This is a genomic window from Streptomyces sp. NPDC001970, assembly GCF_053594115.1.
Genome location: NZ_JBSFDW010000027.1, coordinates 1 through 56,595 on the forward strand (window position 1 = coordinate 1; position 56,595 = coordinate 56,595).

The following is a 56,595-nucleotide window of genomic DNA, read 5'->3' on the forward strand; positions in this document are numbered from 1 at the left end:
CGAGCAGAAGCCGTCCGTGACGGCATCCTGCCCGCTACACTCCCACCGCTCGACGCTTCCCCAGGTCAAGCCACGAAGTACTGCTGGAGTACTAGTGCTGTGACCACATAGGTTCGCCGGGTTGGTGGTTGTGGCGGTTGGATGTGCGGTGACGTCCGATCCGACTGCGGGGGGTGTGGTGGCCGAGCCTGTCCGTGTGCGCAGGTTGACCGACCAGGAGGGGCAGAAGCTGCAGCAGATCGTGCGCCGGGGCAGCTCCGGTGCCGGGCCCCTTCCGGAACCTCAGCCGGAGAAGCCGACGTGCGCGAGCCGCAAGGGGCCGCGCAGCCCGATCCGCAGGTCCCGCACGCCGGTGGCCGCGAACTCGGCGCGGACGGTGGTGTACTCGTACGGGCCGCCGGTCGCCGTGACGTCGAGCGAGGCGAGGACCGGTCCCCCGGGCAGGGAGAGCTCGACCGTGCCCGCGCCGGCCGCCTCGACGGACACGCCCGTGACGCCGTCGCCGAAGTCGCAGCGAAGGAAGACCAGTTCGCCCGCCTCGCCGTCCGCCGGTGTCACCGCGTCGCCCGACGTCCTGCTGCGGTCGACGATGGTGGTGGCGAGGTGGTCGTCGTAGTCGGCGGCCTCCAGCCCGCGCTCGACGACGGGGCGCGGGCCCGCCGCGGGGCCGTCGATCCGGAGGGTCTCGCTCAGCCGGATGTCCGCGCTGGACGCCCCCACCAGCAGTTCGTACGGGCCCGGCTCGACCCACCAGCGGCCGTGGGCGACATCCCAGAACCCGAGTCTCGCGACGGGGAGTTCGAAGCTCAGTTCCGCCGAGGCGCCGGGCGTCAGGTGGACGCGGCGGTACGCGGCCAGTTGGCGACGCGGGCGGGGGATCGCGGGATCGACGGCCCGGGTGTAGAGCTGGGCGACCTCGTCGGCGGGGACGTCACCCGTGTTGGTGACGGTGAAAGAGATGCGGAGCAGTTCTCCGTCGCGCCGAACCGCAAGGTTCTCGTACGCGAAGGAGGTATACGACAGGCCGTGGCCGAAGGGGAAGAGCGGGGTGCCCTCGAAGTACAGATACGTCTGGCGGCCGCCGATCACGTCGTAGTCCAGGAGGTCCGGCAGGTCGTCGTCCGAGGTGTACCAGGTCTGCGGCAGCCGGCCGGCCGGGGAGACGTCGCCGGCCAGCACGCGGGCGAGTGCCGTGCCCGCCGCCTGGCCGCCGTGCGCGGTCCACAGCAGGGCCGGGAGGTCCTCGTGTCCGACGGCGTACGGGTAGGCGGAGACGAGGGTGAGCGCCGTGCGCGGGTTCGCGGCGCGGGCGGCGCGGAGCAGGCGCTCCTGGTGGGTGGGGAGGCGCAGGGTCGTGCGGTCCTCGGTCTCGCGGCCGTTGATGTGCGGGTCGTTGCCCGCGACCACGATCACCACGTCCGCCGCGTCCGCCGCGCGGCTCACCGCGTCCTCGCCGCGCTCGGTGACCATCACGTCGAAGACTTCCGCGTCCGCGGGGTCTTTTGCGGCAACCTTCACGCCGTCGGCGGCGACAGAGACGTACCGGCCCGTGCTGATGTGCTTGAGGAGGTGGCCGCTCTCGTGGGTCTCGTGCGATTCGAGGCGGAACGTCTCCTGGACGACCCAGCCGCCGGGCTGGTCGGCGGAGGCGCGGACGAAACCGTCCTCGGCGACCGAGAGATAGCGGCCGCCGGCGGCGCGCAGCGTGAGCACGCCGTCGCCCCAGTCGATCAGCGCGAGTTCGGTCCCGGTGGTGTCGGCGGTCAGCGGCGGCAGGTCCGTGCGACCCGCGAGCAGTGCCGGGTCCAGGGCGCCCTCCGCGCCGCGCACCTCGTCGGCCGTCCCTGCGGCCTTGGGGACCGCCAGGTACGTACCGGACGAGGTCCTCAGGCGTACGCGGTCCACGCCTTCCGCGAAGGTCACGCGGTCGGCGCCGAACCGCTCGCACAGGCCCTGCAGAGGGGTCGAGCGGTGCAGCAGCGTGCCGCTGTACCAGTCGAGCTTGCACTCGTCGGCGAGCAGGCCGACCACGGCGACCCGGGTGCCGGCGGGCAGGGGCAGCAGGCCGTCGTTCTTGAGCAGGACGACTGCCTGCTCGGCGGCCTCCTGGGCGAGGGCGCGGTGGGCCGGGGTGTCGAAGTCCTTGGTGCCGGCGTACGGGTCGAGCCCGGGGTCGAACTCGCCGAGCGAGAAACGGACCGACAGCTGGCGGCGTACCGCCGTGTCGATGTCGGCCGCGGACAGCAGTCCGCGCTCCAGCGCGCCACGCACCCGCGCCACGATCGTCGAACTGTCCGTGCCGTGGTCGGTGAAGCTGTCCACTCCGGCCGCCAGCGCCGCCGCGGTCGCCTCTTCGTGCGTGTCGAAGTAGTGCTCGGAGTCGACCAGGTTGGACGGCGCGCCCGCGTCCGAACAGACCAGCAGCTCGCGTTCCGTCCAGGCGCGCAGATGCTCACGCAGGTATGGCGACACGTGGTTGGGGCGTCCGTTGACCAGGTTGTACGCGGGCATCACCCCGGCGACCGCGCCTGCCTCGACCGTCTCGCGGAAGGCGCGCAGGTCGTACTCGTGCAGCACGCGCGGGCGGACCGAGGAGGACGAAGTGTCGCGGTCCGACTCGTTGTTGTGGGCGAGCCAGTGCTTGAGTACGGGGGCGGTGCGCCAGTACGTGGGGTGATCGCCGCGCAGGCCGCGGGCGTAGGCGGTCGCGATGCCCGAAGTCAGCTTCGGGTCCTCGGAGTAGCCCTCCTCGCCCCGGCCCCACAGGGGATGGCGCAGCAAATTCACCGTGGGGGACCAGACGTTGAGGCCGACCCGGGCATCACGGGCGCGCATGGCGCGCGCCTCGGTGGACACCGTCTCGCCGACCCGGCGTACGAGGTCGTCGTTCCAGGTCGCGCCCAACCCCACCGCCTGCGGGAACACGGTCGCCGGACCCATCCAGGCCACGCCGTGCAACGCCTCCTGCCCGGTGCGGAACGCGGCGACGTCCAGCCGCTCCACGGCGGGGGCGAACTGGTGCAGCATCGCGATCCGCTCGTCGAGTGTGAGCCGAGCCAGCAGATCGTCCACGCGCTCGTCGAACGGCAGATGCGGATCGCGGAAGGGCGGCGGATGTGCGGTCACGTGGGAATCCCCTTGCGGTGGAGCGCGGTGAGCGCCGTTGACGGTGGTGGGGGAGCTGGGGGTACGGGCGGCCGGCCCAGGGCGGTGTGTTGAAGCGCTTCGATGCTCTTGTCGTGGAGTGGTGAGTGTCAAGACATGTCACGGCAACAACTCGGCAGACAACGGGTTTTGTGAGTAACGGGCACAGATCCCTGAAGGGATGAGGAATATGGAAACCGACTCTTGTGTGCCCCCCTTGGTTCACTTAACCTCGCAGCAACATCGAAGCGCTTCGACTAAGGGGACCTGCCGCCGGCGGCGCTGTTGTCCCGGCGCAGTCCCCCGAGGACCGAAGGGAACCGCTTCGGCTCAGCCAGTTCCACTCAAGACACCGCAGCCGACGGCCCCACCGCCGGGTGTCCTGGTGCGCCACGAAGGGTTGACGCAATGACGCCGAACGCCGCTTCCGCCTCCTCCGCCCCGAGCCGGAGAAGCTTCCTCGCATCCACGGCGGTCGCCGCTGCAGCGGTGGCCGGGGGGATGCCGCTCCTCGCCGCCTGCAGCGATTCGGACAGCGGGTCGCGCGAGGGGACCACGTCGGGCAAGGCCGCGGATAAGCTGCTCCCGACGTACGTCGCCAGCACGGTCGCCACGCCGGACCTTCCGTCGAAGAACGGCTCGGCGGCCGGATACACCGGCAAGGTAAACCTCTCGGCCCTCTCCACGTCGGTCCCGGACAAGCTCGGCACCGGCGCCGCCCTCAAGGTCATGTCCCCGTTCTGGGGCTCCCCGCCCAAGCCCGGATGCGCCTACTACACGGCACTCGACGCCGCGGCGGGCACCAAGATCACCTGGCAGAACCAGGACGGCAACACCTACGGCCAGAAGCTCGGTGCCGTCCTCGCCTCCAGCTCCATACCCGACATGGTGGTCGTGCCCAGTTGGGAACTGGTCGGCAAGATCTCGAACGCGGTCACCGCGAAGTTCATGGACCTGGGCCCCTACCTGGCGGGCGACAAGGTCAAGAAGTACCCGAACCTGGCCGCGATCCCCTCCGACGCCTGGCGCATGGGCATCTTCGGCGGCGCGCTGCGCGGCATACCGATGCCCTCCGCCACCGCGTCCTTCATCGTGCCCTACTACCGCAAGGACATCTTCGACAAGAAGGGCTACGCCGTACCCAAGTCGCCCGAGGAGTTCCTCAGCTGGGCCAAGGACGTCACCAGCGCCAAGGCCAAGGTCTACGCCTGCGGCGACATGTCCTGGACCTCCGCCGGCATCTTCGGCGTCCGCCCTTCCGGGTCGCTCGGCTGGAACATCGGGGCCGACGGCAAGCTGACGTACCGCATCGAGCAGCCCGAGTACCTCGAGGCCCTGGAGTGGACCCGCAAGCTGTTCGACGCGGGCGTAGTCCATCCCGACGACAAGGCGCGCTCGGGCGACGCGGGCCAGCGGTTCACCGCCGGGCAAATCCTGGTCTTCAACAACGACGTCTCCCACTGGTACGGCAAGACCGCCGAACAGGCCCAGTCCAACCCGGACTTCGAGATCGACGGTATGGACATCTTCGGCGCCGACGGCGGCGACCCGACCCTGTACGCCTCCCAGCCCGCCACCATCTGGTCGCTGATCCGCAAGGGCGCCTCGAAGACGACCGTGGAGAACGCGCTGGCCGCCGCCAACTTCTCGGCCGCGCCCTACGGCACCAAGGAGCGGATGCTCGTCGACTACGGCGTCGAGGGCACCCACTACACGGTCAAGGACGGTGTCCCGGTCAAGACCGACCAGGGCAACACCGAGGTGATCAACGCCTGGGTGATGCTGGCCGCACCGGCCGCCTACTACGCCCACCCCGACTTCCCCGACGTCGGCCGCAAGCAGGTCGAGTGGCAGCAGCGGATGGGTGCCTTCGTGAAGAAGACGTCCACGTACGGCATGAACATCGTCGAGCCGACTCGCTACGCCAACCTCTCCAGTCAGTTCGAGCAGTTGGAGATCGACTACGTGCGCGGCAACAAGAAGCTGTCCGACGTGCAGGCAGCCATCTCCACCTGGAAGTCCTCCGGCGGCGACAAGCTGCGTGACTGGTACAAGCAGCTTCTCGACAAGAACGGCAGCGGCAACTGATGTCTCTCATGGCCGAGAGCAGGGCCGACGGGACCCGTCCCCCCGCGCCCGTCGAGGAACCGACGGCCGCGGTCGCCGCAGCCACGGCGAAGGAGCGGGTGCCGCGCAAGGCGGGCAAGGTCCCCTTGCGGATCCGGCTGCGCCGCGACCGCACGCTCATCCTGATGACGTTGCCCGTCATCGCCCTGCTCCTGCTCTTCAACTACGTCCCGCTGCTCGGCAACGTCGTCGCCTTCCAGGACTATGACCCGTACGTCTCCAACAACGGTGTCACGGCGATCTTCCACAGTCCCTGGGTCGGGGTGGAGCAGTTCTCGCGGATGGTCGACGACCCGCTGTTCTGGAGCGCGGCGAAGAACACCATCGTGCTGTTCGTGCTCCAACTGGTGCTGTTCTTCCCGATCCCCATCGCCCTTGCGCTGCTCATCAACAGCGTGATCCGGCCCCGGGTCCGGGCCGTGGCGCAGGCGATCATGTATCTGCCGCACTTCTTCTCGTGGGTCCTCGTGGTCACCGTGTTCCAGCAGGTCTTCGGCGGTGCGGGCATCATCGCGCAGAGCCTCGAGGACCATGGGTGGAGCGGCTTCGACCTGATGACCGACGCGAGCCTCTTCAAGTACCTGGTCACCGCGCAGGCCGTATGGAAGGACGCCGGCTGGGGGATCATCGTCTTCCTCGCCGCGCTGGCTGCGGTGAGCACCGATCTGTACGAGGCCGCCGCCATGGACGGTGCGGGGCGCTGGCGGCGCATGTGGCACGTGACGCTGCCCGCGCTGCGCCCGGTGATCGCGCTGCTGCTGGTCCTGCGGGTGGGCGACGCGCTGAGCGTCGGGTTCGAGCAGTTCCTGCTCCAGCGGGACGCGGTCGGCGTGGGGGCCAGCGAGGTCCTCGACACGTACGTGTGGAACATGGGTATCCAGAACGGCGACTTCAGCTACGCGGCCGCGGTCGGCCTCGTCAAGGGAGTCATCGGAGTGTGCCTCGTCGTGGGCGCGAACAAGTTCGCGCACCTGCTCGGCGAGCAGGGGGTGTACCAGAAGTGAGCCTCAACACGCAGCTCATCCGCAGCCTCAGGGCTCCCGCCCGCCCCGTGTGGGAGGAGCAGCCCAGCAAGACCGGACTCACCGTGAAAGGCGGCCTCCTCGCGCTCTGCTGCCTGGGGGTGCTCGGTCCGCTGTGGATCGTGATCGTCACCAGCCTCTCTCCCAAACCCGTGATCGACCGGGTCGGCGGCCTCGTCGTGATCCCCCAGGGCATCACCTTCGTCAACTACACGGAGTTGCTCAGCGGCGGCCAGGTCAGCCGGGCGATCGCGGTCTCGGTCGGCGTCACGCTCTTCGGCACACTGTTCTCGATGGCGGTGTCGGTGCTCGCGGCCTACGGCCTGTCCCGGCCGGGCAGTCTGGGCCACCGGTTCCTGCTGATGACCATGATGGCGACCATGTTCTTCGGGGCCGGCCTCATCCCGACGTACCTTCTGGTGCAGTCGCTGGGCCTCACCGACACCTATCTGTCCCTGATCCTGCCCAGCGCTGTCAGCGTCTTCAACATCCTCGTCCTGCGGGCCTTCTTCATGGGGATCTCCCCCGAACTCACCGAGTCCGCCCGCATCGACGGGGCCGGCGACCTGCGCATCCTGCTCACCATCATCATGCCGCTGTCGCGGGCGGTGCTGGCCGTCATCTCCCTGTTCTACGCGGTCGGGTACTGGAGCGCCTGGTTCAACGCCTCGATCTACCTCACCGACCAGCAGATGATGCCGCTGCAGAACGTGCTCATCCAACTGGTCCAGAAGAACACCGAGGCGCCGACCGGCCTCCAGCAGGCGGTCCGAACCGGTCAACTCTCAGCCCTGGGGCTGCAGATGGCTGTCGTGGTCCTTGCCCTGATCCCCGTCGCGATCGCATCCCCCGTCGTCCAGCGGCACTTCAAGAAGGGCATGCTCACGGGGGCCGTCAAGGGCTGAAGCCCGTGGGGGCCGCGGTCGGCTCCTGGCTGCGGGTTGTCCGTGGCCGGTCGCACCCACGCGCCGGAGCCGCATATCGATACAGCCCCGTACCCCTGGTTTCCCACGTCCCCTCTCTCGCAAAGTCGAGGTAAGCCATGAGCACGTCCCGCCTGAGCAGACGAGCCGTCCTTGCCGGGACCGCCACCGCCGCGCTCGCTGCCGTCCCGTCCCTCCCGGGGCGCGCGGCAGCCGCGGAGCCCACGGCCACGTCCGCGCCCGCCTACCGCTGGCGCAACGCCGCCATCGGCGGCACCGGATTCATCACCGGCGTCCTCTTCCACCCCTCCGTGCGCGGCCTCGCCTATGCGCGCACGGACATCGGGGGTGCCTACCGGTGGGACGACGGCGCCGCGCGCTGGACCCCGCTCACCGATCACCTCGGCTGGGACGACTGGAACCTCCTCGGGGTGGAGGCGATGGCCGTCGACCCCGCGTACCCCGACCGCCTCTACCTCGCCCTCGGCACCTACTCCCAGCCCTGGGCCGGCAACGGAGCCGTCCTCCGTTCCGAGGACCGCGGCACCACCTGGACCCGCACCGACCTCACCGTGAAGCTCGGCGCCAACGAGGACGGCCGGGGGACCGGCGAGCGGCTGCTCGTCGATCCGCGGGACAGTGACACGCTGTGGCTCGGCACCCGGCACGACGGACTGCTCAAGTCCACCGACCGGGGCGCCTCCTGGGCGCCCGCCACGGCATTCCCCGCGAACCCCAGCCCCTCCGGACAGGGCGTCACCCTCCTCGTCGCCGCCGGGCGGGCCGTCTACGCCGGACGGGGTGCCGCCGACGGCACCACCGGCTCCGTCAACCTCTACCGCACTGCCGACGGCAAAACCTGGCTCCCCGTCCCCGGTCAGCCCACCGGCAACTCCGCCAAGGTCCCGATCCGCGCCGCCTACGACCGTCACACCCAGGCGCTGTATGTGACGTACGCCAATGCACCCGGGCCCAACGGCCAGTCCGTCGGCAGCGTGTACAAGTTGGCCACCAGCACCGGCAAGTGGACCGACGTCACGCCCGTGAAGCCGGGCGAGACCGACCAGGACGGCTCCACCGACAACTTCGGCTACGGCGGGGTTGCCGTCGGCGCCCGCCGCCCCGGTACCGTCGTCGTCTCCACCAACAACCGCTGGGCCGCCATCGACACGCTCTACCGGTCCACAGACGGCGGGCGCACCTGGACCTCCCTCAAGGACTCCGCCGTCTTCGACGTGTCCGAGACTCCCTTCCTCAAGTGGGGGGGTGACCAGCCCAAGTTCGGCTGGTGGATCCAGGCGGTCGCTCTCGACCCGTACGACTCCTGCCACATCGTCTACGGCACCGGCGCCACCCTCTACGGCACCCGCGACCTCACCCACTGGGCCCCGCAGATCCGCGGCCTGGAGGAGGCGTCCGTGGTCCAGCTGGTCTCGCCCCCGGTCGGGGAGGCGCACCTGCTCAGCGGTTCGCGGGACATCGGCGTGATGTACCACGAGCGGCTCACGGCGTCTCCGTCGCGCGGCATGGCGACGAACCCCGTGTTCGGGTCGGCGACGGGACTCGCGCAGGCCGCGGGCAGGCCGGCGTACGTCGTGCGCACCGGCTGGGGCGATCACGGCAACGGTGCCTACTCGAACGACGGCGGGCAGACCTGGGCGCCCTTCGCGGCCCAGCCCGACATCGCCAAGAGCGCACCGGGGCCGGTCGCCACCAACGCCGACGGCAGCGTGCTGCTGTGGTCCTTCGTGCACTGGGACGGCACGAAGTACGCGGCGCATCGCTCCGCCGACAACGGCACGACCTGGTCCGAGGTCTCCTCCTTCCCGAAGGGCGCTACGCCGGTCGCCGACCCGGTCGACCCGGCGCTCTTCTACGCGTACGACTCCGACACGGGAACGCTGTACGCCAGCACTGACAGTGGCCTTTCCTTCACGGCGCGTACGACCGGTCTGCCCTCCGGCGACAGCCAGTTCAAGCTGGTCGCGGCGCCGGGGCGGTCCGGCGACCTGTGGCTGAGTGTCAAGTGGAACGGGCTCCACCGGTCCACCGACGGCGGCGTCACCTTCACCAAGGTCGACAGCTGCTGGGCCTCGTACACCCTCGGCTTCGGCAAGGCCGCCGACGGCGCCGACTACCCGGCGATCTACCAGGTCGGCGCCACCGAGAACATCACCGCCGTGTACCGCTCCGACGACGCGGCCAAGACCTGGGTGCGGATCAACGACGACGCCCACCAGTGGGGCTGGACCGGCGAGGTCATCATCGGTGACCCGCGCGTGTACGGGCGGGTGTACCTGGCCACCAACGGCCGCGGGATCCAGTACGGGGAGCTCATCTGATGGCCGCGACCGACAAGCCCTCCCTCGCCGACGCCACCCGCGGCCGTCTCCTCTTCGGCGGCGACTACAACCCCGAGCAGTGGCCCGAGGCGACCTGGCACGAGGACGTCCGCCTCATGAAGGACGCCGGCGTCAACTCCGTCACCCTCGGCGTGTTCGCCTGGGCGAAGCTCGAACCCCATCCTGGGGCAAGGGAATTCGGCTGGCTCGACCGGCTCATGGACCTGATGCACGCGGGTGGCATCGGCGTCGTCCTCGCCACCCCCACCGCCTCGCCGCCCCCGTGGATGGGCCGCCTCCACCCCGACACCCTCCCGCGGGACGAGGACGGCCGCACCGAGTGGTGGGGCTCCCGTCAGCACTTCTCGCACTCCAGCGCAACCTACCGGCGCTACGCCGCCGCCATCGCCGAGGACCTCGCCGCCCGCTACGCCGGCCACCCCGCCCTCACCATGTGGCACATCAACAACGAGTACTGCACCTACGACTGGGGCGACGAGTCCGCGGCCGCCTTCCGCCGCTGGCTCCAGGACAAGTACGGCGCGCTCGACGCCCTCAACGAGGCCTGGGGAACCGCCTTCTGGAGCCAGGGCTACGGCGACTGGTACGAGGTCCTGCCGCCCCGCCGCGCGCACTACATGAAGAACCCCACTCAGGTCCTGGACTTCAAGCGGTTCACCTCCGACATGCTCCTGGAGTGCTACCTCGCCGAACGCGACATCGTCGCCCGGCACACCCCGCACATCCCGGTGACGACCAACTTCATGCCGTTCTGGCAGGGCCAGGACGCCTGGACCTGGGCCGAGCAGGAGGACGTGGTCTCGGTCGACAGCTACCCGGACCCGCACGACCCCTTCGGCGGTCAGTACGGGGCGTTGCTCCACGACATGACCCGCTCGCAGGCCCGCGGCGGCCCCTGGATGCTCATGGAGCAGGCGGCCGGGTCGGTCAACTGGCGCGGGGTCAACCGTCCCAGGCCCGCCGGCCTCAACCGGCTCTGGTCCCTGCAGGCAGTGGCGCGCGGCGCCGACGCCATCTGCTACTTCCAGTGGCGGCAGTCCCGGCAGGGCTCGGAGAAATTCCACTCCGGCATGGTCAGTCATGCGGGGGAGCACGGCCGTACCTTCCAGGAGGTCAAGCGAATCGGCGCCGAACTCGCCCTGTTGAGCGAGAAGGTGACGGGCACGAAGGTGGACGCTCCCGAAGTCGCCGTACTCCTCGACTGGAACGCCTGGTGGGCGAGCCGGCAGGACGGGCGGCTCTCCTGCGAAGTCGACTACCCGCAGATCGTCCGCGCCTGGCACCGCGCCCTGTGGGAGGCGCACACCACGGCCGACTTCGCGCACCCCGAGCACGACCTGTCGGCGTACAAGCTGGTCGTCGTCCCGCAGCTGTACGTGATGACGGACGCGGCGATCGACAACCTGACCTTCTACGTCGAGAACGGCGGAACCCTCGTCGCCGGCTTCCAGACCGGTACCGCCGACGAGGACGACCGCGTACGCCCCGGCGGCATGGACGCCCGGCTGCGTGAGCTGTTCGGGATCCGTGTCCTGCACGAGTGGTGGCCGCTGGACGCGGGCGAGACGGTCGACATCGAGGGCTTCCACGGCACCCTGTGGTCCGAGGAGATCGAGGCCGCGGACGGCATCACGGAGACGACGCCCTACAAGGGCGGCGAACTCGACGGTCTCCCCGCCGTCCTGCGCAACGGCCGCGCCTGGTACGTCTCCACCCTCCCCGAGCCGCACGCCCTGCGCACGCTGCTCGCCGGCATCGCCGCCGACGCGGGCGCAGGACCGACCCTCACCGGACTCCCGGCGCGCGTGGAGGCCGTACGCCGGGGAGGGCTGCTGTTCCTGCTCAACCATGGGCGCGACGCCGTCACCGTCCCGGTACCCGGCCGCCACCGCGACCTGCTGACGGGCGCGGACGTCACCGACGGCGTGCAGCTGGGCCGTTACGGAGTCGCCGTACTGGAGGCCGCACCATGACCGGGCCCGTCCACGGAACCTGGGAGCCCGCCCCCGCCGCCCGCTGGGAGGACGCCTTTCTGACCGGCAACGGCCACCATGGCGCCCTTGTGTTCGGGGATCCGAACGACGACCGTGTCATCGTCACCCACCACACCCTCGTCCGGCCCAACGGCGGCGAACACGCCCGGCCACCGCAGCTCGCCGCCGAACTCCCCGACCTCCAAACGCGGTTGCTCGGCGGCGACCCGACCGCCGCCGAGGGCTTCACCGACGGCCGCCCGTTCCAATGGGTGCAGCCGTTCCACCCCGCCTTCCAGGTGCGGCTGCGGCGGCCGTCCGGCGACAGACACGGCTACCGGCGCGACGTCGACTTCGCCACCGGCGTCGTGCGGGCGGCCCGCGGCGAATTCAGCAGCCGCGTCTTCGTCTCCCGCGCCGACGACGTGATCGTGCAGCACGTCACCGCCCCCGCCCTCACCCTCGACGTCTCCCTGGATCACCGGCTCCCCGGCTCGCCCGCCGCGCTGGGCGTCGGCCATGGAACCGTCCTCGTCCCCGAGGGCGCACTGCTCAGCCTGCGCGCCCGCTACCCGGACAGCGACCGCGCCTACACCGGCGTCACCCTGGTCGCCGTCACGGGCGGCAGGACGACGCTCGAGCCCCCCGGCGTGCACATCGAGGGCGCCCAAGCCGTCCTGCTGCTGACCCGGGTGCGCCGGCACACCGGTGAGCTGGACGTCGTCACGGAGGGCCGCGCCCTGCGCGATCTGCTCGCCGTGTCCGACGACCTCCTCGACCGCCACCTGCCCCTGCACCGCACCGCTTACCAGCGCGTCACCCTCGACCTCGCCGCCGACCCGGCCGATCGCGCCCTCCCCGGCTCCGAGCTGCTCCGACGCCCCCACAGCCCGGCCCTCCTCGAACGCCTTTTCGCCGCCGGCCGCTACCACCTCCTGTCCGCCTCCGGTCTGCTCCCGCCCCGGCTGACCGGCCTGTGGACCGGCGACTGGAACACCGCCTGGTCCGGCGCGTTCACCACGAACGCCAACCTCAACCTCCAGACGGCGTCCGCCGCTGCCGCCGCGCTCCCCGAGGTCACCGAGGCCCACGCCGCCCTGATCCACCGGCAGCTTCCGCACTGGCGGGACAACGCCCGCGCTATCTTCGGCGCCCGGGGCATCGCCGCGCCCAGCCACACCGACGGCGAGTCCGGGTACACGTACCACTTCTCCCGCGAATATCCCCTGCATCTATGGACCGCCGGCGCCGACTGGCTGCTCAAACCCCTCGTCGACCACGACGAGACGCGCGGTGAGCGCGACCCGCGCACCGCCGCCGTGCTCGCCGAAGTCGCCCTGTTCTACGAGGATTTCCTCACCCGGAGGGACGCCGACGGCCACCTGGTCGTCGTCCCTTCCTACTCGCCGGAGAACCGGCCCGCGAACGCGAGCTGGGGCGCGATCAACGCGGCCATGGACCTCTCGGCGGCTCGGCACGCCCTGCGCACGGCCGCTGACCACCACCCGGAGCACGCCGACCGCTGGCGCGCCCTGGCCGACCGCCTCCCACCGCACCGCGTCAACGCCGACGGCGCCCTCGCCGAATGGGCCTGGCCGGGCCTGCAGGACAACTACGACCATCGCCACCTCAGCCATCTCTACGGCGTCTGGCCGCTAGACGAGATCAACCCGTACGACACCCCCGACCTGGCCGAGGCGGCCCACCGGGCCCTCGCACTGCGCGGCGCCGAGAACGACTCCGCGCACGGTCATCTGCACCACGCCCTGATCGCGGCCCGGCTCCGGGACGGCGAGCGGGTCGCGCGGGCGGTCACGCATGTCCTGAACGGCGACTTCTTCCACGCCTCCTTGATGAGCGCGCACTACCCGAAGCGCGACGTCTACAACGCCGACGCCGCCCACGCCCTGCCCGCCGTACTGATCGAGATGCTCGTCCAGTCGACGCCCGACCGCCTCGTCCTCCTCCCCGCGCTGCCGACCGGCCTCCCCGCGGGCGAACTCCGTGGGGTGCGCACCCGGTTCGGGGCCGAGCTCGACCTCAGCTGGACGGCCGACAGCGCCACCGCCGTGCTGCGACCGAGCCGCACCCTCCGCGTCGACCTCCGGACTTTCTCCGGCACCCGGCCGCTCGACCTCGTCGCCGGAGAAGACCGCGTCCTCCCTCTGGAGGCGCGGTAATCCCCGCAATTCCCCCCACCCATGGAAGGGACACCATGGCAAGACGCACGCTCGGCAAGGTCACCAAGGCCCTGCTGGCCCCGGCCCTCGCGCTCGGCGCCACCATCGGCCTCGCCTCCGCACCCGCCCACGCCGCCGTCTGGTACTCCTGGGACCAGTGGGGCAATACCAACCTGGGCGGCTACACGCTCTACAACAACATCTGGGGCTCCGGCGCCGGCAGTCAGCTCATCTGGGCCAACTCCGGCACCAACTGGGGCGTCTGGGCCGACCACCCCAACACCGGCGGCATCAAGTCCTACCCCAACTCCAAGAAGGTGATCAACAAGTCGATCACCTCGCTGCGCTCGCTCACCAGCAACTACAACGTCACCGTCCCGTGGTCCGGCGCGTACAACACGTCGTACGACATCTGGGACACCGACCACGATTACGAGATCATGCTCTGGGTGAACTACACCGGGGCGGTCGGCCCGCTGGGCACCTGGCAGGCCACCGTCACCCTCGGCGGCCACACCTGGAACGTCTACAAGGGCAACAACGGCGCCAACGAGGTCTTCTCGTTCCTGCGCACGTCCAACTCCAGCTCCGGCAGCGTCGACATCCTCCCCATCCTGAGGTGGATCAAGGACACCAAGCACTGGATGGGCGACGAGACCATCGGTGACGTGCAGTTCGGCTACGAGATCACCTCCTCGTCCGGCGGTATGGACTTCCGCACCGACAACCTGACGGTCAGCAGCAGCTGACCGGCCGTCCGGGCCGGTCCGCACCTCGGGGGCCGGCCCGGACCCGCAGAACCAACAGCAGCTCGCACCCCCTGGACCGACGACGACCGCTGGCGCGACGAGGACCACCGCGACTACCCGAACCTACGAGAACACCGGATCAGCAGCCCGCGGGCGTGCGCGGCAGCGACACCCGCAGTCCGTCCCCGGCCGTCACGACCGTCCAGCCGGCAGGCGTGACGGACGGGTGAAGGATCTCCGTACGGACCTCATGTCCCGCCATGTCCCTTATGGGCACTCAAAGTTCCGAAGTCTCCCCGCCACGCCGCCACACCGAGACGTACGACGGAGCGTCCGGCACCCGCATCCCAGCTCCACCCACTCGTCCACCCACCCCGGCAGCCCGCTGCGGCCCAGCGGGCCAGAACGGCACGGCTCGCGCGAGATCCCCGCGGATCGTCTTGTAGGTGGCCACCGCGTCCCGCACGCGCCCGATCCGGTGCTCCGAGATCCGACGTCGGGGGAGGGCAGGCCGCCGAGCAGCAGACTGCTGACGGACTGGACGACGAGGGACTCGGCACCGTCCGCCGCATTTGGTGTCGCCGCCATGGCAGCCACCCTTTTTGCAGCCGGCCCCGCGGCCGCCCCCCAACGCCCCAACCTGGAAGAAGTCCAAGGCGGAGGGCAGCGGCCGGAAGCCGAACCGCGTCGGTCGCCATTACCAGCCGGCGCGCGAGCTGATCCAGGACGACCTCGGCCACCGGGACCTCCCCGGCGGCCGAGGTTGTCGTCCCCCGACTGGCGTGCCGCCGCCGCTACTCGGCGATCGGAATCGAGGCTCCGTCCCGCAGGAACAGCGGGATGCGGTCCAGCGGTGCGTCGACGGTGACGATTTCGCCGCCCTCGTACGTCTCACCGGTCCACGCGTCGGTCCACCGGGCACCCGCCGGGAGATACGTCATCCACGTCCTCGCGCCGGACTCCAGAACCGGGGCGACCAGCAGATCCGGCCCGAACATGTACACGTGCTCGAACTGCCAGGCAAGCTCGTCCTGCGGGAACTCCAGGAACAGCGGCCGCATCACCGGCAGGCCCTCCTCGTGGGCCTCCCGCATGACCTTCAGGACGTACGGCTTCAGGCGCTCGCGCAGCCGCACATACTGTTCGAGGATCGCGCCGGTCTCCTCGCCGTACGACCATACCTCGTTGGGACCGCCCGTCATCTCCGGGCCGAGCGGCATGCCCGGGTCGCGGAAGCCGTGCAGGCGCATCAGCGGGGACAGCGCGCCGAACTGGAACCAGCGGACCATCACCTCGCGGTACGCCGGGTCGTCCGGGTCGCCGCCGTGGAAGCCGCCGATGTCGGTGTTCCACCAGGGGATGCCGGAGAGGCCCGTGTTGAGGCCGGCCGCGACCTGGCGACGCAGGGTCGGGAAGTCGGTGCCGATGTCACCGGACCACAGGGCGGCGCCGTAGCGCTGGCTGCCCGCCCACGCCGAGCGGTTGAGGGTGATGATGTCCTCCTCGCCGGCGGCCAGTAGGCCTTCGTAGAAGGTGCGGGCGTTCTCGGCCGGGTAGATGTTGCCGACCTCCAGGCCAGGGCCCGCCCAGTAGCGCAGATTCTCCTGGAAGCCCGGCTTCAGCTCCGGCTCGCAGGCGTCCAGCCAGAAGGCCTTGATGCCGTACGGGATGAGGTAGTTGTCGCGAACGCGCGACCACACGAACGTACGGGCGTCCGGGTTCGTGGAGTCGTAGAAGGCCACCTGAACGGTCGACGCGACCTCCTTGTCCGGCCAGTCGGCGTGCGCCATCGGGCCGTACTGGGTGCCGATGAAGTAGCCGCGCTGTTCCATGACCGGGTGGTTCTCCGACAGCGGGGAGACCGACGGCCACACGGAGACGACGAGCTTGATGCCGAGCTCGTCCAGCTCGCGGACCATCGCCGCCGGGTCCGGCCACTCCCTCGGGTCGAACTTCCACTCGCCCAGATGCGTCCAGTGGAAGAAGTCGCAGACGATCGCGGAGATCGGCAGGCCGCGCCGCTTGTACTCCCGTGCCACGGCCAGCAGTTCGTCCTGGGTGCGATAGCGCAGCTTGCACTGCCAGAAGCCGGCGGCCCACTCGGGCAGCATGGGCGTGCGGCCCGCCACGGCGCTGTAGCGGCGCTGGGCGTCGGCAGGGGTGCCCGCCGTGATCCAGTAGTCGATCTGGCGGGCGGAGTCGGCGACCCAGCGGGTGCCGTTGTCCGCCAGCTCGACGCGGCCGATCGCGGGGCTGTTCCACAGCAGCGTGTAACCACGGCTGGAGGTGAGCACCGGAATGGTCACCTCGGCGTTGCGCTGCACCAGGTCCAGGACGGCGCCCTTCTGGTCCAGCCGCCCGTGCTGGTGCTGGCCGAGGCCGTAGAGCTTCTCGCCCTCGTACGCACAGAAGCGCTGCTCCAGGCGGTGGTGGCCGTTGCCGGTCGGCGTGTACAGACGCGGGCCCGGCCACCAGAAGTGGGCCCGTTCCTCGGTGAGCAGTTCGGTGCCGTCGTCGGTGCGGACGAACCGGATCAGGCCCTCCGAACTGACCAGGACGGTGATCGCGCCTACGGTCAACTGCCCCTGGACTTCCTCAATCTTGACCGTCGAGGCGGGGGCGGTCTGCGGGTCCTCGAGGAGCGCGCCGGGCAGTCCCTCGAGGACCGGGCCGCCGAGCCGGGCCCGTACACGGACCGCGTCCGGGCCCCAGGGCTCGATGCGTACGATCTCCTGGCGGCCGGTCCACTCCAGCGCGCCGTCGCGTTCGTGGAATGTGCCAAGGGTGGGCGACGACTGGGCCAGGCTGGGCGAGTTCTCTCCGGGCTGGTTCGCGCCCGACTGGTTCACGGCAGGCAGATTCACGCGGGTGCTCCTGACGGAGTGGTGTATCGACTGGTGTGGTGACAGGTCCGGTCCGGCGGGATCCGTGCCGGGGGAGGGACAAAGGCGCCCGGGTGCCCGGGGTGGGGCAGAGGGCGCCGGGCCGGCGTACGGCCCTGCGCAGGGCGGAGCACCGCGGCTCAGCTCTCGCCCGCCCGGGCCGGGCCGGAACTGGCCCGCACGGTCAGTTCCGGCGGGAGCAGCACAACCTCGTCCGTGTCACAGCCCTTGAGCTTGGCGACCAGGAGTTCCACGGCGCGCCGGCCCATCTCCTGGGCGGGGATGGCCACCGAGGTGAGACGTAGCGAGGCCTGTGTGGCGAGCTCGTCCGGGCAGATCGCGACCACCGACACGTCCTCGGGGACCGCTCGGCCCTGCTGACGCAGCAGCGCGAGCAGCGGCTCGACCGCGGACTCGTTCTGCACGACGAACCCTGTGGTTGCCGGGCGCTCGTCGAAGATCCGGGCCAGGGTCACGGACATCGCGTCGTAGCCGCCCTCGCAGGGCCGGTGCAGCACACGCACCCCGAGCTCGCGGGAGCGGGAGCGCACGCCGTCCAGGGTGCGCTCCGCGAAGCCCGTGTGCCGCTCGTACACCGCGGGGGCTTCGCCGACGACAGCGATGTCACGGTGGCCGAACGTGGCCAGGTGTTCGACACACAGAGCGCCGGTCGCGGTGAAGTCGAGGTCGACGCAGGTGAGACCGGACGTGTCGGCGGGCAGCCCGATGAGCACGGACGGCTGGTCGGTGCTGCGCAGCAACGGCAGCCGCTCGTCGTGGAGTTCGACGTCCATCATGATCATCGCCTCGGCGAGCCCGCTGCCGGTGACGCGTCGGACCGCGTCGGGTCCTTCCTCGCCGGTGAGCAGCAGCACGTCGTATCCGTGCGCGCGGGCCGTGGTCGCCACCGCGATGGCGATCTGCATCATCACGGGCATATACATGTCGGTGCGCAGCGGAATCATCAGTGCGATGATGTTCGACCGGCTGCTGGCCAGGGCCCGGGCCCCTGCGTTGGGATGGTAGCCGAGCTCCGCGATGCTCCGCTCGACCCGCTGTCGGGTGTCCGCGGAGATGGACCGCTTGCCGCTGAGGACATAGCTCACCGTGCTGGCCGAGACTCCGGCGTGCTGGGCAACCTCGGCAAGGGTGACCATCCAGCTCTCTCCAAGCGTGATTGAAGCGCTTCGACTATGCTTCGACGTTGTTCATCGAAGGGACTTCGCGAAGGCCCTGCTGCGGGTAATAAGGGTTGAGATGATCCGACAGTAGCCTCACGGCGTGGGGGTGTCCATAGCTCGTTGAAGCGCTTCGACATGAGTCGTCGACGGGGTAACACCAGGGCCTCGGGTCGCCGGTTCGCCGCAACGCGGGCACTGGCAGGAGGGGGCCAGTGGGACACCGGGCGACACGCGGGGAGACGGCGCGTCAACCTTCCGGCGCGCGCGGCCCCGCTCGAAGCGGGCACGCGCACCCGGTCCGCCGGCCCAATCCGGCGCGACCGGGCGCTGCGGCACACCCCGGAACTTCCGGACGGCGTGCACGTGGGGTCCGACTGGCACACCGTCAGGCAAGTCAGCCATCGGTCAGCTCCTGTACCACGCCCTGTACGCCGCCCACACCTTCACCTTCGGAACGTGGTTGGTGTGCCGGGGAGGACACACGTGGTGTGCGATTGCTTCCGCGTGGTCGCCCGGTTGCCGGGATCCGGTGGACGCATCCCGGCAACCGGGCTCAGGACCGATCGGTCAGGAGGCCGTGCCGGTCACGGATGTTCCCGACTTGGTCACGTGGTACGTGACGGTGGCGCCGCTGTAGAAGTGGAAGGTCAGCTTCACCGGTTCACTGTCGCGGAGTGCGTCCAGGAAGTCGGAGATCAGGATGATCGTGCCGTTCGGGTAGTCCGGCGAGAAGGCCCGGTTGAACTCCTGGAAGGGAGTCCAGTCGGTCGGGCCGGCGTTGCTGCCGTCAGCGTACTTGGCTTCCATGGTCGCCAGTACGTCACCGCGGTACTGCGTGGGGATGGTGAACGAACCGGTCCCTGTTGCGTTCGACAGCACGGGACGGTCGTACGTGACGACGTCGATCTGCCAGGGCAGCCCGCGGGAGAACCGGGCCTGGAGGGTTGCGTTGACGCCGTAGGAACGGTCGCCGGTGAGCCGGGTCAGCGCCGCGGCCGTGAGGGTGAGCCGGTTGCCGGAGAGGGTGTAGTCCCGTCCCGAGACCAGCTTGGTGGCGCCCTGCCACAGGCCCCGGAAGCTGGTGCCGTTCAGGTTGAGCATGAGCGTCTGGGCTGTGATGGGGCTCGACTTCGGTACGAAGACCTTGTCGAAGGAGGCGGTACCCGAGCGGGTGGTCCAGCTCGACTTGATCCAGGCGAACAGGGCGGGGTCCCGCCACTGCAGGGTGGCGCGGTTCAGGTAGGCGAAGGGGTCCCACAGGGCGGTGGTGACCCCGGCGACGCGCGCCGCGTGACCGACGTGCTCGAAGTACTTCAGCGCCTCACCCCGCTCGACGCGGTCGGGGTGGTGGTGGTCGGGCCAGCTGAGCAGACCGTACTCGCCGAGGTAGACGGGGATGCCCTTGGCGACGAACGAGTCGTGCATGCGGGCGAAGGCGTCGTCCAGGTCCTTCTGGGCGGCGGCGTCGTAGTGGGTACCGCCCGCGATGTTTACGCTGAACGGGTACCAGCTGTAGTAGTGCACGGTGGCGACCAGGTTGGGGTCGTTCAGCGAGTCGATCGTGGTGGACAGGGCGTCCATGAAGGGCTGGGAGGAGTTGCAGAACTCTGTGGGCAGCACCAGCAGGCGGTCGGCGTTCCCGCCGCCCGAGGAGCGGACGATGGAGTGGAAGGAGGTGTTCAGCTCTCTGAGGAGCTCGGTCTTCCGCTCGGCCGTGGCGTCGTCGAAGCCCGGCTCGTTGATGCTCTCGAAGAGCAGGGTGCGCGGCTCGTCCCGGAACGTCGCCGAGATCTGGGTCCACAGGGCGTTGAAGCGGGTGAGCACGTTGTCGTGGTCGGCGGGCATCTTCGCGACCCACTGCCACGAGTCGTGGTGGACGTTGAGCACGACGTAGAGGCCCTCGTCGAGCGCCCAGTCGACCACCTGCTCGACGCGGTCCATGAACGCGGCGTCGACGGTGTAGGGAGCGGTGGCGGACTGACGGTCGGTCCAGGTCACCGGTATGCGGACGCTGCGGAAGCCCTCTGCGCGAATGGTCTTGAAAAGGTCTCTGGTGACCAGCGGGTTGCCCCAGGACGTCTCGTCCGGAATGGCGTCCAGGGTGTTGCCCAGGTTCCAGCTGGGCTGCATCGCCACGACGGCGTCCATGGCGTTGCCCGGAACACTGACCGTCGACCGCGACGGTTCCCCGGTGCCGTCGGGTGCGGCAAACGTGGTGCCGCCGGACAGCCCCAGCATGACGACCAGCGCCAGCAGCAGGGCGGCCAGGCGTCCGGATCCGCGGCTTCGATGGTGCGTGGGTGGCGGTGTGGTTTTCACGTGCTGTCCCCTTCTCGGTCGGTCGTGCGGGATGGCTCGATCGGTGGTCCGGAAGAGGGCAAAAGCCGCCTCATGGTGCGAGCGCTTCGTAGTCGAACCAGTCGAAGTGGACGGTGCCTTCGGCGGCGTACATGCCGATGACCCGGCCGGTGAAGCCGCCGGCCACTTCGGTCGACAGGTAGCGGCCGTCGAGCGTCGCGAGCTCGGTGAACGTGCCGTCCGGTTCCCCGATGCCGAGGGAGACGACGTCGGGTCCGGTGCGCGCGTCGTGCGCAGCCGGCGGTTCGGTGATGTTGATGCCGAGGACCACCGCCGGCCCGGTGGGCAGGGGCTTGGAGGCCACGACGGTGCGCAACGAGCCGACGCGCGCGATCACCCGGACGTCCGTGGCGGATGCCTCGATCTCGTAGTGGTGCCGCTCGTCGAGGCGGATGGCGAGGCCGCCGCGTCCCGATGCGGGGTCGACCAGGGTGCGCGCCCGGCACGACAAGTGCTGCTGGCGCCGGCCGGCGAACACGACGTCCCGTTCGTCCAGGGAGCCGCCGCGAGCCCGGAGCGTCAGCCATCCGGAGCGCTCCTTGGTGCTGTAGTGCTCGGCGGGGCGGTCACGGGGGGAGATCCAGGACGGTCGCACTTCGTTGAGGTCGAAGTCGTCCCGGGAAGCCTCGACGGGGCCGGGGAGGAGCGGCCATCCGGGAGCGGGCGCCTCCAGTGGCACCTCGCCGACGACCGGCCAGCCGTCCGCCCAGGTCACGGGTGCGAGGAACGTTTCGCGGCCGAGGACGTGCCAGCCCGGGGTGCCGCCGCGTGGCCGTACGCCGAGCAGCACCATCCACCAGGAGTCGTCGGGGGCCTGCACGAGGTCGGCGTGGCCGGTGTTCTGGATGGGGTGGTCGGTGCTTCGGTGGGTGAGGATCGGATTGGCCGGGCACGGCTCGAACGGTCCGGTGGGCGTACGCCCGCGGGCGATCGAGACACCGTGGCCGCGCTCGGTGCCGCCTTCGGCCATGAGCAGGTACCAGTAGTCGCCGATCCGGTACAGGTGCGGCGCCTCCGGGGCCTTGGCACCGGGCGTGCCGGACCAGAGCCTGTGCGGTGGCCCGTACGTCTCCCCGGTGGACGGGTCGATACGGACCTGCGACACCCCGGCGACCGTGCACCAGCACGTGCCGTCCTCGTCCCAGGCCAGGTCGGGATCGATGCCGGGCACCCCCGGGGCCCGGACGGGATCCGACCACGGTCCGGCGGGGTCGGTGGCCGTGACGATCAGGTTGCCGCCGCGCTCTCTCACATCGGTGACGATCAGCCAGAAGCGGCCGTCGTGATGGCGCAGGGTGGGGGCGTAGATCCCCGCGGAGGACGGCAGATCCGCGGGCAGGCACAGTTGGCTCGGCCGGTCGAGGGCGTTGCCGATCTGTGTCCAGTGGACCAGGTCGCGGCTGTGGAAGAGGGGGACGCCGGGGAAGTACTCGAAGCTGGAGCACGCGAGGTAGTAGTCGTCGCCGACCCGGCAGATGCTGGGGTCGGGGTAGAAGCCGGGGATCACGGGGTTGGCGAACGTGCTGTCCGCCTGGTGCTGGTGGGGCACCCGCTCTGTCCTTTCGTCGGATGAGGCGTTGTGCCGGCGGCTCATGAAGCGTCCGGCACGATGGGGGCGATGCGGAGCAGTACGGCGGACGGCGCGATGGGCAGCGTCAGCGTCAGCTCGGCCGGGCCCGCGTTCCAGACAGGGGCGGCCCGACTGACGGAGGGATAGAGCACATCGACACGGGCCGCGCTCCCCCGCAGGTGGGGTATTCGGAGGGTCGTGGCGGCTTCGGCACCGGGGCGGCGCCAGGCGGCGACGTAGGTGGTGGCGGGGGTCTGCAGGGCCAGGGCAAGCCACGGGTCGTCCCAGGCCGGCAGGCCGAGCGGCCAGGAGGGCACGGCCTGCGGCAGGCCGGCGCGGATGGTCTTGTACACGGCGACGGCCTCGTGGACGAGGGCGCGGGCTTCGGGCCGCAGTTCCGGGATACGGCCGGAGAGGTGGATGCGGCCGAGGAGTGCGTTGGTCATCGTGAAAGCCACCTCGTCGAGGGAGTCCTCCGGCTGCGGGTAGGCCCATACGGCGCCCTGCTCCGGGGTGACGGCAGTGGGTGCGGAAGCCGCGATGGGCGCGTAGAGCCGCATGTCCTGCTGGTCGCTGGTGGACTGCAACTGCAGCCGCGAGAGCAGGGCGTGGTCCCACCGCATACCGCCGGAGGAGCAGTTCTCCACCACCAGGTGAGGGTGGCGGTCGAGGATGCCGTCGAGCCAGTCGAGGTGGGCGCGGTTGTGGCCGAGCAGCCCGGCCGCGGGCGCCTCGCCAGGGTGGCTGCTGGTGCCGGAGCCGGGGTCGATGTTGTGGTCGAGTTTGAGATAGCCGACACCCCATTCGCCGACCAGGCGGTCCACCACGTGGTCGAGGTGGGCGCGAGCTGCAGGGTGACGCAGGTCCAGGTGGTGCCGGCCCACCTCGGTGACGCGCACGCCGTCGCGTCGGAAGAACGCCTCCTCGGGCAACGACTTGGCCACGGGGCTGTGCACACCGACCACTTCCGGCTCCAGCCACAGGCCGGGGACCATGCCGCGTTCGCGGATGCGGTCCAGCACCTCGTGGATGCCACGTTCTTCGGGGAAACGGGAGGCTGCCGGTTCCCAGGCGCCCACCGAGGTCCACCAGCCGCCGTCACCGTCGTCGTACCAGCCTGCGTCGATCACGAAGTACTCCGCGCCGGCCTCGGCCGCCGCGTCGATCAGTGGCAGGAGTTTGTCGGTGGTGGGGTCTCCCATCAGGCAGTTCATGTAGTCGTTGAAGATGACGGGCAGGCGCCGGTGGTCGGCGTGCGGGCGGCGCGTCGCTCGGCGGTAGCGGGTCAGCGCGGCGAAGGCCGCATCGGGTCCGCCGTCGGCGCCGAAGGCGAGCGCGGCGGGTACCGTGCGGAAGGCGCCGCCGGGCTTCAGGGCGTGGCGCCAGCCGTGGTGGGTGTCACCGGGGCCGAACAGCGCCAGATACACGGCGTCGTCACGTTCGCCGCACTCCCAGCGCCAGCCGCCGCCGTTGTGCTCGATCTGCCACACCCAGGTCCGGCCCGTGCGGCGGTCGGTCAGTCCGCCCATGGGCAGGCGTCCGCAGCTGGACCAGGTGCCTTGCCCGGTCTGGGCGAAGCCTCCCTTGCCGTTGGGGTAGCGGACCCGTCCGCTGAGGACGGGCGAGGTCAGGCGCATGGGCCTGCGCTGCCAACGGCACTCGGCCAGCCAGTCGTTCTCCGCCCACAGCAGGTCCGCGGCGTCGATGGCGGCCGGACCTTCCGTGGTCAGGCAGCCCGCTACGAGACTGCTGACGGACTCCAGATGCAGCGTGCGATCCCCCTCGTTGCGCAGGGTCACCTCGCTGCGGAGCGCGGGCACGCCGTCCGGTGACCGATAGACCACCTCGGCCACCAACCCCGTCCCGGGATCGTGGAGTTCGATGGTCAGCACATGCCAGTCACCCGAGCGCACCGCGCTGTGTCCGCGGTGGCGGAGCCGTGCGCCGATCGCCGTGTCGATGAGGCGGCTGCCCGACCAGTCGCGGCCGTGACCCGCGGCCGTCACCTCGACCAGGGGCAGTGGTGTGCGGGGACCGCCGGCCGTCTCGCCGGGCAGGGCGAGGCGCGTCAGACGGACCGTGTCCTCGTCGCCGAGAGCGATGTCGACTTCCAGGGCATGGTGGCCCCAAGAGAGGGTCCGCTGTTCCGTGGTCATGGTGGCCTTCCGTGTCAGGGCCTGCGCAGCACCGCACAGCCGCCGGGCGGCAGTTCGTGTGCGGTGGTGGCGGTGAGCGGTCGTGGGCCGGGTCCGGCAGGGGCACGGCGTCGGCACGGTGGTTGATCAGGACGTGCCGGCGGCGTTCGTCAGGTGCGTGGCGGGTGACGGCTTCGACACCGGTCGGCAGACCTGGTACGTCCGGTTGGACGCCGGCCTCCTTCAGCAGCCGGCCGACCAGAGCGCGGTAGTCGGTGTCGTCGAGGCGGGTGGAGAGGTACCAGCCTTGTCCGGTGCCGAAGCGGTGCCGGGTGAGCGCGGGGCTGCCCGCGAGCATGCCGTGGGTGTAGGTGGCGAGCGTCTCGGCGCCCTCGGAGCGAAGGGACTCGCTCCAGGTGGTGCTGTGCGTGCCGTCGGACAGAACGATCCGCTCGCTGCGCCGCAACGGGCGGTACTCCTCGACCCGGACACCCAGCGCCTCGCGCAGCGGCTGGGCGGGGTAGCCGCCGAGGGTGGGAGGCGGTCGTCGACGAACCCGGCCGCATGGTGGACCAGCAGGGTCCCACCGCCGATGACATCGCTGAGGCGATGCGACGGGAAGCGTCGCGGTAGGCGGGGGCGGCAAGGTAGTAGGTGTCCCGGCTGCCGTGGGTGAGGCACCGGCAGCGCGTCGGGGTGAACCAGGGCGGCGGCGAGGCGGTCGGGGTGGCGAGGTCGACGGCCACCCCGTTCGCGTGCAGTCGGTCCAGGTGGGCGTCGGGTGATGTCGTAGCGCCCCTCCTCCGGCTCAACTCGTGACTCATGGCGGCGGCCCTTCCCCTTTGGAGTGTCGAAGCGCTTCACCTGAAAGGCGAAGGTAACGACGTGTTTCGAGCGAAACAAGGAGCAGGGACAAAGAGAGTTTGTTCGTTCCTGGCCATTGACAGCTCAGCAGAGGGAAGTCCCAGCGTCGATGCGCTTCGACAATGGTCGTGCTGTCGACTTCACAGTGACCTGAGACCCGAGTTCACAACCGCCGTCCGCGCCCAGCCTGTCGAGGGGTTTGATTCCGTGCGTTCTCCGTCCCTGGCCACCGCCGACCGGCCACCCTTCCGCGACCCCGCGCTAGCGATCCACAAGCGTGTCGACGATCTGCTGGAACGGCTCACACTCGATGAGCGGCTCGCCATGCTGCATCAGTACGCGCCGGCGGTGCCACGCCTGGGCATCGCCTCCTTCCGGATCGGTACCGAGGCGTTGCACGGCGTCGCCCGGCGCGGCGTGGCGACGGTCTTCCCGCAGGCCGTGGGGCTCGGCGCGACCTGGGACGAGGATCGGGTGCACCAGGTCGCGGCGGCCGTCTCGGCCGAACTGCGTGCCTTCCACCGGCACCGTCCGCCCGCGGCGGGCCCGGGCACCAACAGCCTGCAGGCATTGGCACCCGTGCTGAACCTGCTGCGCGACCCGCGATGGGGGCGCAACGAGGAGGGCTGCTCCGAGGATCCGCTGCACACCTGCCGCCTCGGCACGGCCTACTGCCGCGGCCTGACGGGCAACGATCCGGCCTCGGGTGGTCCACCTCACCGACCAGCAGGAACGCATCGTGCGATGCATCCGGGAGTGGATCACGGAGCGCGGGGAGGCGCCGACCGTCGTGGAGATCGGCCGGGAGGTCGGGCTGCGCAGCCGGGCGTCCGTCCACGAGCAGCTGGTGAAGATCGAGGAGAAGGGCGCCATTGTCCGCGAGCCCGGACGCGCGCGGCATCCGGCTCGCGAGGTGAGCGTCAAGCGGGGGTGCGCGTTAGGCCGGAGCCTCACATGAGACCGGCCCTGCCCCTACTCTGGCAGTGACGAAGCTGCTAGCTAAGGCCGTCACTCCAGGCCAGCGGTACCACTTCACCGTCCGCCTGGCAAACACCGGCGCCCGCCCCATCTCCCTGCACCCCTGCCCGCGTTACCGCGTCCAAATGGCGAAACTAGTAGAAAGCGGATACCTCAACTGCGCCGGGGCCCCCGACGCCATTCCCCCAGGGACCCACCTGGACTTCGCCATGCAGATCGGCACCCTCTCCTCCCCGTATGGACCGGCCGCCGACCTGACCTGGCACCTGGGCAGCGAAGGAACCGAAGGAGCCGGCGCCACCGTCCGCGTACCCATCAAAGAGAGTTGACCCCGCCGTTTCGGTTGAGATGAGGCCGGAAGCGGGGAGGAAATACGAAAGTGTCTTCTGAGCTGGGACGATGAACCTTCTCGAGGGGTTCTGTCGGTCCAAGCGGAGGGCACTTTCTGCGTGCAGGGTATCGAGAACACGAGCTGCGGGATCGACTCGATCCTCCGGCGGGCGTAGGGTGCGGCGGCGCGGGCACCCTCGCATAGGCTGGCCGTCTCATCCGACGCGCCGCGACGAGGATCAGCCCATGCGCAGCAGCACCAGGATCCGCCTGATCGAGCCCACCGACGCCGCCCCGATAGCCGCGCATCGGGTGCGGGACTTCGAGGCTTTCCGGCCGTGGGAACCGGCCCAGCCGGCCGACTTCTTCACCACGGAGGGCCAGGCGGAGCGGATCGACAGCCTGCTGGCCGGATACCGGGCCGGCTCGGTCTGGCCGGGCGTGGTGCTCGCCGACGACCAGGTGATCGGGCAGGTCACCGTTGGAGGCATCCTGCCGCAGCCGCACCTGCGCCGCGGCTCCGTCGGATACTGGATCGCCAGCGTCGCCCAGAATCAAGGGCACGCCGGGCACGCCGTCGGGCTTGTACTCCGGGTGATGACGGACGAACTCGGGTTGCACCGCGCCGAGGCGTCCACCAATCTGGAGAATCTGCCGTCGCAGCGGGTGCTGCGCCGCAACGGGTTCAGCCCGTACGGCGTCGCGCACTCCTCGATCTTTCTCGACGGGAGCTGGCGGGACGGGCTGCTGTGGGAGCGGGTCCTCGGCGACTAGCCTCGCCGTTTCGGTTGAGATGAGGCCGGAAGCGGGGAGGGAATACGGAAGTGCCTTCTGAGCTGGGACGATGAACCTTGTCGAGAAACGTCGCTACCGACTGCTACACGTTGCCGCCCGCCTCACCCGCGGTGGACGCCGCCTCCGCCTGCGGATCTCGGCGACCTGGCCCTGGAGACACGAACTGGCCACGGCTTTCCACCGCCTTGCCGCACTGCCCCGACCGATTGACTGACCTGCGGCCCCCCGGGCCCACCCACGATCCGACGGACCCGGAGAACCCGACCATTGCGCCGGGACTCCACCATGCCCAGGCAACAGAATCGCCTCGATCACCCAACAGTTGATGATCAACGCAGCCGCCTCAGCCCAACCGAAACGGCGAGGCTTACCAACTTCATTAGTTATCCCTAGTGTTGTGCATGTATGGTCGCGTGCGTGGAGTTGCTGCGTATGTCCAAGGCTGCGAAGCGTCTCGGGATACACCCGATGACGCTTGGCCAGTGGGCGTTGGACGGCAAGATCCCGTTCACGTGGGTCGGCCGTGAGCGCCGTTTCTCCTCCGTGGACGTGGAGAACATGAAGCGTGGTAGCGACTCCTCAACCGCCCGTCTGCGCCTGGAGTTGCTGTAGGTGCGCGTGTCCGGCTCGTCCGGGCAGGAGTCCTCTCTGGGGGCACAGGAGGCCGAACTGCGGGCCACCTCGACCGGTGAGATCGTCAAGGTCGTCCGGGACCGTGGCTCGGGCCTGAAGGAGAACCGGCCGGGTCTCAACCGGGTGTTGGCGATGGTGTCGGACGGCTCGGTGACCGTGGTCCGCGTCACCCATGAGGATCGGCTGGCCCGCTTCGGGGTGGGCTGGCTGAAGCGGCTGTTCGCCGTGTACGGGGTCACTGTGGAGGTGCTGCACCCGAAGAAGCTCGGGGGCCGGGTCGAACTCCTCGAAGACTTCGTCTCCCTGGTGACGACGTTCGCCGGGCGCCTGTACGGGATGCGCAGTGCGGAGAACCGCAAGCGGTTGCTGGCCGAGTCCGGCCAGTGCAACGACGAGGGCCGTGCCACGTGAGCCGGAAACTGCCGCTCGCCGACGGCGAGACCTCCCGCACCGCATGCGCCCGCGCCCTCATCCGATCGGGCGTGGACGAGGAGACCGGCGAACTCCTCACCGCCAGGGCCCTGGCCGAACGCGCGGGCTGGTGCACCGAGCTGGTAGCCGGCATGTCCGGCACGCTTCTGGCCGAGCACTGGAACACCACCGACGTGGACACGCTCGCCTCCGGCCAGGATGCGGGCGGCAGGAAGCTGCCGTCGAACGCCTGGATGGCGCTGCGCCGCCTCGGCTGGACCGCCGCCTTCGAGGCGAAGGTGAACGACCGGATCGTACGCATGGCCCAGGAACAGGCCGGGCGTGCGCTGCGGTCGGTCAAGTGGCGCGCCGACCTGCTGGCCGGAGTCCTGGCGGCCTGGCCCGCCGACCCGAAGAAGCGCACCCCGCAGGAGTGGGAGCGAGTGCGCGCCGCGATACCGGGCGGCGAGTACCTGCCATCCAGCATCATCCGCTCCCGCACCCGTCAGATCATCTCCTTCGAGCGCAAACACGGCCGTCTCCCGGCCGACGTGTTCGAGCTGGAGCCCACCCCGCGTGTGCCGCGCATGCTGCTCCTCGCCGCCTGCGACGGGCAGCAGGCCACCATCGAACGATCCGCCACGGAGCCGACGAAGGCCCTGCTGCGTTTACAGCTCCCCACCCGGCCCGACCCACAGGCATACCGTGACTGGACCTGGGTCGAGTGCCCCATCACGCTGCCGCCCACGGTCCCGGCGAACGCGGTAATCCACCTGCCCACCCTGCGCATCACAGACCGGAAGGTGCGCGCTAACCTCGCCTACACCCACCCGGTCCCGAAAGCCCAGCGCACCGGCCACACCGTGGCCTTGGGCGTGGACTGGGGCCTCAACACCCTCCTCAGCGAGGGTGCTGCCCGGCTCCACCAAGACGGGCGGATCACCGCCCTCGGGGCAGGCGCCCAGTTCCGGGCCGCCGGGGTGCTCGCCAAGCAGTACCGGCTGCGCCGCATCTCCGAGCGCCTGCACGCCAAGACCGACCACTACGCCCGGCTCGCCGACAACACCTTGGACGGCAAGGCCGCCACCTTGGCGGAGGAGATCCGCCGCGTCTGCGAGCGTCGCTCCAACCTCAACGACGCGTTGGCGTGGGCCGCCGCCCGCTGGGCCGTCGATCAGGCCGTTGCTGCCGGGGCCACGGTCATCTACCTGGAAGACCTGCGGTCGATGGAAGCCGGGGGCATGGGCCGCACCCAGAACACCCGCCTGTCGCAGACTGTGCGCGGGCAGATCGCCGACCGCATGCGGCACCTCGCCGCCGAAGTCGGCATCGCCGTGGTCACCGTTCCACCGCGCAACACCTCCAAGCACTGCCCCTGCTGCTTGACGCCGCTCCGCCACCGCAAGGCACCGGACCGGCCCACCGTGTCCGGCTGGAAGTGGGCCATCTGCCCCGGCTGCGGCTGGCAGGGTGACCGAGACCAGGGCGCTTGGCGGCGTATCGCTGCACGCGGCCTCTCGCACCAGGCCAAGACCGTTGCGGACCGCGCCAGCGGCGCCATGGTGATCCGCGCCGTGGTGGACACCATGGAGGCCAAGGCCGTCATCACGGCCGCCCCGAAGACCAGCCGGACGGACCGGTCGAAGACCGGCCCCACCCGGCCGCGAACCAACCGCCTCACGCCCAGGCGACGTGAGGTTCCCTCCCCAGCACGGCCTTCCGGTCGTACTGACAAGCGTCCGGAGGGACACGCACCAACGGGCCGGACCCGGCTGCCCCGCGCAGCCCACCGGCACCAGGGCGTGACCACGATCAGCACACCCACCAACCGGCACAAGCCGCGAGGGGCAGCACTGGGCGCGGGATTCCATCTCCACGCTCATGCTGCCCCGCCCAGGTGGGCAGAACCCACACCGGACCTTACGGTTCGCATGGGTTCGCTTAGCTGATCAGAGACGCTAGGTGACATCCTGGATCGACGTGGCAGGGTACGCCTGCGCTGGGGAGATGGCGTGGAAGTGGCCGGAGCGAACTCCGGCCACGGCGGCATCAAGGCTGCGAACCGGTGCCATTCGTGGCGTACCGGCGAATGATCGGCATGTAGTTGAACAGCGGCGATGGACGATACGTGAGTATAGGTATGGAACCTCCCGCGCTCGTCCCTCCACCGCTGGAGCGATTACGCTCCGCGGTGTCACGATCACCTGAATCCGGCGCGTCGGTCGGCCCGTCGCGGTTGGGCTGGTTGGACGCGTTGCGCGGCATCGCGGCACTGGTCGTGGTGTTCGACCACTCGTCGTACTCGTTCATGCCGGAGTTCCGGCGGGAGCTGATGCCGGAGTTCAACACCAGCCGGTACGGCATCATGGTGTTCTTCCTGGTGAGCGGTTACATCATCCCCGCGTCGCTTGAGCGCCGGGGCTGTGTGCGGACTTTCTGGATCGGGCGGGTATTTCGTATGTACCCGCTGTGGGCGGCTGTTGTCATCCCGGCCCTTGTCCTCAGCCTGCTGGGCATCGCGGATATCCGCGCTGACTTCGGTCAGCAGAGCGCTGTCACAGTGGCCGCCGCCCATGTCACCTTGCTGCAAGAGCTGCTGGGGACGCCCAACTTCCTCATGGTCCTGTGGACGCTCTCGTATGAGATGGCCTTCTACCTGCTGGTCGTTGCTCTATTCACGGTCCGCCTTCACCAGCGATCCGCAGCGGTCGCCGTCACCCTGGCCGTGCTCGCCGCCGTAAGCGTGACGGCAGGAGTCGTGTTGCCGGTCTCCGCTCTCTCGGGCACGGTTGGCACTGGCCCGCTGGTCGCGCTCGCATCAGTCGTCATGGTGGCTGCCATCTGCTGTGCGAGCGCCGGGTCACCGGTGCTTCGCGTGTTCGGGGGCGTGTTGGGCGGCGTGCTGGCGCTCGTCCTGGTCCCGTTCAACGGCACGGTCCCCATGTGGGAGGGTCTGACGGTCCTCGCCGTGATGTTCCTCGGCACCGCCGTCTACCGGGCCGAGCACGGTCAGAGCACCTGGCCGTGGGCGGCCTGCACAGCCGTCTTAGTGATCGCTTGCGCCGTGGGAAGCGCGTACGAGTACGGCGACGGGTCCCATTTCACACGGCGCGGCTGGATCGTGGCATTTCTGCTGGCCGTGTTCACCTTCGGCGTCGGGCTGGCGTTGCGACGCCGGCGGGTACCGCGCTGGCTGGCCGGACTGGGAACGATCAGTTATTCGGTCTACCTGGTGCATCCGGTGCTGCTGGCGGTGACCGACGGCACGATCGGCCGGTTGCAGCGGGATAATCTCGCCCTCGAAGCGGCTTTCTATACAGTTTTGTTGCCGCTGTGCGTATTCACCTACCGATACGTAGAAGCTCCGAGCCAGACCTGGGGCCGGAAGCTGGCACGCCGCGTTCAGCGATGGTGACGAGCATTGTTGTCAAACGAGTGCCGAAAGCGAAAGTCCCCTTGGGTACGTTACGGAGCCCCGGACCGTTTGAGGTCCGGGGCGCCGCGACGACAGCTTTCCGATGAATAGGTCAGCCCGGGAAGACCAAACTCCAGCCCTGGTTGGCATTTCCATCGCAGCGGAACTGAGCTGCCTGTGCGCCATTGGCGGTACTCGCGCCCGAAATGCCCAAGCACAGGCCGCTCTTGCGGTTCTTCAGCGCGAACACGCCAGGAGCGCTGTAGGCGTCATAGTTGATCACCCAGTCCTGGTTGATGTCGCTGGAGCCATTGGCCTGGATGGCCCCCGCACCGGCCGCTGTGCTCGCACCGTTGATGCCGAGGTTCTTTCGCGAGCCGGCGTTCTCGAGGCTGTAGTAGTTGCCGTCCGGGACGAGAATCCAATGCTGCACGTTCAGGGCCTGGTTTCCAGGCTGCTGGACGACCTTGGCGCCGTTTGCCGTGCTGCCACCCGAAGGCTGCAGGAACTTCCCGGACTTCGAGTTCTTAAGCCCGAAGGTGCTTGCGGATGCGGCTGCGTCCTGGAGATCCGACGCTGTCAGCGGCATCGGGTCACCGCTCTGCAACGACTGTGCATGCGCGAGCGCCGGGCCGGCTGTTGCTATCAGCGCCCCGGCGAAAACCGCCGCGACCACATTCTTGGTGCGCCTTGTACGCACGTTACGTCCCCCTCATTACTGATGCTGATGCGCTTGGTGTTACATGCGGTACCCAATCAGTCTGTTGAGGGGGTTCGCTAGATCATTCGAGTAGTTCGACTGAAAGTGCATACTTGATGGGCACGGCTCGGCTGCTGCGGCCAGTCCTGTGTGTCATCCCCGATCAGGCGAACCGGAATGCAGTTCGCCCCCTGGCCGGGCCCGGCCAGATTCGGTCCCGCCTCGCGGCCGGAATCCGGAAACGTTGACGGCGACCAGGAGCTGATCCTTGAGGACCTGATCGCAAGCCGCTCCTCAAGGATGGCGCAAACAACTCCGTTGACCATCAGAGCCTGCTGACGCTCTTGGAGACGATGAACACCCCCGGTATGGGAACCCGATCACACTGACTGGCGACCATGCTCGCTGGCGTGGCCGAAGCGACATCTGGCGCAAGAGCTGGCGCAACTTGCACGACGGTGAAGGCCCGCAGATCGCGGTCGAGTTGCTCGTCGGAGGTGATACGGAGCCTGCGACCGTGCTGCGCACGTGGCGCGGTGACGACGTAGCCGACTCGGACGCCGTGCTGGACCGGCTCGGCCATGCGCGATGCCGCTCGCCGAGCTCGGCGGGGACGAGGACCTGACGGCGTACCGGCCCTTCCTCTCGTACTCCGAACTGGCTCATATGATCGGCGGCAGACCCAGTGAGATGTACGACGCCATCGCGTCGATCCTCGGCCTGGAGCAGCTTGCGGCAGCCGACAAGTGACTGCGCGGCCTGTCCCGCGAGAACGACGTTCCCCTCAAGGCGGCCAAGAGCGAACCGCTCGCCCTGTTCTCCCTGTTGGAGGCTACGGACGACCCGCGCGCCCCTGGCAGCCACCGCCGCGCTGAGACGCCGCACCCAGGACCTGGCCCGTGCGGCGGAACTGGCTGCCGGGGCCGGCGGGGCGCGGTAAGCCCTCGGCCGCGGGCGCAGCGCGGGTGACTACACCCGGACGGGCGGCGGGGCGTCGAACCCGATGAGTTGCTGGAGGCGGCACGCACAGAGCTGGCAGCTTGGGCGACAGGACACTTCCGGCGATGAACAACGCGTCAGCGTCGAGGGTGCTCCTCCGGCGGAGACCTCCCACGCATCTGCTGACGCCAAAAGAGCGGTCCGACGTCCCTGGACGCTCGCCCCTCCCCATGCCCCGCGACTGCCGCTGGCCACCAGGTATCAATTGCGTTCCCAATCCCCCCGCGCCGTGCGGCTGCGGCGCCCGAACGGGAAGTGCGCCGCCGATCGCCGGACGAGTCAACCGGCATCGCGAGGTTGTCTTCATCCGCCGGAGCATGTGGCCGCGCCGCTTCCGCGGCCGGATCCACCAGGGAGGCATGGCCGGGAAGTCGGCGCGGCCAGGCACCACCGGGTGGGGCGAGGCAGCCGGGTCAGCCAGTGAAGGAGTCCTTCGTCTTCTCCTTCGCTTCACGCATCTCGCCTCGGGTCTGGAGAGCGGCACCTTTCGCCGCGAGAGTCTCCTTACCCACAGCGTGAGCCGCCTTCCTCACCGCTTTGCCGATGACCTGTTCAGCCTTCGCCTTGGTCTTTTCTCCGGCACTCATTTTGTGTCCCTCCGTAGAGGCTCATGCGTCTACCCCCGATGGACCGGGCAAAACCCGGCCGGAGCGATGTGTCGCTCGGAGTGGCGAGCGCGGCGAGCCCCCGGTTCCCATCGGTGCAGGCCTCCGGCACGCCGTTCGATCGGTCGTCCGTCCGCCTTCCTCATTGCCATGCACCTGCTCGGTGACGCGATGCGGCAGGTCGCGGGCGGCCTGGATGACGGTTGGCGACCCGCTGAATCCCTGGCGGGCGGCGCCGAGGCGGCGGGCTGCCTTTGCAACGGTCATCTGATCCGTGGCCTACGCGGACGCTGTGTCAGTCGTGTCATGAGGGCCGCGCGGCGGGATCATGGGTGCGGAGGTGCATGGCCATGGGTGAACGCGTTCACGTCAACGGAACCGACATCTGGGTGGAGAACCGGGGCCAAGGGCCCGACGTGCTGCTGATCGCGGGGCTCAGTGACCCTGCCGAGGCGTGGCAGGCGCAGCTCGACGGGCTGTCGGACTGGTACCGGGTCATCGCCTACGACAACAGAGGGACCGGACGGACGCCGCTGCCGCCGGAGCCGATGTCCGTGGCCATGATGGCCGACGACGCCGCGGCAGTGCTCGGCGCGCTCCAGGTCGAGAAGGCCCATGTCGCCGGGTTCTCGGGCGGCAGTGCGATCGCCCAGGAGCTCGCGCTCCGCCACCCGGAGCTCGTGCGCAGCCTTGTCCTGATGAGCACCTGGGCACGGGCGGACGCCTACTTCACTTCCATGACGCGGTTCTGGCACTGGCTGGCGACGGACGCGCCGGACGAGCGCTCCATGCTGGAGGCGTTCTTGTTGTGGATCTACACCCCGCGCGCCCACGCGGACGGCACGGTGCAGCGGATCATCGACGAGGCGCTCGCCTTTCCCCACCCTCAGTCGGCCGAGGCCTTCCAGCGCCAGCTCGAGCCCTTCATGGTTCATGACACGCTCGACCGACTGCCGGGCATCACAGCACCAACCCTCGTCCTGGCCGGCGAGCTGGACAGGGCCACGCCTCCACGGCTCGGGCGCGTCGTCGCGGACGCGATCCCGGGCGCGGACTACGAGGTCATGCCGGGTGAGGCCCACCAGCCGTTCCAGGAGGCCCCGGACGCTTTCAACGCCAGGGTTCGCGCCTTCTGGCACGAGGTGGAACAGTGGCCGTCCTGACCGGTGGGCCCACCCTGGACAGGCCCCGGAACCAAGCTGAGACACCGGGGAACGACCAACCGTCCGGTAGCCAGATCACACAGACGGTGTGTCATTCCCCGCGGATGCGCCACCTGCCGGTCGCGGGATGCCACACGAGGCGCACCCTGCCCTGGTCCGGTCTGCGGGCCGTCAGCTCGTCCATGTCGATCGACGACAGAGCCCGCAGTGCCTCGTCCGAGGCATTCGACCACACGAAGAGGGTGATCCCCGCCTTTGTGTCGTCGGCGATGAGGAGGCCGGGTTCATCATCGCGCGTGGACTCCTCGAGGGCCTCGACGGCCGGTCCCGGCTCCCCGTTCCGGCGCAGCATCCGGCGGACGAGGCCCCTGGCCTGTCCGTAGTCATCCTCGGCAGCCTTGGCGACAAGTGCCTGGACGAAAGGTACAACGGCGGTGGTGACCAGCGCGGTGACGACGACCGTGGCGAGTTCCGCTGCGGTGCCCGACCGCAGTGGGCCGCTCTCCTCGATTTCCCGGGCGCGCAGAACCTCGTGTGTTTCCCGCCATGCGGAGGCTTCCTGCTTCCGACCGAGCTCCTTCAGTACGTCGGCCAGCTGCCAGGCGCCTCTCGCTGAGCCCGCCTCGGCCTCCGGCCGCACGCACTCCTCCGCCTCACTCAACCGCCCCTGCCTCGTGAGCAGGTAGGCCAGATCGGTACGCACGTAGGACACACCGTGGGCGATCGCCATCCGGTACCAGTGCTCAGCGTCGTCGAGCCGCTTCCGCTTCTTGGCCAGCTCTGCCAGGGAGGTCATCGCCCACAGGTCCCCGCCCTCCACTGCGCACCGAAGCCAGAACTCACGTTCGTCGGCGCTGAGGCCGCTCGTCCAGCCCATGGCTCGCACCGCCTCGGGCCATCCCGCCTGCGCGGCGCGCCTGCACCAGTCGGCCGATCTGGCCTCGTCCGCATCGCCGTTCGGGTGCCTGTTGACGGCGAGATCCCAGCAGACCCTGCTCAGCTGGTACATCGCCTCGTGATCCCCGGCCTCGGCCGCGGCGAGCAGCCACCGCTCGGCGTGCTCCAGGCCGGCATGGGACTCGTAAAGGTGCTTGCCGAGAGCCTTCATCGCCCCGACGTCACCCGCCTCCGCGGCCAGTTCAAGGTTCGGGTCCGGCTCCCCCCACACCATCCTCGGTGCCGCCATCTGTCCCCCTCTTCCGGCGCCCCGCCAGGAGCCTCCACGGTGTCGTCACGGTCTCCCTCGACGTCCTATCGTTCCAATTCTCCCCCTTCTAGCGATGACTTGTGCTGAGCTCGTCCCGCGAAGACGTGGTGGGGCCGATCCCCCCGAGGCGGGGGAGCGGTTGAGCCCGCAACCAAGTGACGCGAAGAGCGGGGCTGGGGAATTTCAAGGTTCTGGCCGCAGTTCCGTGAATCACCGGGTCAGCGCCGCGGCACCCCTCATCCTGCGGCTGTTGCCTCCCATGCGGCAGTGACGCACCCTTCCTCCCAGTGCCACCACCCCTCGGCCTCACCGTGCTCCAAGAGCTGCTGAGTCCGCCGCAGGTCCGCATCCGGTGGGACGTCCAGAGCAACCATGCCGTACTGCTCGATTCCCTCGCCGGTCGTACCGAGGCTGTGAAAGATCTCCAGCACGCTCTGCCGGGCAGCTGCTGAGCCTCCGTCCTTGAGAACGATCAATCGGATCGTGCAGTTCTCAGAGGCCTGGACAGTCTCTCCAGCCCACCGAACACCTTCGTCGTCGATCTCCACGCGGATGATGTCGTCGCTGGCGACTCCGCGTACGAACCAGGGCGTGTTGTCCAACCGCACCGTGCCGTCGCCAAGGTCCACTGCCCACAGGCTCTCGACGCTCGCAGGCGGCCAGCCGTCTTCGTCCACCTCCATCCGGAAGTGGACCTTCACATGATTGCCACTGATGTTCGTCACCGGGCCATCATCCACGGCGTCCCGTCAGGTCGAAGACCACCCCGCTGACCCACCCCACCACCACGGGAAGCGATTTTCACGCTGATGGGAGGCGATCTCTACTGGCCTCCGAGACGGCGGCTCGGAGGTACTCGTCAGCGCCCGGCGGGAAACGACCATGAACTTCACGAAATCGCGGCCAGAACCAATTTCAAGGAGCCCCAACACCGCGGCAACTGGAAGCCGACTATGTCCACGTCACGTTCACCGGGGCGCGTTGCGCCGTGCGGCCGGATCGCGCTCGGTGTCCCGTCGCACGGTACTTGCCTGTTGATCTCGACCTGAACTGCCGGTTTGCCAGGATGGTTGCGAACGCCTCTCCTCGAATTCTCAGCGAAGCCGGCTTCTACGGAACCTCCATGGGCGGTGAGCGTCGTCGGCTCAGCAGACGGTGACGCCGAGGAGGAGCGAAATCCCTTGGTGCCTGCGATGGAGTGGACCATGGTGCGGTGATGAGCACTGAAGTGGAACTGTTCGAGCATGAGGACCGCTGGGTCCTGAACCTCCGAGGGATGAGTGTCGCCAGGGTCTGCATCGACTTTCGGCTGACGCTCGCCCTCGACGCAGGGTGGGAAGTCGTGCTGGAAGCGCCAGCTCGGCTCTCGGCAGGGTCACTCCACACCAGTCCTGTGCCTCTGACGCCGGAGTCCCAGAACGTGGCTGCGGCTCTTCCACTGTTCGGGGCGAAAGTCCTGTCCGCGGTGGCGTTCAAGTCCGGCGCCCTGCGGATGGTGTTCGACAGTGGCACGCATTTGACGTGTTCGGCCGACACGTCGTTCGAAGTTTGGCAGATCACAGGACCGCGAGGATGCCGCTTCGTCTCGCTGCCCGGTGGGGACCTTGCCGTCTGGTGTTCTGTCGCGGCGCATCTGTCAGATAGCGAGCCGTTGGCCTGTTGGGATGCCAGGTCGTTTGAGAAGGCGGAGGCCCGGGGTTCTCGAACGACCTGGCTTTCGCGGAAGTCGCGATCTCGATAGAGGCAGAAACCTCCGGTAGAGGGGGTCCTGGGTTCCGAGGGCGGTGTAGATCCGTGCGAATCGTCGGCTACCGCCCGCGGAGTAGAGGAGTGCCGCCACCTGCGCGGTGTCGGCCCGCGGGCTCAGGCGAGGGCGGCGACCAGCAGGGCGAAGGCGGCGATGATGACGGCGACGCGGACGTAGTGGAAGCGGTCCCAGCGGTTCATCTGCTCCTTCCAGTCGGCGGGCCGGTTGTCAGGGGTCCACGTCTTGCCGCGGTTGTTGATCGGGACGAGCAGCAGGAGCGACATGACCACGCTAAGGATCAGCAGCGCGCCGGCGGTGACGACGAGTCCGGCGCCGGGGCGGTGCCATCCGGCGATGGCCCAGACCGCGACGAGGACGAGCGAGGTGATGTACCAGACCGGCATCACGGCGCCGAGCATCCGGCCCCCGTGGGCGCGGCCGAGTTGGCCACTGTCCTCGGGGAGGGCGTTGAGGATCGGGTTGATGACGAAGGCGACGGAGAACTCCACCCCCACCATCACGCCGACGACCACGGTGGTGAACACCTCGAGTGCGTTGAGCATGATGACCCTCCTGGCATCTAGTGTTGCTAGCTGATGAGGCAACGCTAGTACTGCTGCCGCTCACTTGTCTAGCGGTGCTAGGATCGAACCATGTCGGTACAGGAACGCAAGGAGCGCGAACGGGCGGGCCGCGAGCGCCTCATCGTGGCGACGGCCCGCGAACTCGCCGAGCAGCAGGGCTGGGACGCGGTCACCACCCGCCGGCTCGCCGAGCGCATCGAATACAGCCAGCCCGTCCTCTACAGCCACTTCCGCGGCAAGCGCGAGATCATCGGCGCCGTCGCCCTCGAGGGTGCCGCCGAGATGGCCGCGGCGCTGCGGGCCGCGACCTCCGCCGCTGACGGCCCTCGCGCCCGGGTCACCGCCCTCGCCCGCACTTACCTCGACTTCGCCGAGCGCAACCCGGCGGTCTACGACGCCATGTTCCAGCTCGACGGCGGCCTGGCGTTCGCGCACGAGGACACCCCGGAGCCGCTGAAGGACGCCTTCGCCGCCCTGCTGGAAAGCCTCGGCGAGGTCGCCGGGGACGGCGTCCACCCGGGACTGTTCACCGAGGTGTTCTGGGCGGCCCTGCACGGCCTTGCGACCCTGACCCGGGCGGGACGGCTGCCGCCGGCGGACGCCGAGCGGAGGGTGGAGCTGCTGGTGGACCGGCTCGCCATGGTCTGAGACACCGTCCGAACGGACGGGCAGCCGGGGTGGACGGGGCCGAGAGCAATGGGCAGCTGCCGGAGTTGGTCAGGCTGCGTCGGCATCCGGCCTCCGGCGGCGGGGGCGACGGTTGCGGCGGTGTTCCTGGCGGGCGTCCTCGGCGGTCTGGTCGACCTCGATGGTCTCCAGAATCTTGCGGGTGATGGCCTCGCTGCCGTTGATGATGGCCTCAAGGGCGGCGTCGCGGACGAGTGGCGCCGCTGGTGTAGGTGCCCCTTGGTCCCGTACGGCGAGCAGGAGAGCGACCGGGGCCATGCCGAGCGGGATCCGGCCCAGCAGTGTGGCGCCGAGGGCCGCGCGCAGTGCGGCAGGCGCAGCGCCGACGGCCAACCGACGACTTCCGGCGCGACCGGGTGCAGATGGGGCGCTCGTGTCGGAGATGTGGTGTCGCTCAGAACGGTCATCACTGGACCGCCCCGTCGTGCAGGCCGAGTCGCTCGACTGCGCGGATCACCCTGCAGTCCTGGTCGATCGCGGCCTGCGTCGAGGCGGTCAGGACGATCTCCCCGGGGGAGGTGGCGCGGTCGACGGTGGCTCGAACGGGCGCGCCGGGGGCCAAGGTCCCGATGACCTGGGCGACGGTGGGCGGGGTCGTCATGGTGTGCAGAAGGCGCCCGTCGAGGGTCCCGTCGTGCGGGGCGATGAGGGAGACGCGGGAGACGAAGCGGTCACCGCGCGGCGCGGTGATCCCATCGCCGGCGGGCGGCCGAGGCGGTCACCTCGGGCGCGGGCGGCGTCCAGGCCCTCGTCGGTGCCCTGGACGATGAGTTCGCGGATGAACTCCGCCAGGCTCTCGAAGACATGGAAGACCAAGCGCCCGCCGGGCCAGCAAACCGCAAAGAGTTCTTCGCGAAGGGCTCTTTGCGAAGAACTCTTTGTGGTCTAGGTTGTGCCGGATGGCAGATGCTTTGGAGAGGCCAGATGGCCCGAGGGTTGAAGAGGACTCGGTTGTTCTGGATGCCAAGGGGCTGCGTGCCCTGGCGCATCCGGTGCGCGTGCAGTTGGTCGGGCTGCTGCGGAAGTACGGCCCGTCGACGGCCACCCGCCTCGCTGAACGGCTGGGCGTGAACTCCGGCACGGCCAGCTACCATCTGCGGCAGCTCGGCGCGGCCGGTTTCGTCGAGGAGGACACGGAACGCGGCAACGCGCGAGAGCGCTGGTGGCGTTCGGTGCACCGGACGACATGGTTCAACGACCCGGATCTGGCCGAGCGCGAGCCCGAGGCTGCACTGGCCTACCTCCAGTCCGTCGCCGCCATCTACACCCTTCGCACCCAGCAGACGCTGAACGAGCTGCAGATGATGCCCCGCGCGTGGCGGGACACCTTCGATATGAGCGACTGGGCCCTGCGGCTCACGCCCGAGGAAACCGCCGCCTTGCAGCGTGAGTTGAAGGAAGTCATCACTCGTTATCGGCGAGACGCACCGGAGGCGGCGGCAAGCGCCCCCGAGGGAGCCGAACGGGTCGCCGTGATCACGCATCTCCTGCCCGAGCTGGACACGCCTGCCGCGTCAGCGTTCCCTCCCAGTCCTCAGGAAGCGACAGGAGCGGAGACGTCATGACCGACGACGTCTCGCGCTCTGACGGCATATCCGGCAAACGGTCCTTACGGCCGCTGGGCGGGGTGCTGACGGCCATGGCCGTGTCGCTGACTGGTACTCGGATCTCTGTTGTGGCACTGCCCTGGTTCGTGCTCGTCACGACTGGCAGCGCCACCCAGACGGGACTGGTCGCCTTCTGCGAGATGACTCCTTACGTGGTGGTCAAGGCATTCACCGGGCCACTGGTGGACCGGATCGGCCCGCGGGCCGTTTCCTGGACCACCGACCTGGCAAGCGCGGGCGCAGCCGCTGCAGTTCCCCTGTTCCACGCCCTGGACCTGCTCTCCTTTCCGCTCCTCCTGGTCCTGGTCGCACTGATCGGCGCGGCCCGCGGCCCCGGTGACCTGGCCAAGGAGGTCATGGTCCCGGAGGCGGCCGAGCGCGGCCGGGTGCCGCTGGAGCGGGCCACCGGTCTGTCCGGTGTGACCGAGCGGCTCGCTTCCACCGTCGGTCTGGCGGTCGGCGGCTCCCTGGTGGCACTCCTCGGCCCTCTGACGGGACTTGCCGTCAACGCGGCCTGCTTCGCTCTCGGCTCGGTGATCATCGGACTGGCGCTGCCTCGCGGCATGGGACATGCCACCGAGGAAGCATCCTCACAGGCCGGGATGACGGGACCGGGTTACTGGCGGCGGTTCGGCGAGGGCTTCACGTTCCTGCGGGGCGAGCCGCTGCTGCTCACCGTCGTCGTCGTGGTCGGCATCACCAACCTGCTGGACGCGGCGTTCACCACGGTGCTCGTACCCGTCTGGGCCAAAGAGTCCGGCAACGGGCCGGCTGCCATGGGTCTGTTGGGCAGCGTGATGGGAGCCGCTGCGATCGGCGGGAGCCTGATCGCCGCGGTGGCCGCACACCGGCTGCGGCGCAGGGTGCTGTTCTTCACCGGGTTCCTCTTGGCCGGCGCGCCGAGATTCCTGGTCCTCGCCTTCGACGCCCCGCTGGGAGCGGCACTGGCCGTCTTCGCCGTCAGCGGATTCGGTGCGGGCTTCCTCAACCCGGTGCTGGGGGCCGTCCTCCTCGAGCGGGTGCCGCGCCGATTGCTGGGCCGGGTCAACGCGCTCGGTGACTCGCTGGCCTGGTCCGGCATCCCTCTCGGCGGACTGGTCGCCGGGGCGGCGGTGGCCTCCGCCGGACTGCTGCCCGTGTTGCTCGCCTGCGGGACCGCGTACTTCCTCACCACGAACCTGGCAGGACTGAGGCCGGAGTGGCGCGACATGGACCGTCCGGGTGGGAGAGGCGTCCTGAAGCCGCATTCCAAGGAAGACGCTTCACTAGGCAGTGCGAATGTAGTGCCATGACGTCCACGGGAGGGAGGGAAAACGTACGACTGTCCCCTCCCTCCCTGGCCTTCAGACGTTCTCCGCGCCGCGGCAGGACCTCCGCGATCCGCCAGCTCGTCCTCCAAGCCCCGGCCCCCGTCATCGCAAAGGCCCTCGGCTACCACGACAAGACCGCCATCCGCCTGGTCACCGAAGCCGGCGGAACCTGGAGCCGATACGCCCCTGGTGATCACAAGCGGTGACCGCCGCGAGCGGTTCGACCGACGCCTCACACCACCGATGCCCGGAAAGGATCAGTGGGAATGATCTCCGCCTCGTCGAAGAGTTGCTCCAACGCCTCATGACCCTGGCGCCTGCGGAACTCGATTTCGGCGGCCGTCACAGGCAGGGTCCACAGGATGCGGGCGTGCCCCCCGGGCAGCGGACAGTGCTCAAGGTCAGGTCCGTGGAGATAGGGCAGGCTGATCAGCAGGTGGTCGCAGGTCGAGCCCGGCACCCATGGTTCACCGATCGGCATACTGTGCTCCAGATCGAGCTGATGCCCTCCGCAGTGGTAGTAGGTGATCATGGCTATGAGATCGATGAACCGCTGGTCTCGGACGTGGGCGGTCATGACGAACTCAAGCCCGTGACCGTCCTTCTCCATCGCGGCCCAGCATCCGGCGGTCACATAGGCCCAACTGTCGCTGCGCGGACCGGGGCCCACAACGAGAACCCGCAGGTCGGGCACGGCCTCGCGCCGGTCCGGCCCAAGGTCGCAGACGACGACCTCCACGGAATGCCCCTCGAAGAACGCCCGGACATGTGACTCAACGGCCTCCGCGGCCAGCAGCCTCGCATCACTCACCGCGCGATCATGCCAGACCTCAATCAACCGGCCCGACTACTTACCCAGCGTCATGGCTCGTAGGCATCAGCCGCGAATACGCGACACCTCAACATGCGGGCCTACCAGTCCCGAGGGCCGAACAGACGCCGGGCTCTTGGGATTGGTTCCGCAGTCCCGATCACTCAAAGTTCGCTGTCACAGGACCCTGTGACGTTGAGCGATAGGTGGCCAGGAGCGCTCGGATCCGCCCTGGTCAGCCCTCCGTGACGATTCGTAGTTGGCCACTGTGGCGACCCATAGTTGGCCATCGGGGGTCCGAACTGCATGGCCGAGTCTGATTCGGGAGACCGACGTGCTTCGGCCCCCGTGCTGCTGTGCAGCGCGGGGGCCGAAGGGGGGCCGTCCTCGCTCCGACTCAGGTCACTGGATTCCGGTGGCTCTGGTCACCATGCGTTGATGACCGGCGCGTCGGGTTCGTACTGCCGCCAGGCCTCGTTGAGGCGCGCGAGCCGGTCCGCGGCGGCGATGCCACGCAGGGACGCGACCTTGCCGTCGCTGACTTCGAACGCCACGGCGCCCACGACCCGGTCGTCGACCACGGCGAGGACGGCCGGGGAGCCGTTGACCAGCGCGATATGGATCGCGGGCGAGCCGCCGGCCAGCCGCCGCTTCGCCGGCGTGGGCTTGAAGCCGGCCCGCACGTAGGAGGCGACCCGCTCGCGCGTCTTGTACCGCAGCAGCCGCTTGCCCAGTCCGGCGCCGTCCGAGACCGCCGTCACGTCGTCGGTGAGCAGCGCCACCAGCCGTTCGGTGCGCCCTGACGTGGCTGCGGCGAGGAACTCCTCGACGACCCGGCGCGCGGATGCGGGGTCGGCCTCGCCGCCGCGGCGGCGCTCGGCGGCGACCCGGATCCGGGCCCGGTGGACATGCTGCTGGCTCGCGGACTCGGTGATGTCGAGGATCCCGGCGATCTCGGCGTGGCTGTACGAGAAGGCCTCACGCAGGACGTAGACGGCCCGCTCGACCGGCGAGAGGCGCTCTATGAGGGTCAGTACGGCCAAGGAGACCGATTCGCGCTGCTCGAAGGTGTCGGCCGGGCCGAGCATCGGGTCGCCATCGAGGAGCGGCTCGGGCAGCCAGGCACCGGCCGCTCGCTCGTGGCGCGCCTGCGCCGAGCGGAGCCGGTCGAGGCAGAGATTGGTGACGACCTTGGTCAGCCACGCTTCCGGCACCTCGACCCGTTCGCGGTCTGCGGCCTGCCACCGCAGGAACGTGTCCTGCACGGCGTCCTCGGCGTCGGCGGCCGAGCCGAGCAGACGGTACGCGAGCGAGGCCAGCCGGCCCCGGCTGGCCTCGAACCGATCGATGGCTGCGCTGTCCATGCGGAACAACCTATGCGGCGACCCTCACACCGGCCCGGTCAGGCGCGGTGGCCAGGCGCCGCTTGCGCTTGGGCATGCCGAAGGTCGGGTGGGCGATGCCCCACCCGGCCCCCTTGAGCACGCCCGACTTGAGCCGCGCGGCGGTCCGGCCGCCCAGGTACCAGGACTTCGACCGGACGTCCCCGTCCACCATCTGGAAGATCGCGTCCCGCCGCCCGAGGCTGATGTGGTTGCCGTGGTACTTCAGCCCGGTGGTCGGGACCTGGCTGCCCGTCAGGCGCGCGATGATCGCGGCGGTCGCCTGCATGTTGGTGAAGCCGGCCGAGGCGCAAGACATCGGCAGCGGCCGGCCGTTCTCGCCGATCGCGAAGGCGCAGTCACCGGCGGCGTAGACGTCCGGGTGCGAGACCGAGCGCATGGTGCGGTCGACGACGATCTGGCCGTTCTCGGCGACCTCCAGGCCGCTGGCGGCCGCGATGGGGTGCACGGCGAACCCGGCCGACCACACGGTCACGTCGGCAGGGATGGACGTACCGTCGGCGGCGATCGCCCGTGTCGGCTCAACGGCTTCGATGCCGGTGTGCTCGTGGACGGTGATGCCGAGCCGGTCGAAGGCCTGGCGCAGGTGACGGCGGGCCTTCGGGGAGAGCCAGGCGCCCAGCTCGCCGCGGGCGGCGAGCGCGACCGAGAGGTCGGGCCGGGACTCGGCGAACTCGGTGGCGGTCTCGATGCCGGTCAGCCCCTCACCGACGACCAGCACGGTGCCGCCCTCGCCCAGGCCGGCCAGGCGCTCGCGCAGACGCAGCGCCGAGGACCAGCCGGTCACATCGAAGGCATACTCGGCCACGCCGGGGACGCCATGGTGGGCTACGGAGCTGCCGAGCGCGTAGAGAAGCGTGTCGTACGCGAGCTCGCCGTCGCCGTCCTCGCCGGTCACGACGACAGTCCTGCGCTCGGGGTCGACGCCGGTGACGCGCGCCAGGCGCAGCCGCACCCCGGTGCCCGCGAATACGTCGGCGAGCTTGCGGAACGCGAGGTCCTGGCCGATCGCGAGCTGGTGGAGCCGCATCCGCTCAACGAAGTCGGGCACGGCGTTGACGACGGTGATCTCGGTGTCGGCGGGGGAGAGCCGGCGGGCCAGGTTTCCAGCGGCGAAGGCCCCGGCGTATCCGGCGCCGAGTACGACGATGCGGTGCTTCATGGCGTTGCTCCTGTCTCGTTCGCGTGCCCCTTGAACGAGACGGCGCCCCGATTGCTGACAGGAGCCGGGTGTGACGCGGGTCACCGAACTAAGACGGGCGGCTGAGCCTCCGACAGGCGCTTGGGCCTGTTCGCGGGACTCGCGCACCGCGTGATCGGCCGCGGAGAACTGCCAGGCGACCGCGGCGGCGGAAGAGACCTCGATGACGGAGTCCAGGCCGAAGCCGATCAGCGCGGTGGAAGAGGCGAGGGTGCCGGCAGGGATGGCGACGCTTGCCTCGACGACGTTCTAGGTGATGGTCGCCGTGACCAGCAGACGTATGCGCCGGGCGAGCACGTCACGGCGGGCAGGGGAGGGCTGCCCCCGAGCCGCGGGCGGCGACCCGGATCCCCACCTCCCTCACATCCGCCACCACCTGCGCGACGGTGAGGAAGTACGTGTCGTACTCCAGCCGCCCGATCACCGCGAGTTCCTGATCCAGCCGCTCCCGCGCCGCGACGTCGCGGTCCAGGCCGCGGCGTACGAGGCCGGCCTCGCAGCGCTCCCGCAACAGCCGCGCCGCATGCCCCGCCGCGCCGACGACCTCCGGCTCGGGGAAGTGCGGCGTGCCCAGGCCCAGATCGGCCACCGGGTCCAGCCGGCACTCCTCGCCCGTACGAACCGTCTGCTCGAGCAGCTGTCCCGCCCGCTCCGGGCCAGCCCCAACGGCCTCGGCGACCTTGTCGCCGGCCGCTATCAGCAGTGCGGCGGCGGTGTCCGGGCCGACGCCGTAGCGGTCCAAGAGCTCGGCGCACAAGCGTTGATGGCGGTGGTGATGCGGCCGGTGAGGGTGTCGATGCCCTGATAGTTGGCCATCTCGATCCGTAGTTGGCCATCGCCCCGCTTCGACTGCCCAAGAGAAGACCACGCTGCGGATCATCGCGATCTCGTTCTTCGCGCTCGCGGCCTATGTCATGGTCGACGCCGTCCGCGCCTTGACCGGCATCGGGGAGGCCGAAGGCTCCATCCCCGGCATCGTGCTCGCCGCCCTCTCTCTGGCCGTGTTGCCGTTCCTGTCCGCCGCCCCGCGCCGCGCTGGCCGTGAACTCGGCTCGGCCAGCGCGGTCGCCGACTCCAAGCAGACCCTGCTGTGCACGTACCTGTCCGCCGTGCTCCTGGTGGGCCTGGCCCTCAACGCCACGCTCGGCTGGTCCTGGGCCGACCCGATCGCCGCCCTGGTCATCGCCGCCGTCGCCGTGAAGGAGGGCCGCGACGCCTGGCAGGGCAAGGGCTGTTGCGCCGCTCCCGCCGCGACGGTACCGGCCGGTGGCGCCGAGAGGGACGCATGCGGCTGCCGCCCCGGACACGATTGCTGCAAGTGACCCTCCACAGACGCCGAGAGTGCCCACCCCGAGGCCGGTATGAATCCACCGTTCCCGGAATCGCGGCCACGGGAGGACAGCAAGCGACAGTCAACCGGCAGCGTTCTCGATGATGCGGCAGACCACGGCGTGCTCCCCGCGGCCGGCTGCCTGGTCGGCTTGGGCGCGGGCGTGCTGAAGGGTGGTGCGGAGGGCTTGGAGGTCGGCGATGCGGCGGTCTATGTCGGCGAGGTGCTTGTCGAGGAGGTCGGTGACGAGGGCGCAGGGCTGTTCACCGCGGCGCTGGAGGTCGAGGATGTCCTTGATCTCTTTGAGGCTGAGGCCGAGGGCCTGGGCCTGGCGGATGAATCCGAGGACGGGGACGGCGTCGTCGGTGTAGGTGCGGTAGCCGGCGGCGGTGCGCTCGGGCGGGTCGATGAGGCCGTTGGCCTCGTAGAGGCGGACGGCCTTGGGGCTCAGTCCGGTCTGGGCAGCGACGCGGCCGACGGTGAGCATGATGGGGCTCGGTTCGTGCGAAGGGTTTCAGTGTGCGCTTGACCTTGTCCTAAGGGCAAGGTTTTAGCGTCCTGTCATGAGCACAGATCAAGGCGACAGCGGCGGCTGCTCGGCGGCGATGGCGGTGACTCCGCTGAGCGGCCGGTGCGCCGAGGCGGTCGAGCGGGCCGAGCGGGCCGAGCACGCCTGCCTCGGGATCAGCCCGTTCAACAGCTACTTCTCCACGGCGCGGATCCGCGAGCTGGCAGCGTGGGGGCTCGACCGGTTCGAGCGGGTGGACTTCCTCGTGCCGGACGCGCCGAGTGCGTTCACGTTCGAGGCGCTGGGATACGCCCCGGAGAAGGCCGCGTGGAAGGCGCACAGGCAGGGTGAGTACACCCGCAACAAGATCGTCACCGCGCTCGGCTCCCTCGGGGTGGCCGAGGCGCAGGCGCGGGTGCTGGGCTGGGCCGAGCTGGAGGGCAATGCGGCGTTCGGCCGCCTCCATGCGAGCGGGCTGCGCCGCTACGTCGAGGACGCGGATTTCCGGGATGCCTGCCGGGAGGCGACCGGGTGGGTGCTGGCCGGGAAGCTGCCCGCAGGTCAGGCGCCGGACGAGGAGCAGGTCGAGCACGCGGTGCGCTACTTCCTGGCCGAGCTGCCGCTGTTCATCGACACCCCGGCGATCGTCGGCGCCGAGACATCCGTGTTCTGTTACCACGAGCCGCCCGCTGTGCTGCGCCGCCTGTGCGGGGGCGAGCTGAGCTGGCGTCCTGCCGCCGGGCAGGGCTTCGCCGTCGTGGCACCGGCCGTACGCGACTGAGAGAGAGGAATGCTGCCGTGACGACCACCACTCGGGCCGATGCCGAGCAGTCCATAGAACTGACCATCAGCGGGATGACCTGCGCATCGTGTGTGGCGCGGGTCGAGCGGAAGCTGGGCAAGCTGCCCGGAGTGACCGCGACGGTGAACCTGGCAACCGCGACCGCGCACGTCACCCGCGAGGACCCGGCGGTCGAGGTGGCGGAGCTGATAGCCGCCGTCGAGGCCATCGGTTACGGCGCCGAGGCGCCCCGGACCGACACCCCGGGCGCGGACCATGAGGCAGTCGACGCCGAGGGCGCACACCTTTCCGGGCTGCGCCGCCGCCTGATCGTCTCGGCGCTGCTCGGGCTGCCGGTCGTCCTGGTGTCGATGCTCTCCGCGCTGCACTTCGCCGGCTGGGAGTGGGTCGCGCTGGTCTTGGCGACCCCGGTGGTGGCGTGGGGCGCGTGGCCGTTCCACCGCGCTGCGGCGCTGAACCTGCGGCACGGGTCGGCGACGATGGACACCCTCGTGTCGCTCGGTGTGCTGGCCGCCTACCTGTGGAGCGTGGGGACCGTGGCGCTGGGTGGGCATCACCTGTACCTGGAGGTGGCCGTCGTCCTGACGGCGTTCCTGCTGGCGGGCCGGTTCTCCGAGGCCCGTGCCAAGCGGAGGGCGGGGGACGCGATTCGGGCGCTGATGGACCTGGGTGCCAAGGACGTCGCCGTACTGCGCGAAGGAACAGAAGTACGGTTCCCGGTCGAGGAGTTGGCGGTCGGCGACCTGTTCTTGGTGCGGCCCGGCGAGAAGATCGCCACGGACGGTCAGGTTGTCGAGGGTGCCTCGGCGGTGGACGAGTCGCTGCTGACAGGTGAGAGCGTGCCGGTGGAGGTGGAGCCCGGCTCGGCCGTGACCGGAGCGACCGTCAACAGTCACGGGCGGCTGACCGTACGGGCCACCCGGGTCGGGTCGGACACCAAGCTGGCGCAGATCGCCGCGCTGGTGGAGCGGGCCCAGACCGGCAAGGCGGAGGTGCAGCGCCTGGCCGACCGGATCTCGGCGGTGTTCGTACCCGTCGTCATCGCCCTGTCGATCGGCACGTTCGCCGTGTGGATGCTGACCGGTGCCTCGGCGGCCGCCGCACTGACCGCGGCGATTGCCGTGGTGATCACCGCCTGCCCGTGCGCGCTGGGGCTGGCCACGCCCACCGCGCTGATGGTCGGTACCGGGCGCGGCGCCCAGCTCGGGCTGCTGATCCGCGGCCCCGAGGTGCTGGAGTCGACGCGGCGGATCGACACCGTCGTCCTGGACAAGACCGGCACTGTCACCGAGGGCAGGATGCGCCTGGTCGACGTCGTAGCGGCCACCGGCGAGGACGAGCAGGAGGCGCTGAGGCTGACCGGTTCGCTGGAGGACGCCAGCGAACACCCGATCGCCGCCGCCATCTCCAACGCCGCACGCGAGCGCCTTGGCTCCCTCCCGGCCGTGACCGGCTTTGCCAACACGCAGGGCCGGGGCGTGACCGGGCAGGTCGAGGGACGTACGGTGCGCGTGGGCCGGTCGGCGTGGCTGGAGGAGCAGGGCCAGGTGGTGCCCGACGAGCTCGTCCGCGCACAGAAGGAGGCCGAGGCCCAGGGGCGTACGGTCGTCTTCGCCGCCTGGGACGGGCGCGTGCGCGGTGCGCTGGTGGTCGCCGACACCGTCAAGCCGACCAGCGCCGAGGCGGTCGCCGACCTCAGGCGGCTCGGGCTCACACCCGTGCTGCTGACCGGCGACAACACGGCGGCGGCACGGGCGGTGGCGGCCGAGGTCGGCATCGGCATCGATCAGGTGATCGCCGAAGTGCACCCGGAGGACAAGGTCGCCGAGGTCGAGCGCCTCCAACGGCAGGGGCGGGTGGTGGCGATGGTCGGCGACGGTGTCAACGACGCGGCCGCCCTCGCCCAGGCCGACCTGGGACTGGCCATGGGCACCGGCACCGATGCCGCGATCGCCGCATCCGACCTCACCCTGGTACGGGGTGATCTGCGCGCGGCGGCGGACGCGATCCGGCTGGCCCGCGGCACGCTCCGCACGATCAAGGCCAACCTGTTCTGGGCCTTCGCCTACAACGTGGCCGCGCTGCCGCTGGCCGCGCTCGGCCTGCTCAACCCCGTGATCGCCGGAGCTGCGATGGCGTTCTCCTCGGTCTTCGTCGTCTCCAACAGCCTGCGGCTGCGCCGCTTCCAGCCACTGCGCTGACGCCGGTACGGGCGAGGGGCGTCCTGGGCAGAAGCCTGGGCCGCCCCTTCGGCGTACCTGCGCCCGGCCGGAGAGTGCTTCATCTGTCGGCGGGCCCGGCTGTGGGCTTGCGGGCGGTGAGGCGTTCGACGATGCCGAGCTTGAACCGGCCGTGCTGCTCGATCTCCACGCCCGCCGCCTGAACGTGCCGGAGGGGTCGGCGCAGCAGATGTTCCCCGCCTATCAACACGGTGATGAGTTCGATGATCTGCTGGAGTGCGCGGACGGGCCAGGTGGTGCTGGGGACGTGATCCAGCAGGAGGAGCCTGCCGCCGGGCCTGAGCACGCGGCTCATCTCCGCGATCGCGCGCTGGTCGTCGGGGATCGCGCACAGCGAGAGGGTGCACACGACGGTGTCGAAGGACATGTCCGGGAACGGCAGGGCCTGTGCGTCACCCTCGCGCAGGTCCGCGGCCAGGTTGAGCCCGCCTGCACGGCGCCGGGCGGCGGCACATCTGAGGGCTCCACTCGATGCCGGTCAGCCGCAAACCTGGAGGGTAGAGCGGCAGGTTCAGACCGGTGCCGATGGCCACCTCCAGGACATCGCCAGAGGCCTTGGAGCACACCCACGTGCGGCTTTCGCCGAACAGGGTGCGGTCGAAGAACCGCATCTGCCGGTCGTAGGAGCGGGCGTGCTTGTCCCAGTAGCGGCGCAGCCGCTCGTTGCTGCTCGGCTCGGGCATGCTGCCATCGTCACCGCCGGCCGACTTCTGCGCACGGCACCGTCGCCCCGCGGGAGAACCCGGCCGGAGGACTTCCCCCGGCCGGGCCACCCTTGGGCTTGGGCGTTGTCGTGTCAGTCGGCCGGGCGGGCCGTGTAGTCGCCGGCCTGCTCCACCGCCGCGACGAGTACGGCCGTGGCCACGTCGGCGCCTTCGTCCAGGCGGACGGTGGTGCGCCCGGTCTTCACGTCGGTGTGGGAGGAGCGGACCCCGGGGATGTCCTCCAGCTCGTCATCGATGAGCAGGCCGCAGCTGGTGCAGTGCATGCCCTCGACGTGGAGCACCAGCCCCCGCCCGGTGTCGGCTTCGGTCTTGTTCTTACGGCTGAACAGCTTCACTACCGGTCCTTCTTGAAGTCGATGGCGCCGGTCTGCATGCCCATGGCGCAGGAGAAGCGGAGCGTGCCGGGCTTACGGGTGCCGAGGTCGATGTTGGTGTCGCCGTCTCGTTTGACGATCTCCTGGACGCCGAGTTCGGGGATGGTGAACGCGCGGGCGCAGCCACCGGAGTCCTTGCCGTGCAGCACGAGCGTGGTCGGCACTCCGGCCTTCGCGGTGAACTGGGTGGGGGCGTAGAAGTCCGTCACGGTCAGCGTGACGATCTGCTTGCCGGAGGCGTCGATATGCACCGGCTCCGGGACATCGGCCCCGATCGTCCCTCCGCCGCCGGAGCCGCCCTGCTCGCCGCCTTCGACGGTGAACGGCTCACTCGCCACAGCCTGCTTGTCGGGGGTGGTGAACGAGACCCAGCCACCGGCCTGTAGCGCGGAGCCCGTCGTCCAGGCCGCGACGCTCAGCACCACCACACCGGTGAGCGCGGCCAGTCGCCCGGACAACGCCTGGCTGCTGCGGCGGAAGAGGTAGCCGAGCACGGCGAACAGCGGCGCCGTACCGATCACGAAACCGGCCATCACCGCCGCCCCGGCCAACGGGGATCCGGAGGTGACGGCGAGCAGCTCCATCGACAGGGTCACCCCGCACGGCACCAGCACGGTGGCGAAGCCGACCAGGGCCGGGGTGACGGCCGAGCCGGTCCTGGTACTGCGCCGCATCAACCGGCCGAACGAAGCCGGAGGACGCGGCACCAGCCGCCCTACCCACCTGACGCCGAACAGGTCCAGCGCGAACAGCACCATCAGCACCCCGGCGGCCAGCAGCAACACCGCCTGGGTACGAGGGCTGGGCTGCAGCGCATCACCAAAGACACCCAGCAGTGCGCCGAGCAGGGTATGCGAGAGCAGCTTCCCGGCAAGGAACGCCCCGACCGGCGCCAGCGGCGTGGCAGCTCGTTCCACCGGAGGCGCGGCGGCAGGGCGGGTCTGACGGGGCGACCTCTTGGAGGCCGATTTCGTGGAGGAAGGAGCGGGGGCGGGGGTAAGGCGGCGGGTCACCGCTCCGGCCAACAGCCCCCCTTGAACGGCGGCGCACGAGGCGCCACCGGCGAGCAGACCGGTACTCGCACCGGTAATCAGCAATGCGACGGACGACGGCATGCGTCGTTACTCCTGTTCTGCGACGACGGCACGCACACAGGAATGCGGTTACGGGCGTACCGAGGCGGACGTGAGGAACGCGGCGTCCCACGAGGCGGCCTGAGGGGCAGCCTCACGGGCGGCGAGCCGTCACGTCCGCGACACGCACAACCGGTGCAGATCAGGAGGAGCGACCGCTGGAGGCGGTGCGTTGGGCTGTGCCACCAGCCGCGCAGGGGAGCATGCGATCGCGCGCGGGGTGACCGCGGGCGCCTGGCCGGCCGGGCCGTCCTGGGCGAGCGTGGCCTCTGGCGCCGCACACTGCTTCTCGGCCGCCGGGCAGCGCGGGCTGTGATCCACCGCCGACTCGGCTACGGCCGACGCGGCAGCATCAATGGCATGTACGTGGCCGTCGCCTGGCGCGGTCCCTACCGCCGCATGCGAGGCCGCATCCATTGGCGCCGACACCGCCGCTGGCATCGCCATGGGCATGGTCATCGCCATCGCGGGGCGCGCGAGCCCCGACAGGCACACGAACAGCGCGCACACCAACAGCGCCCCGGACCACGTCCGGAGCGGCAGGAGCACGCGTCGCGACATGCGCGCCATGCTAAGCCATGCCCGACGGCCACCCGGCCGATCATGGAAACCGGGCTACTCGCCTTCTGGCCAGTCGTAGCTGTTGGGCACGTCGGTTCTCTGGACCGCCGGCCCGTGCGATGGTGACCCAGCAAAGGATGTCGGAACCAGGGGTGCGGCCACAGATCATGATGTCGTCGGGGCAACGTCGGGACGCCAGTGTTCGCGGGTGTGGTGCCAGGTCTCCTGTGCGCCCGGCGTGTCGTCGGCAATGCTTCCAGGCTGTTAGTCGCTGTCCGGGACGGGGACGGGGACGGGGACGGGGTCGGGGCGGAGGACGTGGACGACACCGTTGATGCCGCCGGCGCCGTAGGTCTCGAGGAAGGGCTTGTAGTCCGCGGGCAGGCGGGTTCCCAGCTGGCGCTCGACGGCCGCCGAGTCGATCTGCTCATTGACAGCGGTGTCGGTGGGCGTGATCTGCGCCAGCGCGACGATCTGGGGATCAGCCTCAAGTTCGGACAGATCTGGGCAGTCGGACCTCCGTGCTCTCTCAGTTGGCGTGAAGGATCCGAAAGCGATCGGGTTCCGCCGGATCTCGATCAACGACTTGGATCGGCGTCCAAGCCCATTGCCAAACGCTGATGCCTGGCGTGCGGGAGAACTGGATCTGCCCGCGGGTGCCTTCGACTGCAACGCGCGGCCAGGATTCGGCAGTGCGCGCCCGGTCCGCGCCGTGAGAACGCAGCACATCGGCGAGGACGGCGACCGTGTCGTAGCCCTCGAAGGCGACGAAGGAGGGCGCTTCGGCTAGCCGCTCGCGGAGGGCCGTCTCGACTCGTGCACCGAGTGGGCTGAGGCGCTCGGGCAGGTAGCGCAAGAACGGGATCGCGGCACTGTCGTCGCCCAGCAACTTCGCCCATTCGGCGAACTCCGGTTGCCCGGCCGGAGCACCAATCATGATCTCGGCGAGGCGCTGGTCGCGGCGGACGGACTTGACGATCGACACTGCCGGCTCCGGGTGGCCGACCAGAAGAAGGAGGGCTGTCGCGCGATTGTCGACGAGTTCGTCGCACACGGCCGTGGGGGCGAGCGCGCGCATATCGAGTTCGATGACGGTGCCGCCGCGTGGAGCGAGGTAGTCCCGCAGAATGCGGGCCCCAGATGCCCAGTAGACACTCGACTCGGCTGCTACGGCGATTCGACTGTGGCCCGCGCTGAGGAGGAAGTCTGCGTAGATCTGCCAGCCGTGGGACTGCGCCGGGGCGAGGCGCGCGACCCATTCCGTCGGTTGTTCGGTGAGCGCGTCGAGAACCGCTGAGGAGCAGAGGAACGGCAGGCCGAGGGCGTCGGCCCTGGCGGCAGCGGCGCGAGCGACGACGCTGTGATACTCCCCCGCCAAGGCGGCCACGCCCAGGCGAGCCAATTCATCTACGGCCGCTGCGGCCCTCTGTGGATCAGCCGCGGTGTCTCGGACCACCAGCTCGAGTGGTCTTCCGACGATCCCACCGGAGTCATTGACTTCGCGAACGGCCAGCTCGAGTCCAGCGAGCAAGTGTTGGCCCGCCTCGGCCCAGCCAGGCCGAGTTAGCGGAACGAGAGCGCCGATCTGGACGGATGATCCGTCAGCCCGCCCCGCTCCAGGTGGCGATGGTGGCGTATTCATGCGTTGGCGTCTCCCGTTGATCCGGACGTGCAGCTTAACCGCCTGGTACGACCGGTACGCACCCATGGGGCTGCGTGACCGGTTCCGTGGTTCACTGGACAAGATTCGTGATGTCGCTGGCTCATGGCGGCATGCCGGCAGCCTGATGCAGCGGTTTCTCGAGGACGCGCAAACCTACGTCGGGACCGCGAGCAAGGCGATCGTGGACGCTGCGCTTGCCCAACTGCACGAGGCCCACCGCTACGGCACCGAGATCCTCATCCGCGGCGACAGTGCGGGCAGCTCCAAAGTTTTCCTCGCCCACCGCCGCCAGCTGCGCGAGCGAGGGATGAACACCTTCTTCTCCGTCGGCACCGCCGTCACCCAAGACGTTCGCCGCGCGATCCGCACCGTTCCCGACCGCCTGTGGCATCCCGCCCTCGACCAGGACGGGTCCCTGCGGTGCGGGGCCGAGGTCACCGAGCTGACCGGGCTGGTCGACCTCACGGGCTACCCGGACGGCACCCGCCTCCTGGTGCGCCGCGAACGCCCGCACCCCGGCGCCCAACTGTCGTTGTTCGACCAGGACGAGGACCTGCGGCATCAGGTATTTCTCACTGGCACACCGTTCGCAGGCGGCGGCTCGGCCCAGTACCTGGAGGTCCGCCACCGCGGCCATGCCACGGTCGAGGACCGCATCCGCTGCGGCAAAGACACCGGATTCGGCCGCTTCCCCTCACGCCACTTCCCGGTCAACGCCGTCCGGCTGGAGCTGTCCCTGACCGCGATCGACCTGCTCGCATGGACCAGCATCCTGCTGCTGGACGGCGCTCTCGCCCAAGCCGAGCCCAGAACGCTGCGCTACCGGCTCCTGCACGTCGCCGCCCGGCACACTCGCGGTGCCCGCCGCCTCCGCCTGAGGATCTCGGCGACCTGGCCATGGCGACACGAACTCACCACCGCATCCCACCGCCTCGCCTCCCTGCCCCGCGAGGCCGGCTGACCAGCAGGCCCCTGCCCGCCCACGACCCGAAGGACTTCGGAGAACCCGGCCATAGCGCCGGGACCTCGGCATGCCAAGCAGCCGAAATCGACCAGGCCCGCCATCAAGTTGACCGTGAACCACACCTCACCAGCCCCAACCGAAGCGGCGAGGCTAGTAACTCGTAATTTAGGAATTATTATTGACACGCGCCGGTAACCGCTGCAAGATCCTGGAAACAAACCGCAGGCGCGCGGGCGTT

The 56,595-nt window shown here is 69.7% G+C and carries 49 protein-coding genes and 8 pseudogenes; 26 read left to right on the forward strand and 31 right to left on the reverse strand.

The window, feature by feature from the left end:
* Positions 1-282: 282 nt before the first annotated feature.
* Positions 283-3,126 carry a glycoside hydrolase family 3 C-terminal domain-containing protein gene (locus ACWCP0_RS27965; protein WP_451081545.1) on the reverse strand — a complete coding sequence of 948 codons (2,844 nt, stop codon included), beginning with the start codon at positions 3,124-3,126 and terminating at the stop codon, positions 283-285.
* A 426-nt stretch (positions 3,127-3,552) separates the two neighbouring features.
* Here ACWCP0_RS27965 and ACWCP0_RS27970 point away from each other — a divergent pair, with 426 nt between their 5' ends.
* The 7 genes from ACWCP0_RS27970 to ACWCP0_RS28000 all read left to right on the forward strand — a co-directional run bounded on the left by ACWCP0_RS27970 (position 3,553) and on the right by ACWCP0_RS28000 (position 14,481).
* On the forward strand, positions 3,553-5,232 hold the full coding sequence (locus ACWCP0_RS27970) for an extracellular solute-binding protein (protein WP_451081546.1): 1,680 nt from the start codon (positions 3,553-3,555) through the stop codon (positions 5,230-5,232).
* Positions 5,232-6,275 (forward strand): ABC transporter permease, encoded by a 1,044-nt coding sequence (locus tag ACWCP0_RS27975; protein WP_451081547.1) that lies wholly within the window; start codon positions 5,232-5,234, stop codon positions 6,273-6,275. The genes ACWCP0_RS27970 and ACWCP0_RS27975 overlap by 1 nt, the downstream gene beginning before the upstream one ends.
* Positions 6,272-7,198: a carbohydrate ABC transporter permease gene (locus ACWCP0_RS27980; protein WP_451081548.1), complete on the forward strand. Its 927-nt coding sequence runs from the start codon at positions 6,272-6,274 to the stop codon at positions 7,196-7,198. Before ACWCP0_RS27975 ends, ACWCP0_RS27980 begins: the two co-directional genes overlap by 4 nt.
* Before the next feature lie 137 nt (positions 7,199-7,335).
* Positions 7,336-9,558, forward strand: a complete 2,223-nt coding sequence (locus tag ACWCP0_RS27985; RefSeq protein WP_451081549.1) for a 1,4-beta-glucanase — start codon at positions 7,336-7,338, stop codon at positions 9,556-9,558.
* On the forward strand, positions 9,558-11,552 hold the full coding sequence (locus ACWCP0_RS27990) for a beta-galactosidase (RefSeq protein WP_451081550.1): 1,995 nt from the start codon (positions 9,558-9,560) through the stop codon (positions 11,550-11,552). The genes ACWCP0_RS27985 and ACWCP0_RS27990 overlap by 1 nt, the downstream gene beginning before the upstream one ends.
* Complete coding sequence (locus ACWCP0_RS27995; protein ID WP_451081551.1) at positions 11,549-13,732, forward strand: glycosyl hydrolase family 95 catalytic domain-containing protein; 2,184 nt, start codon at positions 11,549-11,551, stop codon at positions 13,730-13,732. Before ACWCP0_RS27990 ends, ACWCP0_RS27995 begins: the two co-directional genes overlap by 4 nt.
* 35 nt (positions 13,733-13,767) lie before the next feature.
* A complete protein-coding gene (locus tag ACWCP0_RS28000; RefSeq protein WP_451081552.1) occupies positions 13,768-14,481 on the forward strand; it encodes a glycoside hydrolase family 12 protein in 714 nt (237 codons plus the stop codon).
* A 139-nt stretch (positions 14,482-14,620) separates the two neighbouring features.
* On the opposite strand, the gene ACWCP0_RS28005 is transcribed toward ACWCP0_RS28000, so the two are convergent.
* The 9 genes and pseudogenes from ACWCP0_RS28005 to ACWCP0_RS28045 all read right to left on the reverse strand — a co-directional run bounded on the left by ACWCP0_RS28005 (position 14,621) and on the right by ACWCP0_RS28045 (position 25,993).
* The gene (locus ACWCP0_RS28005; protein WP_451081553.1) at positions 14,621-14,743 is read right to left on the reverse strand and encodes a hypothetical protein; all 123 of its coding nucleotides are present in this window, start codon (positions 14,741-14,743) and stop codon (positions 14,621-14,623) included.
* 532 nt (positions 14,744-15,275) lie between these two features.
* A complete protein-coding gene (locus ACWCP0_RS28010; RefSeq protein ID WP_451081554.1) occupies positions 15,276-17,345 on the reverse strand; it encodes a glycoside hydrolase family 31 protein in 2,070 nt (689 codons plus the stop codon).
* 158 nt (positions 17,346-17,503) lie between these two features.
* Positions 17,504-18,520 carry a LacI family DNA-binding transcriptional regulator gene (locus tag ACWCP0_RS28015; protein WP_451081555.1) on the reverse strand — a complete coding sequence of 339 codons (1,017 nt, stop codon included), beginning with the start codon at positions 18,518-18,520 and terminating at the stop codon, positions 17,504-17,506.
* Positions 18,521-19,111: 591 nt separating this feature from the next.
* A complete protein-coding gene (locus tag ACWCP0_RS28020; RefSeq protein ID WP_451081556.1) occupies positions 19,112-20,863 on the reverse strand; it encodes a cellulase family glycosylhydrolase in 1,752 nt (583 codons plus the stop codon).
* A 70-nt stretch (positions 20,864-20,933) separates the two neighbouring features.
* Positions 20,934-22,451 (reverse strand): glycoside hydrolase family 43 protein, encoded by a 1,518-nt coding sequence (locus ACWCP0_RS28025; protein ID WP_451081557.1) that lies wholly within the window; start codon positions 22,449-22,451, stop codon positions 20,934-20,936.
* Between the two features lie 41 nt (positions 22,452-22,492).
* The gene (locus ACWCP0_RS28030) at positions 22,493-24,628 is read right to left on the reverse strand and encodes an alpha-galactosidase (protein WP_451081558.1); all 2,136 of its coding nucleotides are present in this window, start codon (positions 24,626-24,628) and stop codon (positions 22,493-22,495) included.
* Positions 24,629-24,896: 268 nt separating this feature from the next.
* A pseudogene (locus ACWCP0_RS28035) lies at positions 24,897-25,253 on the reverse strand (beta-galactosidase trimerization domain-containing protein); the annotation flags it as partial.
* Between the two features lie 7 nt (positions 25,254-25,260).
* A pseudogene (locus ACWCP0_RS28040) lies at positions 25,261-25,431 on the reverse strand (beta-galactosidase); the annotation flags it as partial.
* Positions 25,432-25,732: 301 nt separating this feature from the next.
* Positions 25,733-25,993, reverse strand: coding sequence for a hypothetical protein (locus ACWCP0_RS28045; protein ID WP_451081559.1), 261 nt, complete (start codon positions 25,991-25,993; stop codon positions 25,733-25,735).
* On the opposite strand from ACWCP0_RS28045, the pseudogene ACWCP0_RS28050 reads away from it, so the two are divergent.
* The 9 genes and pseudogenes from ACWCP0_RS28050 to ACWCP0_RS28090 form a co-directional block, all read left to right on the forward strand.
* A pseudogene (locus ACWCP0_RS28050) lies at positions 25,889-26,107 on the forward strand (glycoside hydrolase family 3 N-terminal domain-containing protein); the annotation flags it as partial. The gene ACWCP0_RS28045 and the pseudogene ACWCP0_RS28050 sit on opposite strands and share 105 nt — an antisense overlap.
* A 70-nt stretch (positions 26,108-26,177) precedes the next feature.
* Positions 26,178-26,429: a LexA family protein gene (locus ACWCP0_RS28055; protein ID WP_451081560.1), complete on the forward strand. Its 252-nt coding sequence runs from the start codon at positions 26,178-26,180 to the stop codon at positions 26,427-26,429.
* A 25-nt stretch (positions 26,430-26,454) separates the two neighbouring features.
* A complete protein-coding gene (locus ACWCP0_RS28060; protein ID WP_451081561.1) occupies positions 26,455-26,778 on the forward strand; it encodes a hypothetical protein in 324 nt (107 codons plus the stop codon).
* Positions 26,779-27,025: 247 nt separating this feature from the next.
* Positions 27,026-27,553, forward strand: a complete 528-nt coding sequence (locus ACWCP0_RS28065) for a GNAT family N-acetyltransferase (RefSeq protein WP_451081562.1) — start codon at positions 27,026-27,028, stop codon at positions 27,551-27,553.
* An 82-nt stretch (positions 27,554-27,635) separates the two neighbouring features.
* A pseudogene (locus tag ACWCP0_RS28070) lies at positions 27,636-27,788 on the forward strand (IS1380 family transposase); the annotation flags it as partial.
* 203 nt (positions 27,789-27,991) lie between these two features.
* A complete protein-coding gene (locus ACWCP0_RS28075; RefSeq protein ID WP_451081563.1) occupies positions 27,992-28,186 on the forward strand; it encodes an excisionase family DNA-binding protein in 195 nt (64 codons plus the stop codon).
* A gap of 6 nt (positions 28,187-28,192) precedes the next feature.
* Positions 28,193-28,618, forward strand: coding sequence for a recombinase family protein (locus tag ACWCP0_RS28080; RefSeq protein ID WP_451081564.1), 426 nt, complete (start codon positions 28,193-28,195; stop codon positions 28,616-28,618).
* Complete coding sequence (locus ACWCP0_RS28085; protein WP_451081565.1) at positions 28,615-30,567, forward strand: zinc ribbon domain-containing protein; 1,953 nt, start codon at positions 28,615-28,617, stop codon at positions 30,565-30,567. Before ACWCP0_RS28080 ends, ACWCP0_RS28085 begins: the two co-directional genes overlap by 4 nt.
* Before the next feature lie 287 nt (positions 30,568-30,854).
* The gene (locus tag ACWCP0_RS28090) at positions 30,855-32,033 is read left to right on the forward strand and encodes an acyltransferase family protein (RefSeq protein ID WP_451081653.1); all 1,179 of its coding nucleotides are present in this window, start codon (positions 30,855-30,857) and stop codon (positions 32,031-32,033) included.
* 112 nt (positions 32,034-32,145) lie between these two features.
* On the opposite strand, the gene ACWCP0_RS28095 is transcribed toward ACWCP0_RS28090, so the two are convergent.
* Entirely contained in the window at positions 32,146-32,733 is a 588-nt protein-coding gene (locus ACWCP0_RS28095) for an RICIN domain-containing protein (RefSeq protein WP_451081566.1), read from the reverse strand.
* A gap of 588 nt (positions 32,734-33,321) precedes the next feature.
* Here ACWCP0_RS28095 and ACWCP0_RS28100 point away from each other — a divergent pair.
* Complete coding sequence (locus ACWCP0_RS28100) at positions 33,322-33,483, forward strand: hypothetical protein (RefSeq protein ID WP_451081567.1); 162 nt, start codon at positions 33,322-33,324, stop codon at positions 33,481-33,483.
* Between the two features lie 662 nt (positions 33,484-34,145).
* Here the strand turns inward: ACWCP0_RS28100 and ACWCP0_RS28105 are convergent.
* On the reverse strand, positions 34,146-34,319 hold the full coding sequence (locus ACWCP0_RS28105) for a hypothetical protein (RefSeq protein WP_451081568.1): 174 nt from the start codon (positions 34,317-34,319) through the stop codon (positions 34,146-34,148).
* Positions 34,320-34,687: 368 nt separating this feature from the next.
* Between ACWCP0_RS28105 and ACWCP0_RS28110 the strand changes: the two genes are divergently transcribed.
* Entirely contained in the window at positions 34,688-35,500 is an 813-nt protein-coding gene (locus ACWCP0_RS28110) for an alpha/beta fold hydrolase (RefSeq protein WP_451081569.1), read from the forward strand.
* A 91-nt stretch (positions 35,501-35,591) separates the two neighbouring features.
* Here ACWCP0_RS28110 and ACWCP0_RS28115 read toward each other — a convergent pair whose 3' ends face one another.
* Complete coding sequence (locus tag ACWCP0_RS28115) at positions 35,592-36,686, reverse strand: hypothetical protein (protein WP_451081570.1); 1,095 nt, start codon at positions 36,684-36,686, stop codon at positions 35,592-35,594.
* Between the two features lie 257 nt (positions 36,687-36,943).
* Positions 36,944-37,432, reverse strand: coding sequence for a DUF4265 domain-containing protein (locus ACWCP0_RS28120; protein WP_451081654.1), 489 nt, complete (start codon positions 37,430-37,432; stop codon positions 36,944-36,946).
* Between the two features lie 491 nt (positions 37,433-37,923).
* Here ACWCP0_RS28120 and ACWCP0_RS28125 point away from each other — a divergent pair, with 491 nt between their 5' ends.
* Positions 37,924-38,448, forward strand: coding sequence for a DUF6188 family protein (locus ACWCP0_RS28125; protein WP_451081571.1), 525 nt, complete (start codon positions 37,924-37,926; stop codon positions 38,446-38,448).
* Between the two features lie 122 nt (positions 38,449-38,570).
* Here the strand turns inward: ACWCP0_RS28125 and ACWCP0_RS28130 are convergent, their stop codons facing one another.
* A complete protein-coding gene (locus ACWCP0_RS28130) occupies positions 38,571-39,017 on the reverse strand; it encodes an anthrone oxygenase family protein (protein WP_451081572.1) in 447 nt (148 codons plus the stop codon).
* A gap of 90 nt (positions 39,018-39,107) precedes the next feature.
* Between ACWCP0_RS28130 and ACWCP0_RS28135 the strand changes: the two genes are divergently transcribed.
* On the forward strand, positions 39,108-39,686 hold the full coding sequence (locus ACWCP0_RS28135) for a TetR/AcrR family transcriptional regulator (protein WP_451081573.1): 579 nt from the start codon (positions 39,108-39,110) through the stop codon (positions 39,684-39,686).
* Positions 39,687-39,755: 69 nt separating this feature from the next.
* On the opposite strand, the gene ACWCP0_RS28140 is transcribed toward ACWCP0_RS28135, so the two are convergent.
* The 3 genes from ACWCP0_RS28140 to ACWCP0_RS28150 form a co-directional block, all read right to left on the reverse strand.
* Positions 39,756-40,058 carry a hypothetical protein gene (locus tag ACWCP0_RS28140; RefSeq protein ID WP_451081574.1) on the reverse strand — a complete coding sequence of 101 codons (303 nt, stop codon included), beginning with the start codon at positions 40,056-40,058 and terminating at the stop codon, positions 39,756-39,758.
* 73 nt (positions 40,059-40,131) lie between these two features.
* Entirely contained in the window at positions 40,132-40,326 is a 195-nt protein-coding gene (locus ACWCP0_RS28145; protein ID WP_451081575.1) for a hypothetical protein, read from the reverse strand.
* Positions 40,323-40,541, reverse strand: coding sequence for a hypothetical protein (locus ACWCP0_RS28150; RefSeq protein WP_451081576.1), 219 nt, complete (start codon positions 40,539-40,541; stop codon positions 40,323-40,325). The genes ACWCP0_RS28145 and ACWCP0_RS28150 overlap by 4 nt, the downstream gene beginning before the upstream one ends.
* An 83-nt stretch (positions 40,542-40,624) precedes the next feature.
* On the opposite strand from ACWCP0_RS28150, the gene ACWCP0_RS28155 reads away from it, so the two are divergent.
* Together ACWCP0_RS28155 and ACWCP0_RS28160 are read left to right on the forward strand one after the other, a co-directional pair.
* Positions 40,625-41,290, forward strand: coding sequence for an ArsR/SmtB family transcription factor (locus tag ACWCP0_RS28155; protein WP_451081577.1), 666 nt, complete (start codon positions 40,625-40,627; stop codon positions 41,288-41,290).
* Positions 41,287-42,624, forward strand: coding sequence for an MFS transporter (locus tag ACWCP0_RS28160; RefSeq protein ID WP_451081578.1), 1,338 nt, complete (start codon positions 41,287-41,289; stop codon positions 42,622-42,624). Before ACWCP0_RS28155 ends, ACWCP0_RS28160 begins: the two co-directional genes overlap by 4 nt.
* A 250-nt stretch (positions 42,625-42,874) precedes the next feature.
* Here ACWCP0_RS28160 and ACWCP0_RS28165 read toward each other — a convergent pair whose 3' ends face one another.
* The 5 genes and pseudogenes from ACWCP0_RS28165 to ACWCP0_RS28185 form a co-directional block, all read right to left on the reverse strand.
* Positions 42,875-43,480, reverse strand: coding sequence for a suppressor of fused domain protein (locus ACWCP0_RS28165; protein WP_451081579.1), 606 nt, complete (start codon positions 43,478-43,480; stop codon positions 42,875-42,877).
* Positions 43,481-43,878: 398 nt separating this feature from the next.
* Positions 43,879-44,817, reverse strand: a complete 939-nt coding sequence (locus ACWCP0_RS28170; protein WP_451081580.1) for a sigma-70 family RNA polymerase sigma factor — start codon at positions 44,815-44,817, stop codon at positions 43,879-43,881.
* A 10-nt stretch (positions 44,818-44,827) separates the two neighbouring features.
* The gene (locus ACWCP0_RS28175; RefSeq protein WP_451081655.1) at positions 44,828-46,018 is read right to left on the reverse strand and encodes an NAD(P)/FAD-dependent oxidoreductase; all 1,191 of its coding nucleotides are present in this window, start codon (positions 46,016-46,018) and stop codon (positions 44,828-44,830) included.
* 126 nt (positions 46,019-46,144) lie between these two features.
* Positions 46,145-46,354: pseudogene (locus ACWCP0_RS28180) on the reverse strand (cation transporter); the annotation flags it as partial.
* A 22-nt stretch (positions 46,355-46,376) separates the two neighbouring features.
* Positions 46,377-46,763: pseudogene (locus ACWCP0_RS28185) on the reverse strand (DNA polymerase III subunit alpha); the annotation flags it as partial.
* Between the two features lie 145 nt (positions 46,764-46,908).
* Between ACWCP0_RS28185 and ACWCP0_RS28190 the strand changes: the two are divergent.
* A pseudogene (locus tag ACWCP0_RS28190) lies at positions 46,909-47,379 on the forward strand (cation transporter); the annotation flags it as partial.
* A 90-nt stretch (positions 47,380-47,469) separates the two neighbouring features.
* Here the strand turns inward: ACWCP0_RS28190 and ACWCP0_RS28195 are convergent.
* Positions 47,470-47,874, reverse strand: a complete 405-nt coding sequence (locus ACWCP0_RS28195) for a heavy metal-responsive transcriptional regulator (protein WP_451081581.1) — start codon at positions 47,872-47,874, stop codon at positions 47,470-47,472.
* Positions 47,875-47,950: 76 nt separating this feature from the next.
* Between ACWCP0_RS28195 and ACWCP0_RS28200 the strand changes: the two genes are divergently transcribed.
* Together ACWCP0_RS28200 and ACWCP0_RS28205 are read left to right on the forward strand one after the other, a co-directional pair.
* Entirely contained in the window at positions 47,951-48,676 is a 726-nt protein-coding gene (locus ACWCP0_RS28200; protein WP_451081582.1) for a tRNA-dependent cyclodipeptide synthase, read from the forward strand.
* Positions 48,677-48,693: 17 nt separating this feature from the next.
* On the forward strand, positions 48,694-50,898 hold the full coding sequence (locus ACWCP0_RS28205) for a heavy metal translocating P-type ATPase (RefSeq protein ID WP_451081583.1): 2,205 nt from the start codon (positions 48,694-48,696) through the stop codon (positions 50,896-50,898).
* A 79-nt stretch (positions 50,899-50,977) separates the two neighbouring features.
* On the opposite strand, the gene ACWCP0_RS28210 is transcribed toward ACWCP0_RS28205, so the two are convergent.
* The 7 genes from ACWCP0_RS28210 to ACWCP0_RS28240 form a co-directional block, all read right to left on the reverse strand.
* A complete protein-coding gene (locus ACWCP0_RS28210; RefSeq protein WP_451081656.1) occupies positions 50,978-51,355 on the reverse strand; it encodes a class I SAM-dependent methyltransferase in 378 nt (125 codons plus the stop codon).
* The gene (locus ACWCP0_RS28215) at positions 51,330-51,620 is read right to left on the reverse strand and encodes a hypothetical protein (RefSeq protein ID WP_451081584.1); all 291 of its coding nucleotides are present in this window, start codon (positions 51,618-51,620) and stop codon (positions 51,330-51,332) included. The genes ACWCP0_RS28210 and ACWCP0_RS28215 overlap by 26 nt, the downstream gene beginning before the upstream one ends.
* Before the next feature lie 113 nt (positions 51,621-51,733).
* The gene (locus tag ACWCP0_RS28220) at positions 51,734-51,997 is read right to left on the reverse strand and encodes a cation transporter (protein ID WP_451081585.1); all 264 of its coding nucleotides are present in this window, start codon (positions 51,995-51,997) and stop codon (positions 51,734-51,736) included.
* Positions 51,997-53,151, reverse strand: a complete 1,155-nt coding sequence (locus ACWCP0_RS28225; RefSeq protein ID WP_451081586.1) for an urease accessory protein UreH domain-containing protein — start codon at positions 53,149-53,151, stop codon at positions 51,997-51,999. The genes ACWCP0_RS28220 and ACWCP0_RS28225 overlap by 1 nt, the downstream gene beginning before the upstream one ends.
* 129 nt (positions 53,152-53,280) lie before the next feature.
* Positions 53,281-53,730 (reverse strand): hypothetical protein, encoded by a 450-nt coding sequence (locus tag ACWCP0_RS28230; protein ID WP_451081587.1) that lies wholly within the window; start codon positions 53,728-53,730, stop codon positions 53,281-53,283.
* Between the two features lie 264 nt (positions 53,731-53,994).
* On the reverse strand, positions 53,995-54,312 hold the full coding sequence (locus tag ACWCP0_RS28235; RefSeq protein ID WP_451081588.1) for an SMI1/KNR4 family protein: 318 nt from the start codon (positions 54,310-54,312) through the stop codon (positions 53,995-53,997).
* Positions 54,260-55,372 carry an ABC transporter substrate-binding protein gene (locus ACWCP0_RS28240; RefSeq protein WP_451081589.1) on the reverse strand — a complete coding sequence of 371 codons (1,113 nt, stop codon included), beginning with the start codon at positions 55,370-55,372 and terminating at the stop codon, positions 54,260-54,262. Before ACWCP0_RS28240 ends, ACWCP0_RS28235 begins: the two co-directional genes overlap by 53 nt.
* A gap of 37 nt (positions 55,373-55,409) precedes the next feature.
* On the opposite strand from ACWCP0_RS28240, the pseudogene ACWCP0_RS28245 reads away from it, so the two are divergent.
* Positions 55,410-56,354, forward strand: a pseudogene (locus tag ACWCP0_RS28245) (transposase); the annotation flags it as partial.
* Between the last annotated feature and the right edge of the window lie 241 nt (positions 56,355-56,595).

Bases quoted from the DNA above. Each gene is read 5' to 3' on its own strand.
- ACWCP0_RS27970 (WP_451081546.1), top strand. From the start codon at position 3,553: ATGACGCCGAACGCCGCTTCCGCCTCCTCCGCCCCGAGCCGGAGAAGC.
- ACWCP0_RS27975 (WP_451081547.1), top strand. From the start codon at position 5,232: ATGTCTCTCATGGCCGAGAGCAGGGCCGACGGGACCCGTCCCCCCGCG.
- ACWCP0_RS27985 (WP_451081549.1), top strand. From the start codon at position 7,336: ATGAGCACGTCCCGCCTGAGCAGACGAGCCGTCCTTGCCGGGACCGCC.
- ACWCP0_RS27990 (WP_451081550.1), top strand. From the start codon at position 9,558: ATGGCCGCGACCGACAAGCCCTCCCTCGCCGACGCCACCCGCGGCCGT.
- ACWCP0_RS27995 (WP_451081551.1), top strand. From the start codon at position 11,549: ATGACCGGGCCCGTCCACGGAACCTGGGAGCCCGCCCCCGCCGCCCGC.
- ACWCP0_RS28000 (WP_451081552.1), top strand. From the start codon at position 13,768: ATGGCAAGACGCACGCTCGGCAAGGTCACCAAGGCCCTGCTGGCCCCG.
- ACWCP0_RS28005 (WP_451081553.1), bottom strand. From the start codon at position 14,743: ATGGCGGGACATGAGGTCCGTACGGAGATCCTTCACCCGTCCGTCACG.
- ACWCP0_RS28015 (WP_451081555.1), bottom strand. From the start codon at position 18,520: ATGGTCACCCTTGCCGAGGTTGCCCAGCACGCCGGAGTCTCGGCCAGC.
- ACWCP0_RS28030 (WP_451081558.1), bottom strand. From the start codon at position 24,628: ATGACCACGGAACAGCGGACCCTCTCTTGGGGCCACCATGCCCTGGAA.
- ACWCP0_RS28065 (WP_451081562.1), top strand. From the start codon at position 27,026: ATGCGCAGCAGCACCAGGATCCGCCTGATCGAGCCCACCGACGCCGCC.
- ACWCP0_RS28100 (WP_451081567.1), top strand. From the start codon at position 33,322: ATGCCGCTCGCCGAGCTCGGCGGGGACGAGGACCTGACGGCGTACCGG.
- ACWCP0_RS28105 (WP_451081568.1), bottom strand. From the start codon at position 34,319: ATGAGTGCCGGAGAAAAGACCAAGGCGAAGGCTGAACAGGTCATCGGC.
- ACWCP0_RS28110 (WP_451081569.1), top strand. From the start codon at position 34,688: ATGGGTGAACGCGTTCACGTCAACGGAACCGACATCTGGGTGGAGAAC.
- ACWCP0_RS28115 (WP_451081570.1), bottom strand. From the start codon at position 36,686: ATGGCGGCACCGAGGATGGTGTGGGGGGAGCCGGACCCGAACCTTGAA.
- ACWCP0_RS28125 (WP_451081571.1), top strand. From the start codon at position 37,924: ATGAGCACTGAAGTGGAACTGTTCGAGCATGAGGACCGCTGGGTCCTG.
- ACWCP0_RS28130 (WP_451081572.1), bottom strand. From the start codon at position 39,017: ATGCTCAACGCACTCGAGGTGTTCACCACCGTGGTCGTCGGCGTGATG.
- ACWCP0_RS28135 (WP_451081573.1), top strand. From the start codon at position 39,108: ATGTCGGTACAGGAACGCAAGGAGCGCGAACGGGCGGGCCGCGAGCGC.
- ACWCP0_RS28145 (WP_451081575.1), bottom strand. From the start codon at position 40,326: ATGACGACCCCGCCCACCGTCGCCCAGGTCATCGGGACCTTGGCCCCC.
- ACWCP0_RS28155 (WP_451081577.1), top strand. From the start codon at position 40,625: ATGGCAGATGCTTTGGAGAGGCCAGATGGCCCGAGGGTTGAAGAGGAC.
- ACWCP0_RS28160 (WP_451081578.1), top strand. From the start codon at position 41,287: ATGACCGACGACGTCTCGCGCTCTGACGGCATATCCGGCAAACGGTCC.
- ACWCP0_RS28170 (WP_451081580.1), bottom strand. From the start codon at position 44,817: ATGGACAGCGCAGCCATCGATCGGTTCGAGGCCAGCCGGGGCCGGCTG.
- ACWCP0_RS28175 (WP_451081655.1), bottom strand. From the start codon at position 46,018: ATGAAGCACCGCATCGTCGTACTCGGCGCCGGATACGCCGGGGCCTTC.
- ACWCP0_RS28195 (WP_451081581.1), bottom strand. From the start codon at position 47,874: ATGCTCACCGTCGGCCGCGTCGCTGCCCAGACCGGACTGAGCCCCAAG.
- ACWCP0_RS28200 (WP_451081582.1), top strand. From the start codon at position 47,951: ATGAGCACAGATCAAGGCGACAGCGGCGGCTGCTCGGCGGCGATGGCG.
- ACWCP0_RS28215 (WP_451081584.1), bottom strand. From the start codon at position 51,620: ATGCCCGAGCCGAGCAGCAACGAGCGGCTGCGCCGCTACTGGGACAAG.
- ACWCP0_RS28225 (WP_451081586.1), bottom strand. From the start codon at position 53,151: ATGCCGTCGTCCGTCGCATTGCTGATTACCGGTGCGAGTACCGGTCTG.
- ACWCP0_RS28230 (WP_451081587.1), bottom strand. From the start codon at position 53,730: ATGTCGCGACGCGTGCTCCTGCCGCTCCGGACGTGGTCCGGGGCGCTG.
- ACWCP0_RS28240 (WP_451081589.1), bottom strand. From the start codon at position 55,372: ATGAATACGCCACCATCGCCACCTGGAGCGGGGCGGGCTGACGGATCA.